Source organism: Actinomadura parmotrematis (assembly GCF_019458805.1).
Taxonomy (GTDB): domain Bacteria; phylum Actinomycetota; class Actinomycetes; order Streptosporangiales; family Streptosporangiaceae; genus Spirillospora; species Spirillospora parmotrematis.
Genome location: NZ_JAIBOA010000004.1, coordinates 274,925 through 331,388 on the forward strand (window position 1 = coordinate 274,925; position 56,464 = coordinate 331,388).

At 75.4% G+C, this 56,464-nt stretch carries 54 protein-coding genes (2 of these 54 cut by a window edge); 28 read left to right on the forward strand and 26 right to left on the reverse strand.

The features are described 5' to 3' along the window. A protein-coding gene (locus K1Y72_RS08690; RefSeq protein WP_220164954.1) for a glycosyltransferase family 2 protein crosses the window boundary here: on the forward strand, positions 1-281 show its 3' end. The gene continues 379 nt to the left of window position 1, outside the view; only the last 281 of its 660 coding nucleotides appear in the window; the start codon falls outside the window, past its left edge; it ends in the stop codon at positions 279-281. Positions 282-427: 146 nt separating this feature from the next. On the opposite strand, the gene K1Y72_RS08695 is transcribed toward K1Y72_RS08690, so the two are convergent. Beyond that, positions 428-637 (reverse strand): hypothetical protein, encoded by a 210-nt coding sequence (locus K1Y72_RS08695; protein WP_220164955.1) that lies wholly within the window; start codon positions 635-637, stop codon positions 428-430. A gap of 244 nt (positions 638-881) precedes the next feature. On the opposite strand from K1Y72_RS08695, the gene K1Y72_RS08700 reads away from it, so the two are divergent. The 4 genes from K1Y72_RS08700 (at position 882) to K1Y72_RS08715 (ending at position 5,528) form a co-directional block, all read left to right on the forward strand. Continuing rightward, positions 882-2,207 carry a CE1 family esterase gene (locus tag K1Y72_RS08700; RefSeq protein ID WP_220164956.1) on the forward strand — a complete coding sequence of 442 codons (1,326 nt, stop codon included), beginning with the start codon at positions 882-884 and terminating at the stop codon, positions 2,205-2,207. A 141-nt stretch (positions 2,208-2,348) separates the two neighbouring features. Next, the gene (locus K1Y72_RS08705) at positions 2,349-2,798 is read left to right on the forward strand and encodes an STAS domain-containing protein (RefSeq protein ID WP_220164957.1); all 450 of its coding nucleotides are present in this window, start codon (positions 2,349-2,351) and stop codon (positions 2,796-2,798) included. A gap of 180 nt (positions 2,799-2,978) precedes the next feature. Beyond that, entirely contained in the window at positions 2,979-5,009 is a 2,031-nt protein-coding gene (locus K1Y72_RS08710; RefSeq protein WP_220164958.1) for a GAF domain-containing SpoIIE family protein phosphatase, read from the forward strand. Positions 5,010-5,084: 75 nt separating this feature from the next. After that, positions 5,085-5,528, forward strand: a complete 444-nt coding sequence (locus tag K1Y72_RS08715; protein WP_220164960.1) for an STAS domain-containing protein — start codon at positions 5,085-5,087, stop codon at positions 5,526-5,528. 22 nt (positions 5,529-5,550) lie between these two features. Here the strand turns inward: K1Y72_RS08715 and K1Y72_RS08720 are convergent, their stop codons facing one another. The 3 genes from K1Y72_RS08720 to K1Y72_RS08730 form a co-directional block, all read right to left on the reverse strand. Further along, a complete protein-coding gene (locus tag K1Y72_RS08720; protein ID WP_220164962.1) occupies positions 5,551-6,249 on the reverse strand; it encodes a DUF6766 family protein in 699 nt (232 codons plus the stop codon). An 86-nt stretch (positions 6,250-6,335) separates the two neighbouring features. Continuing rightward, positions 6,336-6,701: a hypothetical protein gene (locus tag K1Y72_RS08725; protein ID WP_220164964.1), complete on the reverse strand. Its 366-nt coding sequence runs from the start codon at positions 6,699-6,701 to the stop codon at positions 6,336-6,338. Positions 6,702-6,821: 120 nt separating this feature from the next. Continuing rightward, positions 6,822-7,667, reverse strand: a complete 846-nt coding sequence (locus K1Y72_RS08730; protein WP_220164966.1) for an SAM-dependent methyltransferase — start codon at positions 7,665-7,667, stop codon at positions 6,822-6,824. Positions 7,668-7,848: 181 nt separating this feature from the next. Between K1Y72_RS08730 and K1Y72_RS08735 the strand changes: the two genes are divergently transcribed. From K1Y72_RS08735 to K1Y72_RS08745, 3 genes are all read left to right on the forward strand, one after another. Further along, the gene (locus K1Y72_RS08735) at positions 7,849-9,198 is read left to right on the forward strand and encodes a hypothetical protein (protein WP_220164968.1); all 1,350 of its coding nucleotides are present in this window, start codon (positions 7,849-7,851) and stop codon (positions 9,196-9,198) included. Between the two features lie 89 nt (positions 9,199-9,287). Beyond that, positions 9,288-10,538 (forward strand): AAA family ATPase, encoded by a 1,251-nt coding sequence (locus tag K1Y72_RS08740; RefSeq protein WP_220164970.1) that lies wholly within the window; start codon positions 9,288-9,290, stop codon positions 10,536-10,538. After that, positions 10,535-11,836: a vWA domain-containing protein gene (locus K1Y72_RS08745; RefSeq protein ID WP_220164972.1), complete on the forward strand. Its 1,302-nt coding sequence runs from the start codon at positions 10,535-10,537 to the stop codon at positions 11,834-11,836. Before K1Y72_RS08740 ends, K1Y72_RS08745 begins: the two co-directional genes overlap by 4 nt. Here the strand turns inward: K1Y72_RS08745 and K1Y72_RS08750 are convergent. From K1Y72_RS08750 to K1Y72_RS08760, 3 genes are all read right to left on the reverse strand, one after another. Further along, positions 11,823-11,960 carry a hypothetical protein gene (locus K1Y72_RS08750; protein ID WP_220164974.1) on the reverse strand — a complete coding sequence of 46 codons (138 nt, stop codon included), beginning with the start codon at positions 11,958-11,960 and terminating at the stop codon, positions 11,823-11,825. The two genes, K1Y72_RS08745 and K1Y72_RS08750, sit on opposite strands and share 14 nt — an antisense overlap. A 96-nt stretch (positions 11,961-12,056) precedes the next feature. Beyond that, on the reverse strand, positions 12,057-13,685 hold the full coding sequence (locus K1Y72_RS08755) for an acyl-CoA dehydrogenase family protein (RefSeq protein ID WP_220164976.1): 1,629 nt from the start codon (positions 13,683-13,685) through the stop codon (positions 12,057-12,059). Continuing rightward, the gene (locus tag K1Y72_RS08760) at positions 13,682-14,281 is read right to left on the reverse strand and encodes a TetR/AcrR family transcriptional regulator (RefSeq protein WP_220164978.1); all 600 of its coding nucleotides are present in this window, start codon (positions 14,279-14,281) and stop codon (positions 13,682-13,684) included. The genes K1Y72_RS08755 and K1Y72_RS08760 overlap by 4 nt, the downstream gene beginning before the upstream one ends. Positions 14,282-14,423: 142 nt before the next feature. Between K1Y72_RS08760 and K1Y72_RS08765 the strand changes: the two genes are divergently transcribed. Then, complete coding sequence (locus tag K1Y72_RS08765) at positions 14,424-15,107, forward strand: DUF1707 SHOCT-like domain-containing protein (protein ID WP_258572112.1); 684 nt, start codon at positions 14,424-14,426, stop codon at positions 15,105-15,107. 53 nt (positions 15,108-15,160) lie between these two features. Here K1Y72_RS08765 and K1Y72_RS08770 read toward each other — a convergent pair whose 3' ends face one another. The 3 genes from K1Y72_RS08770 to K1Y72_RS08780 all read right to left on the reverse strand — a co-directional run bounded on the left by K1Y72_RS08770 (position 15,161) and on the right by K1Y72_RS08780 (position 17,262). Further along, positions 15,161-15,421: a DoxX-related protein gene (locus K1Y72_RS08770; RefSeq protein ID WP_220164980.1), complete on the reverse strand. Its 261-nt coding sequence runs from the start codon at positions 15,419-15,421 to the stop codon at positions 15,161-15,163. Beyond that, positions 15,418-16,923 carry a flavin-containing monooxygenase gene (locus tag K1Y72_RS08775; RefSeq protein ID WP_220164982.1) on the reverse strand — a complete coding sequence of 502 codons (1,506 nt, stop codon included), beginning with the start codon at positions 16,921-16,923 and terminating at the stop codon, positions 15,418-15,420. The genes K1Y72_RS08770 and K1Y72_RS08775 overlap by 4 nt, the downstream gene beginning before the upstream one ends. A 96-nt stretch (positions 16,924-17,019) precedes the next feature. Then, a complete protein-coding gene (locus tag K1Y72_RS08780; protein ID WP_220164984.1) occupies positions 17,020-17,262 on the reverse strand; it encodes a hypothetical protein in 243 nt (80 codons plus the stop codon). 55 nt (positions 17,263-17,317) lie between these two features. Here K1Y72_RS08780 and K1Y72_RS08785 point away from each other — a divergent pair, with 55 nt between their 5' ends. Beyond that, the gene (locus tag K1Y72_RS08785; protein ID WP_220164986.1) at positions 17,318-18,547 is read left to right on the forward strand and encodes a hypothetical protein; all 1,230 of its coding nucleotides are present in this window, start codon (positions 17,318-17,320) and stop codon (positions 18,545-18,547) included. Between the two features lie 8 nt (positions 18,548-18,555). Here the strand turns inward: K1Y72_RS08785 and K1Y72_RS08790 are convergent, their stop codons facing one another. The 5 genes from K1Y72_RS08790 to K1Y72_RS08810 all read right to left on the reverse strand — a co-directional run bounded on the left by K1Y72_RS08790 (position 18,556) and on the right by K1Y72_RS08810 (position 22,398). Next, entirely contained in the window at positions 18,556-19,308 is a 753-nt protein-coding gene (locus K1Y72_RS08790; protein ID WP_220164988.1) for a sirohydrochlorin chelatase, read from the reverse strand. Further along, complete coding sequence (locus K1Y72_RS08795) at positions 19,305-20,015, reverse strand: phosphoadenylyl-sulfate reductase (protein ID WP_220164990.1); 711 nt, start codon at positions 20,013-20,015, stop codon at positions 19,305-19,307. The genes K1Y72_RS08790 and K1Y72_RS08795 overlap by 4 nt, the downstream gene beginning before the upstream one ends. Next, positions 20,012-20,176, reverse strand: coding sequence for an Insertion element protein (locus tag K1Y72_RS08800; protein WP_220164992.1), 165 nt, complete (start codon positions 20,174-20,176; stop codon positions 20,012-20,014). The genes K1Y72_RS08795 and K1Y72_RS08800 overlap by 4 nt, the downstream gene beginning before the upstream one ends. A gap of 70 nt (positions 20,177-20,246) precedes the next feature. Then, positions 20,247-21,899, reverse strand: a complete 1,653-nt coding sequence (locus K1Y72_RS08805; RefSeq protein ID WP_220164994.1) for a nitrite/sulfite reductase — start codon at positions 21,897-21,899, stop codon at positions 20,247-20,249. A 313-nt stretch (positions 21,900-22,212) separates the two neighbouring features. Beyond that, positions 22,213-22,398: a hypothetical protein gene (locus tag K1Y72_RS08810; protein ID WP_220164996.1), complete on the reverse strand. Its 186-nt coding sequence runs from the start codon at positions 22,396-22,398 to the stop codon at positions 22,213-22,215. Between the two features lie 218 nt (positions 22,399-22,616). On the opposite strand from K1Y72_RS08810, the gene K1Y72_RS08815 reads away from it, so the two are divergent. Both K1Y72_RS08815 and K1Y72_RS08820 read left to right on the forward strand, forming a co-directional pair. Further along, positions 22,617-23,642, forward strand: a complete 1,026-nt coding sequence (locus K1Y72_RS08815) for a YihY/virulence factor BrkB family protein (RefSeq protein ID WP_308286958.1) — start codon at positions 22,617-22,619, stop codon at positions 23,640-23,642. Between the two features lie 54 nt (positions 23,643-23,696). Further along, positions 23,697-24,662, forward strand: coding sequence for a phosphotriesterase family protein (locus tag K1Y72_RS08820; protein WP_220164997.1), 966 nt, complete (start codon positions 23,697-23,699; stop codon positions 24,660-24,662). Between the two features lie 307 nt (positions 24,663-24,969). Here the strand turns inward: K1Y72_RS08820 and K1Y72_RS08825 are convergent, their stop codons facing one another. From K1Y72_RS08825 to K1Y72_RS08840, 4 genes are all read right to left on the reverse strand, one after another. Then, positions 24,970-25,266, reverse strand: a complete 297-nt coding sequence (locus tag K1Y72_RS08825) for a WhiB family transcriptional regulator (RefSeq protein WP_151564999.1) — start codon at positions 25,264-25,266, stop codon at positions 24,970-24,972. Between the two features lie 184 nt (positions 25,267-25,450). After that, on the reverse strand, positions 25,451-26,356 hold the full coding sequence (locus K1Y72_RS08830; RefSeq protein WP_220164998.1) for a ferredoxin family protein: 906 nt from the start codon (positions 26,354-26,356) through the stop codon (positions 25,451-25,453). 122 nt (positions 26,357-26,478) lie between these two features. Further along, entirely contained in the window at positions 26,479-28,035 is a 1,557-nt protein-coding gene (locus K1Y72_RS08835) for a glycerol-3-phosphate dehydrogenase/oxidase (RefSeq protein WP_220164999.1), read from the reverse strand. After that, on the reverse strand, positions 28,032-28,625 hold the full coding sequence (locus K1Y72_RS08840; protein ID WP_220165000.1) for a TetR/AcrR family transcriptional regulator: 594 nt from the start codon (positions 28,623-28,625) through the stop codon (positions 28,032-28,034). The genes K1Y72_RS08835 and K1Y72_RS08840 overlap by 4 nt, the downstream gene beginning before the upstream one ends. Positions 28,626-28,683: 58 nt before the next feature. Here K1Y72_RS08840 and K1Y72_RS08845 point away from each other — a divergent pair, with 58 nt between their 5' ends. The 9 genes from K1Y72_RS08845 to K1Y72_RS08885 all read left to right on the forward strand — a co-directional run bounded on the left by K1Y72_RS08845 (position 28,684) and on the right by K1Y72_RS08885 (position 38,485). Further along, entirely contained in the window at positions 28,684-30,291 is a 1,608-nt protein-coding gene (locus tag K1Y72_RS08845; RefSeq protein ID WP_220165171.1) for an FAD-binding oxidoreductase, read from the forward strand. A gap of 5 nt (positions 30,292-30,296) precedes the next feature. Then, entirely contained in the window at positions 30,297-31,256 is a 960-nt protein-coding gene (locus tag K1Y72_RS08850; RefSeq protein ID WP_220165001.1) for a diacylglycerol/lipid kinase family protein, read from the forward strand. Positions 31,257-31,404: 148 nt separating this feature from the next. Continuing rightward, complete coding sequence (locus tag K1Y72_RS08855; protein ID WP_220165002.1) at positions 31,405-31,596, forward strand: hypothetical protein; 192 nt, start codon at positions 31,405-31,407, stop codon at positions 31,594-31,596. A gap of 102 nt (positions 31,597-31,698) precedes the next feature. Beyond that, entirely contained in the window at positions 31,699-32,097 is a 399-nt protein-coding gene (locus K1Y72_RS08860) for a YccF domain-containing protein (RefSeq protein ID WP_220165004.1), read from the forward strand. 209 nt (positions 32,098-32,306) lie between these two features. Next, positions 32,307-32,849 carry a DUF485 domain-containing protein gene (locus tag K1Y72_RS37570; RefSeq protein WP_372452855.1) on the forward strand — a complete coding sequence of 181 codons (543 nt, stop codon included), beginning with the start codon at positions 32,307-32,309 and terminating at the stop codon, positions 32,847-32,849. Next, positions 32,846-34,504, forward strand: coding sequence for a monocarboxylic acid transporter (locus K1Y72_RS08870; RefSeq protein ID WP_220165008.1), 1,659 nt, complete (start codon positions 32,846-32,848; stop codon positions 34,502-34,504). The genes K1Y72_RS37570 and K1Y72_RS08870 overlap by 4 nt, the downstream gene beginning before the upstream one ends. Positions 34,505-34,573: 69 nt before the next feature. Continuing rightward, positions 34,574-36,088, forward strand: coding sequence for a metallophosphoesterase family protein (locus tag K1Y72_RS08875; protein ID WP_220165010.1), 1,515 nt, complete (start codon positions 34,574-34,576; stop codon positions 36,086-36,088). Between the two features lie 118 nt (positions 36,089-36,206). Then, positions 36,207-36,719 carry a DUF4234 domain-containing protein gene (locus tag K1Y72_RS08880; protein ID WP_220165012.1) on the forward strand — a complete coding sequence of 171 codons (513 nt, stop codon included), beginning with the start codon at positions 36,207-36,209 and terminating at the stop codon, positions 36,717-36,719. 95 nt (positions 36,720-36,814) lie between these two features. Beyond that, a complete protein-coding gene (locus K1Y72_RS08885; RefSeq protein ID WP_220165014.1) occupies positions 36,815-38,485 on the forward strand; it encodes a bifunctional 3'-5' exonuclease/DNA polymerase in 1,671 nt (556 codons plus the stop codon). Between the two features lie 28 nt (positions 38,486-38,513). Here the strand turns inward: K1Y72_RS08885 and K1Y72_RS08890 are convergent, their stop codons facing one another. The 6 genes from K1Y72_RS08890 to K1Y72_RS08915 all read right to left on the reverse strand — a co-directional run bounded on the left by K1Y72_RS08890 (position 38,514) and on the right by K1Y72_RS08915 (position 45,172). Beyond that, complete coding sequence (locus tag K1Y72_RS08890; RefSeq protein ID WP_220165016.1) at positions 38,514-39,785, reverse strand: flavin-dependent oxidoreductase; 1,272 nt, start codon at positions 39,783-39,785, stop codon at positions 38,514-38,516. Between the two features lie 213 nt (positions 39,786-39,998). Continuing rightward, positions 39,999-40,766: an ABC transporter ATP-binding protein gene (locus K1Y72_RS08895; protein WP_308286960.1), complete on the reverse strand. Its 768-nt coding sequence runs from the start codon at positions 40,764-40,766 to the stop codon at positions 39,999-40,001. A gap of 4 nt (positions 40,767-40,770) precedes the next feature. After that, entirely contained in the window at positions 40,771-42,390 is a 1,620-nt protein-coding gene (gene mdlC, locus K1Y72_RS08900; RefSeq protein WP_220165018.1) for a benzoylformate decarboxylase, read from the reverse strand. 25 nt (positions 42,391-42,415) lie between these two features. After that, positions 42,416-43,402, reverse strand: a complete 987-nt coding sequence (locus K1Y72_RS08905) for an ABC transporter substrate-binding protein (RefSeq protein ID WP_220165020.1) — start codon at positions 43,400-43,402, stop codon at positions 42,416-42,418. 79 nt (positions 43,403-43,481) lie between these two features. Next, positions 43,482-44,312, reverse strand: coding sequence for an ABC transporter permease (locus K1Y72_RS08910; protein ID WP_258572113.1), 831 nt, complete (start codon positions 44,310-44,312; stop codon positions 43,482-43,484). Then, positions 44,309-45,172 carry an ABC transporter permease gene (locus K1Y72_RS08915; protein ID WP_220165022.1) on the reverse strand — a complete coding sequence of 288 codons (864 nt, stop codon included), beginning with the start codon at positions 45,170-45,172 and terminating at the stop codon, positions 44,309-44,311. The genes K1Y72_RS08910 and K1Y72_RS08915 overlap by 4 nt, the downstream gene beginning before the upstream one ends. Positions 45,173-45,834: 662 nt before the next feature. On the opposite strand from K1Y72_RS08915, the gene K1Y72_RS08920 reads away from it, so the two are divergent. From K1Y72_RS08920 to K1Y72_RS08940, 5 genes are all read left to right on the forward strand, one after another. Beyond that, positions 45,835-49,332, forward strand: coding sequence for a sensor histidine kinase (locus K1Y72_RS08920; RefSeq protein ID WP_258572179.1), 3,498 nt, complete (start codon positions 45,835-45,837; stop codon positions 49,330-49,332). Next, a complete protein-coding gene (locus tag K1Y72_RS08925) occupies positions 49,329-49,775 on the forward strand; it encodes a roadblock/LC7 domain-containing protein (protein WP_220165026.1) in 447 nt (148 codons plus the stop codon). Before K1Y72_RS08920 ends, K1Y72_RS08925 begins: the two co-directional genes overlap by 4 nt. Before the next feature lie 29 nt (positions 49,776-49,804). After that, positions 49,805-50,227, forward strand: coding sequence for a DUF742 domain-containing protein (locus K1Y72_RS08930; RefSeq protein WP_372452856.1), 423 nt, complete (start codon positions 49,805-49,807; stop codon positions 50,225-50,227). After that, positions 50,208-50,816 (forward strand): GTP-binding protein, encoded by a 609-nt coding sequence (locus K1Y72_RS08935; protein WP_220165030.1) that lies wholly within the window; start codon positions 50,208-50,210, stop codon positions 50,814-50,816. Before K1Y72_RS08930 ends, K1Y72_RS08935 begins: the two co-directional genes overlap by 20 nt. A 120-nt stretch (positions 50,817-50,936) precedes the next feature. After that, positions 50,937-51,716, forward strand: coding sequence for an SGNH/GDSL hydrolase family protein (locus K1Y72_RS08940; protein ID WP_220165031.1), 780 nt, complete (start codon positions 50,937-50,939; stop codon positions 51,714-51,716). 137 nt (positions 51,717-51,853) lie between these two features. Here K1Y72_RS08940 and K1Y72_RS08945 read toward each other — a convergent pair whose 3' ends face one another. Then, on the reverse strand, positions 51,854-52,198 hold the full coding sequence (locus tag K1Y72_RS08945; RefSeq protein ID WP_220165032.1) for an STAS domain-containing protein: 345 nt from the start codon (positions 52,196-52,198) through the stop codon (positions 51,854-51,856). 192 nt (positions 52,199-52,390) lie between these two features. On the opposite strand from K1Y72_RS08945, the gene K1Y72_RS37040 reads away from it, so the two are divergent. Both K1Y72_RS37040 and K1Y72_RS08955 read left to right on the forward strand, forming a co-directional pair. After that, positions 52,391-55,942 (forward strand): AAA family ATPase, encoded by a 3,552-nt coding sequence (locus K1Y72_RS37040; RefSeq protein WP_220165033.1) that lies wholly within the window; start codon positions 52,391-52,393, stop codon positions 55,940-55,942. A gap of 168 nt (positions 55,943-56,110) precedes the next feature. Further along, on the forward strand, positions 56,111-56,464 hold the 5' portion of the coding sequence (locus K1Y72_RS08955) for an LCP family protein (protein WP_220165034.1). 750 nt of this gene lie beyond the right edge of the window; only the first 354 of its 1,104 coding nucleotides appear in the window; it begins with the start codon at positions 56,111-56,113; its stop codon lies beyond the right edge, outside the window.

Sequence of the window (56,464 nt, forward strand, 5' to 3'; positions counted from 1 at the left end):
TCGCCGCCCGGTACGGCGGGCCCGGCGTCCACGGCGCCAACCTCGGCTGCTCGGCCCGCGCCTACCGGGCCGCCGGCGGGTTCCGGCCGCTCCGCACCGGCGAGGACCGGGCGCTCGTCGCGGCGCTGGAGGCGGCGGGCCGCCGCGTCCTGCACACCACCGAGATCAGCGTCGTCACCTCGGCGCGGCGCCGGCACCGCGCCCCGCACGGCTTCGGGCACCTGCTGAACACCCTCGCCGCGCGCGGCCCCGCCGGGGGCCCGGTCGCCGACGTCGCCTGAGCCCGGCGGCCAGGCTGAGGACGTCCTCGTCCGGGCGGCCCGCGTCGCGCGCGGCGCGGATCCAAGGGTGGACCTCCAGCGCGCCGTACAGCCCGACGATCATCGTCGGGTCCTGCTCCAGACCGTCCACCGCACAGGCGCCGGCGTCAGATGAGGAGGAGGCCGATCAGCATGAGGACGGTCGGGAAGGAGATCAGCGCCACCAGCATGGTGCGCAGGCTCCGCATCTGCCGGTCGGTGCGCTCCTTGGACCAGCCCTCGCGGAGTCCCCGGTCGCGCAGGACCTTCCAGACGAGCGCGGTGACGCCGGCGGCCAGCAGGACGCCGAGGAACCAGAGGGTGAACGCGACGGCCATTTGCGCCTTTCGTCATGATGCGGGAGTTCCGAGGATCATAGGGCGATCTCCGCCGGCGCGGGGCGCCGCCGGTCGGACGGGCGCTCGCGCGCGCTTGTCACGGAACGCGCCTTTCCGGGGTCGGGAATGTGGTTTCCGGCCAATGCCAAGGGCTGTGCGGGCGCTTAGCATCGCGTGCGTCAGGCAAGGCGCCCGGCCCCCGCGGTCCTCGGCCGGTGCGCCCTCCGAGCGAAAGAAGGCAGCCGTGGCACCCCACCCCCCGCGTCGACGGCCCGCGCCCGCCCCGCCCCCTCCCGCCCGCCGAGGACGGACCCGCGCCGCCCTCGCGGCCGCCGCCCTGCTGGCCGCCGCCGCGCAGCCGATCCCGGCCGCCTCGGCCGCCGCCCGCGCGGCCGTCCCGCCGGACGACCACCTCACCGTCACCGCGGCGGGCGCCCCCGCCTACCGGCTCGACGGCGACCTCGCCGGCGGCGTCGGCGTCTTCGACAACGTCGCCACCTACGAGACCGACAAGATCGAGGGGCGCGCCACCCTGCCCGGCGCCGCCGGCGGCACCGCCACCGTCGAGGTCCGGATCACCCGCGGCCTGCTCGGCCTGGCGGGGACCTTCACCCTGGACGACCCGGGGGCGAAGGTGCGGATCACCGCCAAGGTCTCGGGGAACGTCGCCGTCCCCACCGACGGGACCGTGACCTGGCAGGGCGACGGCACCGTGCGGCAGGGCGGCGCGTCCGCCACCCGCAAGGTCGGCTTCACCCTCCTCGACCGGCACCCCGACCCGGGCGACCACGCGATCCGCATCACCCACGCCGGGCAGCGGCGCAACGCGATCCTGCGGCTCCCCGACGACTACGACGGCACGCCGCGCCCCGTCCTGTTCCACTTCCCGGGGCTGTTCGAGACGCCCGGCCTCGCCGAGTTCTTCGGGCGGATGGCCGACTTCGCGCAGACCCGCGGCCTCATCATGATCACGCCCGAGCACTACGGCGTCGGCTGGCAGGGCGTCGCCGCCGGGACGCCCTCCCCGGACCTCGACGACCCCGGCTTCGTCACGGCGCTCCAGGACGTCCTCATGCGGCGCTTCAACGCCGACCCGCGGCGCCTCTACGCCTCCGGCATGAGCAACGGCGGGTTCTTCACCAGCAAGATGGCCTGCGACAACAAGCGCTTCGCCGCCTACGTCCCGGTCTCGGGGCAGCTCAACGACCCGGCCTCCTGCGCGCCCGGCCGGGCCGTCCCGATCGTGCTGATCCACGGTGACGGCGACCCGCTCGTCCCCTACGGCACGGTCGCGCCCGCGGCGGCGTTCTGGGCCCGCAACAACGGGTGCGCGGCCACCACCACCGACACCGACCTGCCCGATATCGACCCCGGCGACGGCACCACCGTCACCCGCCACGACTACCGCGGCTGCCCGGCGGACGCCCCGGTGATCGTCTACCAGGTCAAGGGCGGCGGCCATAACTGGCCCGGCGGCATCCCCTTCCTCGGCCCGCTCCTCGGCGGCACCACCCGCGACATCGACGCCAACGCCGTCATCTGGGACTTCGTGGCGCGCTACCGGCTGTAGCGCGGGCCGGGCGCCCGGTGATCGTCGCGTGCGGGGTGTGTGAGCCGCGCGCGACGGGGCACAGACGTCCGGTCGGGGTTGCCCGTGATCTTCGCCGACACCGTTATCGGTGTGCCCGAAGACAGGATGGACCGACCCCTGATGCACGCAGACGACCGCTCCGCGCACGACGGCCCCGCGCCCGAGGACCGCCCGCGCGAGGCCCCCGCGAACGAGACGCCCCCGCCCGGCGGTCCCGCCCCCGGGACGCCCGACCTGGAGATCGGCGTGGAGTTCTACGACCGCGCCGTGGTGCTGGACCTGCGGGGCGAGCTGACCGAGCCGACCCACGAGGCGGCCGCCGCCGTCGTCCGGTCGTTCTGGAGCGCCCGGTTCGACGCGCTCGTCCTGGACCTGCACGGCCTGGACCACCTGGACCAGCACGGCACCATGATCCTGCTGCGGATCCGCTGGTACGCGCGCAACACCGGGGCCCTGCTCGTCCTGGTGGGCCTGCACGGGCGCCCGGCCGACCGGCTGACCTGCTACGGCCTGACCCGGCACTTCCTGCTCGCCCCCGACCGCGACGCCGCCCTGGCGCTCCTGGACTGAGCGGCGGGGCCGGGGCCGGGCGGCCGACCTCGCCGAACGCCTGGAATGGCAGGACATCCGCCTGGTGGGGAGGGACGGTCCGGGGATCGGTTAGGTTGGTACGTCCGGCGCCCGGCGTCCGGATGCGCCGCAGCCGATCCGAGGGCTGCGGGCGCCGGTCTCTGGGGTGTGCGGGTAGGCGTGGGGCAGGACGACGACGGCGCGAGGGCGCGCGAGGCCGAGCGGCTGCGGGCCCTGGAGGAGGTCGGGCTGACGGCCCGGCAGGACTCGGGGATGGAGCGGTTCGCGCGGCTGGTGGCGCGCACCCTGGACGTCCCCGTGGCGCTGGTGTCGCTGGTGGAGGCCGACCGGCAGGTGTTCCCCGGGCAGGTCGGGCTGGGCGAGCCGTGGGCGTCGAGCCGGTGGACGCCGCTGTCGCACTCGCTCTGCCGGCACGTGGTCGCCGGCGGCCGCCCGCTGGTGCTGGCCGACGCCCGCGCCGACGAGCTGACCTGCGACAACCTGGCGATCCCCGACCTCGGCGTGGTGGCCTACGCCGGGATGCCGCTGACCGACAACCGCGGCAACACCCTCGGCTCGCTGGTGGCCGTCGACACCCGCCCCCGCACCTGGACGGCGGGCCAGCTCGCCGACCTGGAGGACCTGGCCGCGGCGTGCAGCGTGGAGCTGCGGCTGCGGCGGATCTCGCGGCAGGCGATGCGGTCGCGGCGGGCCGCCGAGGCCGCCCGCGCCGAGGCCGAGAGCGCCAACGCCCGCGCCCAGGCCGCCGGCGAGCGGCTCCGGGGCGCGCTGGACCGGACCGGGATGCTGCTCCGCGCGGCCGAGTTCCTGGTCGACACCACCGGCGTCGAGGAGGTCCGCCGCCGCGTCCGCGAGCTGATGGGCGGCGACCTCAAGCCCGCCTACGTCGGGCTGATGCTGGCCGAGGACGGGCGGCTCCGCCGCGTCCCCGACCCCGACGTGCCGGTCGCCGTCGAGACCGCGCACGAGCTGTACGACCCGGACGGCTGGCCGAGCGGCCGGGCCTACACCGAGCGGCGCACCGTCACCGTCGCCGACCGGCGCCAGGCGGCCGCGGAGTACTCGGCCGACACCGTCCGGGTGCTGGAGGAGACGGGCCTGCACGCGGCGATCTACCTGCCGCTGTTCGGCGCCGGCGGCGTCCTCGGCGTGCTGGCGCTCGCCTGGGACCGCGAGCACGCCGTCGGCGGGCAGGAGCGGGCGGTGCTGACCGCGATCGCCGGCTACACCGCCCAGGCCCTGGAGCGCGGGATGCTGCTGGACGAGCGGACCTCGGTGGCGCGCCAGCTCCAGGAGGCGATGCTCACCGACCTGCCGACCGTCCCCGGCCTGGAGCTCGCCGCCCGCTACTGTCCGGCCGGCGACCGCGACCAGGTCGGCGGCGACTGGTACGACGCCTACCCGCTGCGGCCCGCCGGGGAGGCGGCCGGGCGGCCGGCGCCGATCGCGGTGACGGTCGGCGACATCACCGGCCACGACACCCGGGCCGCCGCCGTCATGGGCCAGGCCCGCGCCATGCTGCGGCAGGCCGACCTGGACCACCGCGGCCACGGCCCGGCGCACATCGTGACCGCCTTCGAGCGCGCCTGCGAGACGCTGCCGCTGGAGGCCACCGGCTCCCTGATCCACGCCCACCTGGCGCCCCTCGGCGACGGGTCCTGGGAGATGACCTGGACCAACGCCGGCCACCCCCCGATGCTGCTGACCGTGCCCGCCTCCGGCGCCGCCGGGCCGGCGGGCGCCGGGGAGCACGAGGCGTCCCGGCACCCCTGCGGCTGCGACGGCGACTGCACCTGCGTCCAGAGCGGCACCTGCAGCGAGTCCGAGGCCGACGGCACCGCCGGCCGCGACACCGCCCCCGCCGAGGTGCGGGCCGAGCGGCTCACCGGGCACGACCGGCTGCTGTGGCCGGGGCTGCCCTTCGGCGACCGCACCGACCGCACCCGCGTCCTGCCGCCCGGCAGCACCGTCCTGCTCTACACCGACGGCCTGGTCGAACGCCCCGGCCGGAGCATCGACGCCGCCATCGACCGGACCGCGGGCCTGCTCGCCGGCGGCGCCGCCCGCCCGCTGCCCGACCTGCTGGAGCACCTGACCCTGCACGCCGCCGACGGCGATCCCGGCGACGACGTCGTCGTGCTGGCCGTCCGCGTCCCCGCCCGCCCCTCCCGCGAGGTGCCGCCAACGTGAGAACGCCCCCTCCGGCCCGCCCCTGTTGTGATGCGGGCCGTCGCCACCGCGCGGACGACGTGGCAGGCTCGGCGCATGGCTGAAGGCGACGATCGACCGGCCGCCCCCGCCGCCGTCCCCCTCGACCGGCTGTCGGTCGAGACGGGGACGCGCGCGGGCTACGCGGTGGCGCGGCTGGCGGGCTCGGTGGAACTGGGCAACCACGAGCCGCTGCGGGAGCGCCTGGTCGAGGCCCTGGCCGGCACCCGGGCGGCGCTGATCGTGGACATGGCGCAGGTGACGTTCTGCGACTCCTCCGGGCTGGGCGTCTTCGCCCACCTGGCCCGGCGGTGCCGGTCCGACGGCAAGACGCTGGTGGTCGCCGGCCTCCGGGACCGCGTCGCCCAGGTCTTCCAGATCACCGGCATGCTGGCGTTCCTGTACGCCGAGCCGACCGTCCCCGACGCCGTCGCCTGGCTGGACGGCGACCGCCGCCGCTCCCGCCCGCCCCTCCAGGCCGCCGACCGCGCCCCCGAGTGAGCCCCCGCGACGATCCGCCGGGTCAGCCCTCGACGCCGGTGGCGCGGTGGGGCGACCCGACGGGCTTGGACTCGGGCGACCCCCGCTGGCGCAGGTAGATCGACAGGACGGCCATGGACGCGACGGCCAGGAACTCCGACTGCCAGTTCTGCAGGGTGCGGTTCCAGAACTCCGGAGCCCCCAGGTACTGGAGCCAGCCGACCGTGTCCTCGCGTTCGGCGAGCTGCTCGCTGTTGTAGGCGGCCCAGCCGGCGACCGACTGCGTCAGCCACGACAGCAGGAAGACGACGCCCATGACCAGCCCGAGCGAACGGGCGTAGAGGCCGCCGCGCAGGCCGCCGACACGGGCCCACCGGGGCGCGCCGGGGCCGGCGTGCCCGCCGACGTGCTGCTCCTCGTCGCTCTCGGTGCCCTGCTTGCCGGGCTCCTTGGACTCGGGCGAGCCGCGCTGGATCAGCCAGACGGTGACGAAGATGTAGAGGAAGAACTGCAGGTACTCCGACTGCCAGTTCTCCGCCACGTCCACGGCGAAGGAGGAGCTGGTCAGGTAGTCGGCCATCGAGACGGTGCGGGCCCCCTGCGCGACCTGGTCGTCGTTGTAGAGCGCGAGCCCGCTCACCGCCTGCCCGACGAGGGCGGCGAGGGTCAGCGCCAGGAAGCACAGCGTCAGCCCGTTGTCGACCAGGAAGCGTTTCGCGCCGCCGCGGTCCGCGCCGCTCACCGGTGCAGCAGGGCGATCGTCATCAGATAGGCCAGCCCGCCGCCGATCAGCAGCAGCGTCGCCGTGAACATCGTGCGCATCGTCGCTCATGCCTCCACCTGGCAGTCGTAGGGCCGGTCGCCCTGCGGGCGGCAGCCCGCCGCCGTCACCTTCCAGCCGCTTCCCCAGCGGGTTTCGAAGACCGTCTGACCCGCGACGGTCGCCCGCGCGTTGCCGCCCCACACCTGCACGCCGCTCACCGGGCCGCCCTGCAAGCCCAGCTTGACGATCTCCTCGGCGCAGCGGGATCCGCCGCTCTCCAGCGACGCGGCCGCGCGCGGCACGAGCCCGGCGCAGGCGCCCGCCCCGTCGCCGCGCTGGGCGGCGTCCACGACCGCGGTCGCGGCCGCCGCCACGGCGTCCTTCTCCCCGGACGCCGCGCATCCCGTCAGCGAGATCAGTAGCAACGGCACCGTCGGCGCTAAGGCCGCCAGGGTGCCTGTCCGTCTTTTCATGGCGCCGCTTTACCCGCATTACGGACGTTGGAACGACCCCCCGAGCCCCCGGGGCGCCGCACTCGCCCGCCGGCGGGCTCAGCGGGAGCCGGCCGCCGTCTCCTTGACGGCGACGCGGCAGAGGGCCGCGACCTCGTCCGGGACGCCCCAGGCGGTCTCCTCGGGCCGCCACCGCGACACCGACACCACGCCCGGCTCCAGCAGGGTGAGCCCGCGGAAGAAGCCGGCGATCTGCTCGGGGCTGCGCAGCCGGTAGGGGTCGCCGGCCTCCGCGCGGGTCTCCTGCGCCTGGTGGGACGTCTCCTTGTCGTAGGCGTCGGTCCCGTCCTCCAGCACCAGGTAGCTGCCGGCGGGCAGCGCCGCCACCAGGCGGTCGCAGATGGCCTGGGCGCGGTCGTCGTCCAGCACGTTGCCGAGGATGCCGAGCATCATCAGGGCGATCGGCCGGTCGAAGTCGAGGGTCTCCGCCGCGCCCTCCAGGATGAGGTCCGGATCGTGGACGTCGGCGTCCAGGTAGGAGCAGCGGCCCTCGGGGCTGCTGGTCAGCAGCGCCTGCGCGTGCACGAGGACGAGCGGATCGTTGTCGACGTACACGACCTTGCTCGAAGGGCGGACGCGCTGCGCCACCTCGTGGGTGTTGTCGACCGTGGGCAGGCCGGTGCCGATGTCGAGGAACTGGTCGATGCCGGCCTCGCCCGCCAGGTGGCGCACGGCCCGGCCGAGGAAGGCGCGCGAGTGCCGCGCGACGTCCACGATCGCGGGGAAGACCGCCATCACCTGGTCGCCGACCTGCCGGTCGATGGGGTAGTTGTCCTTGCCGCCCAGCCAGTAGTTCCAGACCCGCGCCGAGTGCGGCGTGCCGGTGTCGATCGCGGGGGTGGGCGGACCGGTGGGACCGGACGGCCCGGAACTGTGCTCTGCCATGGCACCCGCCTTCGCTGGAGTCTGGAGTGGCGTCCCCGGACGAGGATGCGGTGATGATCGCACGCGCGGCGGCGGGATCGACACCGAACTGACAGATGCGTTTTCGGGTGCTTATGATGGACGGGATGAAGAACACCTCCTCGTACGGATCGGGGGCATCGTTCGCGCAAGGTGAGCGCTGATGGCACTCCGCTCCGCGAACGTTCCCGACCCCCTGCCGATGTGGCTGCGCGTGCGCGAGTACGCCGTGCCGCCGTCCATGATCGAGACCGCGGCCGCGCGGCGCGCGGCCGGTGACTGGGCGGGGGCCTGCGCCGCCGCCCGCGTCGATGTCGATCTCGATCTGCGCGCCGTGCGCGACCGCCACGGCACCGAGCTCGCCACCCGCCTCCGCGCGGACCTGCGCCGGCTGGCACCGGACCTGCTGCGCTGGCACATGCCCCGCACGGCCCCCCACGGGCGGCTCCGGCCCGGCCTGACCGTCTCCCTCAGCCGTTACGAAGGCTGCGGCTCCGCGCCTTCGCAACTGGTGGTGCGCACACCGCCGGCCTGGGCGGACGCCGGCCAGCGGATGTCCCTGGCCCTCTGGGACGAGCGCGGCGGCGTGCCGGGACACCATCCGCACCCGCATCCCGCCCGGCGCTTCCGGCTCGACCTGCACCGGCACCTGTGGGACGCCGGCCGGTGCGGCGAGCTGGCGTCGCGCTGCGGCGCGCACGCCGCGCCGGTCCCGCCGCCCCCCGACGTCGACGCCCGCTCGTGGGCGCCGGAGCGGTGGGCCGCCGAGGCCGAGCTGCTGCTGAGGGCGGCGGGCGACTCGCGCGGGGTCTTCACCGTGCGGCTCGGCGCGCGTGACCGCAGGGCGTTCGAGCTCGTCGCCCCCGACGTCCACCATGTCCCGACGTTCCGGCCGCTCCGGGAGCCGCTGCCACCTCAGGTGGTCGCGGCGCTGCCGGTGCTGCCGGAAGCGGCCGCCCGGATCCTTCCGGATCTGGCGCTGCTGCGGGCCGGGCTCCTCACCGCCGACCGGCTGCATCCGCTCGTGGCCGACGCGCTGCCGCCGTCCGGAGCGGCGCCCGCGCCCGGCCCCGGGCCCCGGCCCGGCGACCCCCACCGGGTGGAGTGCCGGGGCGAGGTCCACCGGATCGCGCTGCGGGACGGGGTGCTGACGGCCGTCGACCACGACCCGGCGCAACTGCGCCGGGAAGAGCTGCTGGTCGCCCTCGGCGGCCCGCCGCTGCCCTGCCTTCGCGCGATCGACGCGGTGCACCGCGACCCGCAGGCGCTGCCCGCCGTCCGGGAGCGGCTCGGCCACGGCGACGTCGCCGGGGCGCTGGACGTCGTCGAAGGACTCCTCGGTCCCGGTGCGGTCCTGCGCGACGGGCCGCTGCGAGAGACGCTGGAGTCGGCCGCGGCCCGCCGTCTCGACCACGGGCTCCTCCGCTCCGGGCTGCGCCCCGCGCATCCCCTCGAACCACTCCCCGCACGGCGCCGGGCGCGGCTCCGCACCCGCCCGGCACGCGCGAGCTGACCGCCCCGCGCTCGCAGCACGAATCCCCTCACGGCCCGGCCCGCCGTCCTCAGGCCGCGCCCTCCCTTCGACGACCCCAGGTGATGCCCATGTCCTCCCCTGCCCTTCTGCCCGCCGACGCCTCCGGACCCGATCCGCGACTCGCCCTCGCCGACGACCTCCTGACCCTGCTCCGCACCACCACCACCGAGACGCGCCCCGACGAGCAGCTCGAAGCGCTCACCCTGGCCGTGGCGGCCGACCTGCCCGTGCTGCTGTGGGGCGAGCCCGGCATCGGCAAGACCGCCGCCCTGACGCAGCTCGCCGCCTCCCTCGACCTGCCGCTGACGACCGTCATCGCCAGCGTCCACGAGCCGACGGACTTCTCCGGGCTGCCCGTCCTCGGCGACGATCCGGCGACGCGGGGCGTGCCCATGGCGCCGCCGCAGTGGGCCGTGGACCTCGTCCGCGCCGGGCGGGGGCTGCTCTTCCTGGACGAGCTGTCCACCGCCACCCCCGCCGTCCAGGCCGCGCTGCTCAGGGTCGTCCTGGAGCGGAAGGTCGGCGCGCTGCGGCTGCCGCCGGCGGTACGGATCGTGGCCGCCGCCAACCCGCGCGCCTCGGCGGCGGACGGCTGGGAGCTGAGCCCGCCGCTGGCCAACCGCTTCGTGCACCTGTACTGGGTCCACGATCAGGACACGGTGGTGCGCGGGCTGGGCGGGGTCTGGCCCCGTGCGGAGCTGCCCCGGCTGGCGCCGGAGCGGCTGCCGGACGCGGTGGCGTACGCGCGGCGGGCGGTCTGCGGCTTTCTACGGGCGCGGTCGGCGCTGATCCACCGGCTGCCGAGCGCCGAGGCGCGGCGCGGCGGCGCCTGGCCGTCGCCCCGGAGCTGGGAGGCCGCGCTGGCGCTGCTGGCCTTCGGCACGGCGGCGTCGGTGTCCCGGGAGGTGCTGGCGCTGCTGATCCGGGGCGCGGTGGGGGACGGGCCGGGACTCGAACTCCTCGCCCACCTGGACCGGATGGACCTCCCGGACCCGGAGGCGCTGCTCGCCGACCCCGCGTCCGCCGAGCTGCCGGAGCGGGGGGACCTGCGCCAGGCGGCCCTGGAGGCGGTGGTGGCCGCCGTGGGCGCGCGGCCGCGGCGGGAGCGCTGGGAGGCGGGCTGGCGGGTGCTGGTCCGGGCGCTGGAGACCGGTCCCGCCGACCTGGTGGTCGCCCCGGCGGCGGTCCTGGCCTCGCTGCGGCGGGACGACTGGGAGGTGCCGGAGTCGGTGGAGCGGCTGGCCGGAGTGGTCGCCCTCGCCCGGCGGGCGGACCGCTCGGTCCTGCGCGCCGCCGAGTCGGCGGGGGCGGGCCGATGACGCGCCCGGCGCCCCGTCCCGCCCCGCCCCGCCGGGCGCGGCCCGCCGCCCCGGCCCGCCCGCCCCACGGGCCACCGGCCCTTCCCCTGGACCTGGAGAAACTGCTGGCGGCCCGGCTGCACGCCGTCAAGGTCCGCCCCTATCTGGCGAGCGCGCTCTTCGCGCTGCACGTCGTGGCGGACCGGTCGGTGCCGACGATGGCGGTGGACGCGCACTGGCGCTGCTACGTCTCGCCCGGCTTCGTCGCGCGGACCCCGGTGGAGGACCTGGCGGGCGTCTGGGTGCACGAGGTCTCCCACCTGCTGCGCGACCATCACGGGCGGGGGGAGCGGTACGCGCGGGAGCGGGGCGAGGACGGGCCGGGCGACCGGCTGCGGCGGAACATCGCCGCCGACTTCGAGATCAACGACGACATCTACGGCGACGGCCTTCCCCGGCCCGCCGGCGCGGTCCTGCCGTCGATGCTGGGGCTGCCCGACGGGATGCTCATGGAGGAGTACCTGCGGACGTCCTCCCTGTCCAGGCTCACCTCCGACCTGGCCTGGCTGGACTGCGGCAGCGGCGCCGACGGGCGGGCCCGCCCGTGGGAGCTCGGACCCGAAGGGGCGCACGGCCTCAGCAGGCGGCAGCGGGACGCGGTGCGCTTCCGCGTCGCCGAGGGGATCAAGGGCCGGCCGGGCGACGCGCCGGCGGGCTGGCGCCGCTGGGCGGACGAGGCGTTCCATGCCCCGCAGCCGTGGCGGCAGCTGCTGGGGACGGCGGTCCGCTCGGCGGCGACCGGCCCCGGGACGGGCGAGGACCACAGCCACCGGCGCCCGTCCCGGCGCTCGGCCGCCGTCCCCGGCGTGCTCCTGCCGAGCCTGCGCCGCCGGCCGCCCCGGGTCTGCGTGGTGATCGACACCTCCGGCTCGGTCAGCGACGCCGAGCTGGGCGCCGCGCTGCTGGAGGTGGCGGCGATCGCTCGGGCGGTCGGCGGGCGGCGCGACCTGGTGTCGGTGATCTCCTGCGACGCGGCGGCCGGGGTCGCCGCCCCGCTCTGCCGGGCCGAGCACCTCGAACTGGTCGGCGGCGGCGGGACGGACCTGCGCGCGGGTTTCGCCCGCGCGCTCCGCTCCCGCCCCCGCCCGGACGTGATCGTCGCCCTGACGGACGGCCAGACGCCCTGGCCCGCCGAGCCGCCCCCCTGCCGCACCGTCGTCGGCCTCTTCCCCCGCCCGGCGCGCCCGGCGGACGAGGAGGACCCCGACTACACCCCGGACGCCCCACCGCCCTGGGCCCGCGTCGTCATGATCGGCTGACGGGACGAAGGGTGGACAGGCCGAAGGCCGCGGCCAGACCCCAGAGCACGACGCCGCACTCGTTGCCGAGCACGGTCGCCGTCCCGGTCGCCCGGCCGTCCAGCACCGACCGGCGCAGGATCACCGCCGTGCTGGCCCCGGCACCATCGCGATCAGGAACGCCGCGCCGGTGAACGCCACGATCGAGGAGAGCATCCCTCCCCTGCGGCGCCCCGCCCGGTCAGCCGATCTTCGGGACGGCGCGTTCGATGAGGGGGGCCAGGTCCAAGCCGGCCGGGAGGGTGCCGTAGGCCGCGCCCCAGTCACCGGCGAGGCGCGTGGCGCAGAAGGCGTCGGCGACGGCCGGGTGGCCGTGCCGGACGAGCAGCGAGCCCTGGAGCACCAGGGCCATCCGCTCGACGATGCGGCGGGCGCGGACCTCGATGGTGGCGACGTCGGTGAGGGAGTCCTTGACCTCGGCGAGAGCGGCGTCCAGGCGGGCGTCGGCGCCGGCGGCGAGAGCGGCCTCGGCGAAGAACGCCTCCATCGTCTGCGGCTCCTTGGCCATCGCCCGCAGCACGTCGAGCGCCGCCACGTTCCCCGAGCCCTCCCAGATGGAGTTGAGGGGGGACTCGCGGAAGAGGCGGGGCATGCCCGACTCCTCGACGTAGCCGTTGCCGCCGAGGCATTCGAGGGCCTCGGCGGTGTGGCCCGGCCAGCGCTTGCAGACCCAGTACTTGGTGACGGCGAGGCCGAGGCGCTTGACGGATGTCTCGCTCTCGTCGCCGCGGACGGAGCGGTCGGTGGCGCCGGCGAGGCGCAGCATGACGGTGGTGGCGGCCTCGGACTCGACGGCGAGGTCGGCGAGGACGTTGCGCATCAGCGGCTGGTCGATCAGGTACCTCCCGAACGCCTTGCGGTGCGCGGCGTGGTGGGCGGCGACGGTGAGGCCCTGGCGCATGCCGGCGGCGGCGCCGATGACGCAGTCCAGGCGGGTCATGTTGACCATCTCGATGATGGTGCGGACGCCGCGGCCCTCGTCGCCGACGCGCCAGGCGACGGCGCTCTCGTACTCCACCTCGGAGGAGGCGTTGGACCTGTTGCCGAGCTTGTCCTTCAGCCGCATGAGCCGCAGCGGGTTCAGCGTGCCGTCGGGCAGGACGCGCGGGACGAGGAAGCAGGTGAGGCCGCCCGGCGCCTGCGCCAGGGTGAGGAACACGTCGCACATGGGCGCGCTGGTGAACCACTTGTGCCCGACGAGGCGGTAGGTGCCGTCGGCGGCCGGGGCCGCCTCGGTGGTGTTGGCGCGGACGTCGGAGCCGCCCTGCTTCTCGGTCATCGACATGCCCGCCAGCAGCGCGTTCTTGGTGAGCGGCGCGCGCAGGCCGAAGTCGTACTCGGTGCGGGTGAGCAGCGGCTCGTACTGCGCGGCCAGCTCGGGGGACTGGCGGAGGGCGGGGACGGCGGCGTAGGTCATCGAGATCGGGCAGCCGTGCCCGGCGTCGACCCGCCAGGAGTAGAACTTGGCGGCGCGCGCGACGTGCGCGCCCTCGCGGGCGTCGGCCCAGGGCGCGCCGTGCAGGCCGCGGGTGACGGCGACGTCCATCAGCTCGTGCCAGGCCGGGTGGAACTCGACCTCGTCGACGCGGTGCCCGTAGCGGTCGTGGGTGCGCAGCACCGGCGGGTGCTCGTTGGCGAGGCGGCCCCACTCCTGCGCGCGCTCGGTGCCCGCGAGGACGCCGAGCTCGCGCACCTCGGGCACCGCCCAGCCGGCGCCCTCGCGGGCCAGGCCGTCGAGGAGCGCGGCGTCGTCGGCGAGGTCGTGGCCGGCCAGCGGGGGGACCTGGTTCAGGACGTCGTGGGTCGTCACGGGTGCACTCCAAGGGCGCGTTGGGCGAACGAGATGAGGTCGGGAACGGTCGAGGGGCCGGTCCGCCCCTCCTGGAGGGGGACGACGAGGGCCTCGCCGATGGCGCCGACGAGCGCGGCCGCGCTGAGCGGCGGGTCCTGCGGCGGCAGCTCGCCGGACGCGACGCCGGCGGCGACGAACCGGGCGAACACCTCGGCGTAGGCGCGGCGGAACACCAGCCGCTCGGCCTCGACGGCCGGGTCGACCGGCTCGGCGAGCAGCGCGTAGGCCAGGCGCGGGGAGCGCAGGGCGCGGCCGGCGAAGGTCCGCACGGTCGCCGCGACGCGCTCGGCGGCGGAGGCCTCCAGGGACGCGGCGCGCGCGACGGCGTCCACCTCGCGCCGGGAGGCGGTGCGGAACACCTCGGCCATGAGGTCGGCCTTGGCGGGGAAGTGCCGGTAGACGCTGCCGGTCGCCATGCCGGCGCGCTCGGCGACGGCGGTGACCGAGCAGCCGCGGTAGCCGTGCTCGGCGACGAGCGCGAGCGCGGCGGCGAGCACGCGCTCGCGGGAGGCGGACAGCCGCGCCTCGACATCGGGCGTCCTGCGGTAGGCCATACAAGGATTGAACCTCAATTCATTCCTTGTCGGCAACCCCCGCGCGGCACGTCCGGGAGGAGGGCATCCTCCTGATTGCGGAGGGGGGATCTCGTCCGCGGGGCGGATTGCCGCCGCGACGGGCGGGCATACCTTCGGAATCATGAGCCAGCCCACCCCGCAGCCCGGCCGGCCGGTCCCGGCCCGCCCGCCCGAGCGGACCGCCGCCGCACCGGCGCGGCCGGTCGACCCGGGCGCGCTGCGCGCCTCCGACGCCGAGCGCGAGACGGTCGTCGAGCGCCTGCGCGTCGCCTCGGTCGAGGGCCGGCTCACCTTCGAGGAGCTGACCGACCGCACCGCCGCCGCCTACCGCGCGGTCACCCGCGCCGACCTGGAGGAGCTGACCGGCGACCTGCCCGGCGTCGGCGCCCCCGTCGCCGACCCGGCGCCGCTCCAGGTGCGCCGCCGCTTCACCGCCGTCATGGGCGACTGCAAGGAGCGCCTGTCGGGCCGCATCGAGGGCGAGCTGGAGGCGCTGTCGGTGATGGGCGACGTCGTGCTCGACCTGCGCGGCGCGCAGGTGCCCTCGGGCGAGGTCACCGTCATCGCCACCGCGGTGATGGGCGACGTGAAGATCATCGTGCCGGACGGGGTGGCGGTCGAGCTGTCCGGCCACGCCTTCCTCGGCGACCGCCGGGTCCTCGCCCGCGAGGCCGAGCCCGGCCGGCGCACCCCGGTCGTGCGGGTCCGCGCGAACGCCGTGATGGGCGACGTCAAGATCGTCGACGACGAGCACCACGCCCCGATCCGCCGCGCCGTCGCCGAATGGTGGGAGGGCCGCCGCTAGCCCGGACGTGCCGAGGGCCCCGCCGCAGGCGCGGCGGGGCCCTCGGCACCGTGCTAGGCGTTCTTCATGTTGGCCGCGCCGCGCGCGCCGAGGAAGGCGGTGTAGGCGGCGAGACCGGCGAGGCCGAGCTTGCGGGTGGGAGTCAGCGCGAGCGCGACGCCGAGGGCGAGCTCGGTGGCGCCGTTGCGCTTGATCCAGGCGCCGGTGTCCTCGGGGAACGCCAGCTTGGAGACCGGCTCGAACACCTGAGGCGCGGCGAAGTGGGCGGCGCCGGTCGCGGCCAGGGCGATCCCGGTCACGCGGAGAAGGCTCATGATGAGGGCTGTCCTTTCGCAGGGGTGAACTCGTAGTCGTCCAGATCGAAGGTCCGGCTGCGGCGCCAAACGTACAGCCCCGACTGCGGCCGCACGTAGGGGGCGTCACCGTGCCGATCGAAGTAATAACTGCGCGACGACGCGCAGCTCGGCTGGGCGAGGATGGTGCCCTTCATCCGCCGCCGCATGTCGGCGGTGAAGGCGTCGTGCGGGCCCTGCCGCACGGCCGCCCGCGTCGCGCGCCGCCGCCGCGCCTCGGTGATGCAGCGCACGGTGTGGGTGGCGCCCGCCTCCAGGATGGAGAACCAGGAGGCGCCGGTGACGCTGTAGGGGCCGTTCATCAGCCAGAAGTTCGGCGCCTGCGGCACGGCGAGGCCCTCGTAGTTCTGGTAGCGGTGCTCGTCCCAGAACGCGCCGAGCTCGACGCCGCCGAGGCCGGTCACCGGGAACGGCGGCATCGCGCCGATCTCCAGCGTGCGGAAGCCGGTGGCGAGGACGAGGACGTCGGCGGGCCGCTCCACGCCGTCGCGGTCCACGATCCCGCCCGGGGTGATCCGCTCGATGCCGGCGGTGACGAGCTCGACGTCGTCGCGCAGGAAGGTGGGGTAGTAGCGGTTGGAGAACGAGGGCCGCTTGCAGCCGAAGGCGTAGCGCGGGGACAGCGCGCGCCGGAGGCGCCGGTCGGGGACCTGGCGGCGCAGGTGCGCGCGGCAGACCGCCTCGACGGCCCGCACCAGGAACGGCGCCCTGCGGTAGTGCACGATGCCCAGCACCATGATCGCCTCGGAGGCGGCGGCGGTGGCGAGCCGCACCAGCCGCCCGACCGGCGGGGCGGCCCGCAGCAGCGCCCGCACCGGCGCCGGGATCGCGAAGTCGACCTTGGGGAACACCCAGATCGGGGTGCGCTGGTAGACGTCCAGGTGCGCGGCCCGGCCGGCGATCTCGGGGATGACCTGGAGCCCGGACGCGCCGGTGCCGACGACCGCGACGCGCCGCCCCGCCAGGTCGAGGCCGTGGTCCCAGCGGGCGGTGTGCACGACGGCGCCGGCGAAATCGGCGAGGCCGGGGATGTCGGGGTCCTTCGGCTGGTCGAGCGGCCCGACCGCCGACACCAGGAACCGCGCGGTGATCTCGCCGGCCGGGGTGCGGACGCGCCACACATCGGCGGCCGCGTCGAAGGCGGCGGCCTCGACGCGGGTGTTCAGCCGCAGGTGCGGGCGCAGCCGGTACTTGTCGGCGCAGTGCTCGGCGTAGGCGCGGACCTCGGCGCCCGGCGCGAACGCGCGCGTCCAGCCGGGGTTCGGCTCGAAGGAGTAGCAGTAGGTCGCCGACGGGACGTCCACCGCGACGCCGGGGTAGGTGTTGTGCCGCCAGACGCCGCCGACGCCGGGCGCGGCGTCCACGATGGCGAAGTCGCGCACCCCGGCGCGCAGCAGGTGGATCCCGACGCAGAGCCCGGAGAACCCGGCCCCGACGACCAGCACCTCGTGATCGGGCGTCATCGCGCGCACGTCCCCCTCCGGCCGCCTTCCGGAGCACGAAGCTAGGGGATGTTGTACTGATCGTCAATACGGGCCGGGCCGGGCGGGACCGGCAGGTCAGACGCCGCCGGTGTCGGCGTAGCCGGACTGGTCGGTGCGCTCGGCCTCCTCGACGCCCGCCTCGTCGGGCGGCAGCGCGTCCGGCGCGTCGCCGCGGACGCCCGGGACGCCCGTCCCGCTCCGCCCGGCCGCCCCGCCGGGCTCGGTGCGGCCCCGCGCGTCGGCGCCCTCGTTGACGGGGGCGAAGAACTCGTCGTCGGTCTGCTCGGGCTCGTGCCCGCTATCGTTGCTCTCGGTCATGGCGGGGCCCCTACCCCGCTCGGGAGAGAACGATCGTGGACGGGGAAACGGCGCGTTGACGAAGGGCTGGCGGGGCCGGGGGACGGCGGCGGTGGCGGCGCTCGGCCTGATGGCGGGCGCGGTGGGCTGCGGGGACGGCGCGGCGGCGTCGAGCCGCGTCGCGGACGCGCCGGCGGGCGGCCCGCACTGGCGGGTCGCCGCGCGCTACCCGGTCCCCTCCACCGGGACCGCGCCCGCGGGGCTCACCGGCATCGCCGCGGGCGGCGGCCGGGTGTGGGCGGCCGGCACGGCCGGCGACGCCGGCCCGCTGGACGACGCCAGCGACGCCGCGGGGAACCTCACCACCCCGCCGGGCGACTCCAGCGGGCTGCTGCTCACCCTGGACGGCGGCGCCCTCCGGCGGGTGCCGACCCCCCTCACCGAGCACGAGAGCGGCCTCGGCGCCGTCGCGGTGTCCGGCGGCCGCGTCTGGGCCGCCGGGTTCGACGGCGCCAAGCGCCGCAAGGTCACCCTGACCGGCGACGGCGCGTCCTTCACCGTCAGCCGGAAGGCCCGCGCCGCGTCCCGGTACGGCAAGGGCACCTTCACCGCCGTCGCGCCGGGCGCGAAGGGCACCGCCTGGCTCACCGGCTGGCTGCACGGGCCTGACCGCAGCGTCTACCCCCGCCTGTCCGAGCCGCTGTGGTTCGACGGCACGGCGTGGCACCAGGCGGTGCAGGGCATCGACGAGAACGCGCGCGTCCACCTCGCCGCCATCGCGCCCGCGGCGGGCGGCGCGGCGTGGGCCGTCGGCGACCTGTCGCGCCGCCCCGACGTGAACCGGCCCTTCACCGAGCCGGTCATCGCCCGCTGGGACGGCCGGAGCTGGACGATCCAGGACGACCTGCCCGGCACCACCGGCGGCCACCTCGCCGCGATGGCGGGCGGCTCGCGCGGCGGCCTCTGGGCCGTCGGCGGCACCGGCGACCCGGGCCGCGCCGCGACGCCCCTGGCCGTCCGCTACGACGGCCGGGACTGGTACCAGGTGCCCGCCTACGGCCTGCACGCCCCGTTCGTCGCCGTCGCCGGGGACGGCGCGGACGGCGCCTGGGCCGCAGACTCCACCGGCGCCCTCTGGCACACCGACGGCCGCACCTGGGCGCCGGGCACCGTCGACGGGGTCGGCGCGGGGACCGCCCTGACCATCGTCGGGCTCGCCCGCGACGACCGCACCGGGCGCCTCTACGCCGCCGCCAACACCGCCGCGAAGGACGGGAAGGTCCAGGCGCTGGTCCTCACCCGCTGAGCCGGGCGTCAGACGGCGGCGGAAGCGCGGACGGCGCGGAGGGCGAGCGCCTCGTCGTAGCGGTGCAGCACGAGGTCGGCGATCTCGGGGGCGGCGCCGAGCACGGGGGAGACCGCGCAGGCCCCGGCGGCGAGTGCCTCGCGGCGCACCTTGTCGGCGAAGTGGCCGGGCGCGAGGAAGTACGAGGCGACCGCGACGCGCGGGGCGCCCGCGTCCAGCAGCGCCCGCACCGCCTCGCCAGGGGTCGGGCGGGCCGCCGAGGCGTAGGCGGCGACGACGCCGTGCCAGCCGCGCGCGCGCCAGCGGCGGGCGATCGCGCCGACCGTGCCGTTCGCCGAAGCGTCCGAGGACCCCGCCGATACCAGGACGACCGCCGTGCCCGGGTCGCCGGCGGGTACGCCCGCCTCGGCGAGGCGCCGCTCCAGCGCCGCCGTCAGCAGCGGGTGCGGGCCGAGCGTGGCGGCGGTGCGCAGCGCGAACCGCGGGTGCGCGCGGCGGACGGGCGCGAGCGCGCCGGGGATGTCGGTCCGGCTGTGGTAGGCGGCGGTGAGCAGCAGCGGCAGCACGACCGCGCCCGCCCCGCCGCCGCGCGCGAGGCCGTCCAGGACGGCGCCGGGCGCGGGCGGCGCGTGGTCGAGGAACGAGGCGTGCACGGCCAGGTCCGGGCGGAGCGCCCGGACCCGGTCCAGCAGCGCCGCGACGGTGGCGGCGGCGCGCGGGTCCCTGCTCCCGTGCGCCACCGCCACCAGCGGCGGCGTCACAGGTGGATGCCGCACTCGGTCTTGCCCGATCCGGCCCAGCGGCCGCTGCGCGGGTCCTCGCCGGGCGCGACGCGGCTCGTGCACGGCTCGCAGCCGATGGAGGGGTACCCGTCGTAGTGCAGCGGGTTCACCAGGACGCCGTTGTCGTCCATGTAGCCGTCCATCTGCTCCTGGGTCCAGTCCAGGATGGGGTTGACCTTGACCATGCCGCGCCGCCGGTCCCACTCGACGACGCGCCGGTCGCGGCGGCCGGCGGTCTCGTCGCGGCGGATCCCGCTGAACCAGGCCATGTAGCCCTCCAGCGCCCGGCCGAGCGGCTCCACCTTGCGCAGGTGGCAGCACAGGTCGGGGTTGCGGCCGTTCAGGCGCGGCCCGAGCGCGGCCTCCTGCTCGGCCACCGTCCGCGACGGCGTCACGTTGATCACGTTGACCGGGTAGACGGCCTCGACGGCGTCCCGGGTGCCGATCGTCTCGGCGAAGTGGTAGCCGGTGTCCACGAACAGCACGTCGATGCCGGGCTTGACCTTCGACACGAGGTGGATGAGCGCGGCGTCGGACATGGAGGAGGTGAGGCAGATCCGGTCGCCGAAGGTGGCGGCGGCCCAGCGGATCACCTCCAGGGAGGAGGCGCCCGCCAGGGCCGTGGCGGCGGACTCGACGATGTCTTCCAGGTCCAGGGTGGGTCTGTCGGTCTCCAGCAGGGTCACCGGGTGTTCTCCTTGTTCGGTCGGGGGGCTCCGACACCGAGGAACGTCAACTTGAAGGAGCGGACGCAGTCCGGGCAGGACCACGCCCCCTCCTCTTCGAGCGGCACGAGGCGCTCCTCGCCGCAGTAGGGGCAGTAGAACGGCGCGGCACGTTCGCTCATTCCCTTCCGTCCCCTCTTGTCGCGTTGATGGTTTTTTCGATGCTCCCGGCCCGCCGCCGCGGGTCCGGGGCTACTTCAGGTCGGCCTCGTCGGCCCGGTCGGTCCACGCGGCGAACGACTCGCCGTCGCGGCGCTGCTCGTCGTAGCGGCGCACGACGCGCTCCACGTAGTCGGTGAGGCCCGCCGACGTCGTCTTCAGGCCGCGCACCTTCTTGCCGAAGGACGCGCCGACCGCGCCGCCCAGGTGGATCTGGAAGCCCTCCACCTGGTCGCCGTTCTCGTCCACGACGAGCTGGCCCTTCAGGCCGATGTCGGCGACCTGGATGCGGGCGCAGGCGTTCGGGCAGCCGTTGACGTTGACGGTGAGCGGCTGCTCGAAGTCCGGCAGCCGCTTCTCCAGCTCGTCGACCAGGTCCATCGCGCGCTGCTTGGTCTCGACGATCGCGAGCTTGCAGTACTCGATGCCGGTGCAGGCCATCGTCTGCCGGCGGAAGGTGGACGGCCGGACCTGGAGGTCGTGCTCGGCGAGCGCGTCCGCGAGGGACTCGGTGTCCTCCTCGGGCACGTCGAGGATGACCATCTTCTGCTCGGCGGTGGTGCGGGTGCGGCCCGACCCGTAGCGCTCGGCGAGGTCGGCGATGACGCCGAGCAGCTCGCCGTTGACGCGCCCGACGCGCGGCGCGAACCCGACGTAGTAGTTGCCGTCCTTCTGCCGGTGGATCCCGACGTGGTCGCGGCGCGGCAGCGGCGCGGCGGGCTCGGGGCCGTCGGGCAGCTCGTACCCGAGGTACTCCTTCTCCAGCACCTCGCGGAACCGCTCCGGTCCCCAGTCGGCCATCAGGAACTTGATGCGGGCGCGGTGGCGCAGCCGCCGGTACCCGTAGTCCCGGAAGATGGAGATGACGCCCTTCCAGACCTCGTGGGCCTGCTCGGGCCGCACGAACACCCCGAGGCTCTTGGCGAACATCGGGTTCGTGGACAGGCCGCCGCCGGCGAACACCTGGTAGCCGGCCTCGCCCGCCGCGTTCACGGTGCCGACGAACGCCACGTCGTTGATCTCGTGGACGGTGCAGTGCGCGGTGCAGCCGCTCATCGCGGTCTTGAACTTGCGCGGCAGGTTGGAGAACTCCGGCGAGCCGACGTAGCGCTCGTGCACCTCGGCGATCTGCGGGGTCGCGTCGATGACCTCGTCCTCGGCGATGCCCGCCAGCGGGCAGCCGATGACGACGCGCGGGGTGTCGCCGCACGCCTCCATGGTGGACAGGCCGACGGACTCCAGCCTCTCCCAGATCGCGGGGACGTCCTCGATCCGGATCCAGTGGTACTGGATGTTCTGCCGGTCGGTGATGTCGGCGGTGCCGCGCGCGTACGTCGTGGCGATGTCGGCGATGGCGCGGAGCTGCGGGCCGTCGAGCTGGCCGCCGTCGATGCGGACCCGCATCATGAAGTAGCGGTCGTCGAGCTCCTCGTCGGGGAGCGCGCCGGTCTTGCCGCCGTCGATCCCCGGGCGCCGCTGCGTGTACAGCCCGTACCAGCGCATGCGGCCGCGCAGGTCGGCCGGGTCGATCGAGTCGAAGCCGGCCTTGGAGTAGATGTCGATGATGCGGCGGCGGACGTTCAGCCCGTCGTCGTTCTTCTTGTTCTCTTCGTTCTTGTTGAGCGGCTCGCGGTAGCCGAGGGCCCACTGGCCCTCGCCCCGCTTGCGCTTGGTCGCTGGTGGCACGGCGCGCGTCCTCTGGGTAATCGGGCGGGAGGAACGCGCGGCGCACCGGCGGTCGTACTGGCCGGCTCGTCGCTGAGCAGGGAGCAGAGGCCGGCAGGGGCGCTGCCGGCGGTGACGCCGATGCGCCACGCGTCCGATCGTCTAGACGATGGGGCGTGGTCGGGGCGTCACCGACAGATGGCGCTGCGGACGCGGAGGAAGTCGACGTGCCGGCGCGTCACCAGCAGCGGGTCCACAGCAGTCATATGTGAACTCTGACATGCGATTCCACGGGCTGTCCAGTTCGGTCCGGCATGCGGACACGTGACAAGGGTCATCCCTGCCGCCGCCAGTTGACCCCCGGCTCGCCGCGGTCCGCCGCGCGCTCGGGCGCGTCGTCCTCGCCGGTCGCCGCCTCCGGCGCGTCCCGTTCCTTGGCCGCCTTCCGGTGCTGGCAGTCGCACCAGCTGCCGCCGCGGCAGTCGCCGTGGCGGTGCTCGCGGCACGCCTCGCAGATCACCCGACTATTGTCGGCGACGTCCCCGGGCGCCACGCGGGCGGGGTGGCCGGATGGTGACGATCATGATCCGGCGGGCGGTCCGCGGCGTCGGAGCGGGGTACGGGGAGGGAGCGGGGGCACCGGACATGAGCGGACGAATCCCCCGACGCGCCGAACGGGAGCGCTGAAGTGCGCGATGTGACACGTTCCGGGCCCGCGACGGCCTACGGTGAGGCGGTGTGACCACCGTCTCGGACGGAGACCGCACCGACCGGGCCGCCGAGCGGCGCGGCCCGCGCGGCCGGGTGCCCGGCGCCGCGCGCCTCCGCGCGGCGGGCGCCGCCGTGCGGCGCGGCGCGGGGGAGTGCTGGACGCTGGTGCGCCGCACGGCGGTGGCCGCGTTCCGCTATCGCATCACCGGCCTCGCCGCCGAGGCCGCCTTCTTCGCGCTGCTGTCGCTGCCGCCGCTGGTCATCGGGCTGGTCGGCACCATGGGCCACCTGAGCGGGCTGCTCGGCGCGGACGCCGTCGGCGACATCCGCGCCTGGGTCATCGCCCGCGCGCAGACGGTGCTGACGCCCGGCGCGGTGGACACCGTGGTGGAACCGCTGATCGACGACGTGATCAAGGGCGGGCGGCCCGACATCGTGTCGATGGGATTCCTGCTCAGCCTGTGGGCGGGGTCGCGGGCCACCAACGTGTACGTGGACACCATCACGATCTCCTACGGCCTGTCGGGCGTCCGCGGGGTGGTGCGCACCCGGGTGCGGGCCTTCGTGCTGTACCTGGTCGGGCTGCTGGCCATGGTGGTGGTCATCCCGCTGCTGGTCGCCGGGCCGGCGCTCGCCCGCGCGGCGCTGCCGATGAGCGCGGGGTTCGTCCAGGTCTTCTACTGGCCGGTGCTCGTGTCGCTGTCGGTGGTGTTCCTCGCCGGGCTCTACCACCACAGCGTCCCGGTGCGGACGGCCTGGTGGCGGGAGGTCCCCGGCGCCGCGGTGGCGCTGCTGATCTGGGTGGCCGGCAGCCTCGCGCTGCGGCTCTACCTCGCCGGGTCGCTGAGCGGGGTGTCGGTGTACGGGTCGCTGGCGGCCGCGATCGCGGTGCTCGGCTGGCTGTACGTGGCGGCGCTGGCGGTGCTGATCGGCGCCGCGCTGAACGCCGAGGTCGACGCCCGCTGGCCGAGCGCGGGGACGGCGCGGGCGCGGGCCGGGCGGCACGCCCGCACCGGGTCCGGCGAAACCGGCGGATCGGCTATGAAAGGGTAAATTCCCCGGCGTTAACCACCTGAAATGGCAAAACATGACGTAACCTCGCCTTGCATGACCACCCCTCGTGAACCGACCGGTCGGCTGCGCACGGTCACCGGCACGATCGCCACGTCCGCCATCACCGGCACGGTGCTCGCGCACGAGCACCTCCAGCTCGACCTGCGCTGGCCGGCCCGCCCCGCGCTGCTGGACTCGGATCCGCGGCGCTGGCTGGACGAGGAGAAGGCGGTCACCGGTGAGCTGCGCGGCCTGCGCGACGCGCACGGCCTCGGCCTCGTGGTGGACCTCACCTGCGGCGGGATGGGCCGCAACGCGGCCGCCCTGGCGCGGATGAGCGCCGGGTCGCGGGTCGCGGTGGTCGCGGGCACCGGCTTCTTCGCCGAACCCTTCCACCCCGCCTTCGTCCGCGAGGCGAGCGTCGACAAGCTCGCCGAGCGGCTGCTCGCCGAGATCGGCTTCGGCATGGACGGCACCAACGCGCTGCCCGGCGTCATCGGCGAGGTCGGCTCGTGGGGCGAGGCGCCCACCGGCGACGAGGAGCGCTGCCTCCGGGCCGCCGCGCACGCCGCCCGCCACTCGGGCCTGTCGGTGGCGACCTACGGCCGCCCCGGCCTCGCCCAGATGGAGATCCTGACGTCCGCCGGGCTGGACCCCGCCCGCATCGCCGTCGGCCAGCAGGACCTGGCCGACGACCCGGGCGGCGCCCGCAAGATCGCCGAGAACGGCGCCTACGTGTCGTTCGGCTCGCTCGGCCTCGCCGCCGGGGACCCGGAGCGGCTCGACGCCCGCGTGCGGGCCGTCCTGGAGCTGCTGGAGGCCGGGCACGGCGACCGCGTGCTGCTGAGCGGCGGCGTGTCGCGCATGGCGCACATCACCCGCTACGGCGGCGCGGGCTTCGGCTACCTGTACGAGGTGTTCCTGCCGGCGCTGCGCGCCGCCGGGGCCGACGACGCCGCGATCGCCGCGCTCACCCGCGACAACCCGCTCCGGTGGCTGTCGGGCGCCGAGACCGCCTGACGCACCCCCTCCGCGAACCATCCGGCCTCCGCGCCGCCGCCCGAAGGCGGTGGCGCGGAGGCCGGTCGCGTCCGCGCGGTCGGGTCGTCCGATCGCCATTGCGAAAGGTATGAATTCGGTTAATCCGCCGCCTTCCCGGGAGGCAATGCGGTATTGGCCGGAGGGCTGTGGGAAGGCACGGGCGCGAGCGCCCGCGATTGGTCCGGGTAACACAAACGGCCCCGCGATGCGGGGCCGTAACGTGTTTTTCCGGTGGCATGCCGGGGAGCTCGGTCGGGGGGCCGATGCGGACCGCCCGGAACGGCTTCTAGGCCGCGTTGGCGCGACGCATCCGGCGGCGACGCTCGGAGGCGCGCTCGTCCTCGTTCAGACCGCCCCACGTGCCGTACTTCTCGGGCCGGGACACCGCGTAGTCCAGACACTCGGCGCGCACGGGGCAGCCCATGCAGATCTGCTTGGCCTTGCGCTCGCGGATCTCGCGCTCGGGCTGGCGCTCGCCGTCGGGGCCGAAGAAGAGCACGAGGTCTTCTCCCCGGCACGCCGCGGCGTCCTGCCAGCCCCAGCTGGGACGAGGGAGGTTTGCCTGCCGACGTACCTGAGCCATGGAACACCCACCTTGATTGGTTTGCTGAGCAAATTGCGAACATGGACGCATGACGTGCTTCGTCAGGCATGCGTCCGAAGCGCCATTTGGTCCAACGTTCTGAGTTGCCGCTCTGTTCCCCGTCCGGTGATCCGGAAACCTGGGGCCGCGCGGCGTGAAGCCCACGAATGGGGCCTCAGTGAGATTACACGAGGGCTGCCTCGTTGAGAAGGGTGAGGTCGCTAACAATGTAGGTGCCGAGGTTCTCCTGGCACTCCGACCCGCATCCGGGCGCCTGCACGGCGTCTTCCAGGACGACCCGGTATCGCACTCCCTGCGCCGAAACGACCGCCTCGTAGGGAGAAGTCCCGGTAAGGGATTCGACGGTGACGGCGTCGATCCCCAGTATGCCCGAGTGCGCGCGCACGAAGTGCTCGGCGGCCTGCACGGGCTCGGGCAGCCCGGCCCGGCCGCGGTAGCGCTCCAGCAGGACCTCGCCGCGCAGGTAGGCGGCCGACGCGGCGGCGGCCTCCTCCTTGCCGAGGTCGCCGTAGTACAGCCCGCGCGGCAGGCAGACCAGGTTGGCGGCGTAGCGGTCGCCGCCCACGTGGGTGGTCTCCCAGACCAGCGGGGCGAACCGGGCCGCCAGATCGCGCGCCAGGGGCGCGCCGAGGCGCGCGCAGCAGGCGTTGCGGCGGCCGTGCGTGCAGACCAGCAGCACCGGCTCGGCCGTCCGGGGGCCGAGGCCGGGAGAGCGGCCCGCGGCGAGCGCGCGCAGGTCGAGGGACGCGAGCTCGGCGGGATCGTCCAGCTCGCGCGCCTCCATCCAGACCTGCTCGCCCACCGAGTAGGCGGCGTAGACCTGGCAGGGGGGCGTCCCGCGGCGCCGCCCGGTGCGGCGGATGAGCTGCGGGCGGACGCCGGCGGCGAGCGCCGCGCGCACCGCCGCCGCGACCGGGGCGGGCTCGGCGAGCTGCTCGATGCGCTCGGGCCACGGGCCCGGATGCTCGATCAGCAGCCAGCTCCGGGGCCCGACCGTCGCGCTCGCCAGGCACGGCCGCTCGCCGGAGTGACTCCCCGGGCAGTGGTCGCAGCTCTTGCGGCGCGTCACGTCGTGTGCCCCCTGTGCTACCGGCTGTGCTCATCCGAACTGTGAATTAGGTCAGGCTAACCTAATGCAGAGCTGCCCGGCCAGGGCGCGTGACACACCTCATACCCGCAAAATGATCTTCCTTATCCCCGCGCGACCAGGGAGTCCGCCACCGCGCGGGCGGCGTCCCGGTCGGCGGGGACCAGACCGGTACGGGTGCGGCGGTCCAGGAGATCGGCCGCGTCGAGCGCCCCCTCGTGCCCTACCCCCCACGCGAGTTCCACACCCAGCACCGGCAGTCCGGGCGCGACCGGCTCCAGCAGCGCCGGGTCGTCGCGGCCGAGCGCGGCGAGCAGCGGCGCCTCGGCGCCGTAGCGCTCGACCAGCCGGCGCGGCGCGTCCAGCCGGGCGAGCGCGCCGCGCGGCGCGGCGCCGACCAGGGGGAGGCGCGCGGTGCGCGACGGCCCGGCCGCCAGCCCCCCGGCGGCGAGGGCGGCGTCCACCGCGTCCTCGGCCATCCGCCGGTAGGTGGTGAGCTTGCCGCCGACGACGGTGACAATGCCGTCACCGCCGGTGAGAACGGCATGCCGCCGGGAGATGTCGGCGGTGGCGGACGCGCCGGCGCCGCCGCCCGGGACGTCCAGCAGGGGGCGGAGGCCCGCGAACGCGCCGGCGACGTCGGCGCGGCGGACCGGCTCGTCCAGGACGGTGCCGAGGATGTCCAGCAGGAACCCGATCTCGGCCTCGGTGGGCTCGGGCACGTCGGGGATCGGGCCGTCGGCGGGCTCGTCGGTGAGTCCGACGTAGACGCGGCCGTCGTCCTGCGGGACGACCAGGACGAACCGGCTGGTCGAGCCGGGGACCGGCACGTGCAGGCCGGTGGCGAGGCCGCGCAGGTCGGCGGCCCGCACCACCAGGTGGGTGCCGCGCGAGGGCCGCAGCCGGACGCCGCCCGCCAGGCCGCCCGCCCAGACGCCGGCGGCGTTGACGACGGTGCGGGCGCGCACCCCGAACTCGCGGCCGGTGAGCTCGTCGCGCAGCTGCGCCCCGTCCCCGGCGAGGGACAGCGCGCGGACGCGGGTGAGGATGCGGGCGCCGTGCGCGGCGGCGGTGCGGGCGATCGCGGTGACCAGGCGCGCGTCGTCGGCGAGCTGCCCGTCCCACGACAGCAGGCCGCCGCGCAGCCCGTGCGGGCGGAGCGCGGGGGCGGCGCGCAGCGTCTCGGCGGCCGACAGGCGGCGCGGGCGGGGCAGCAGCGCGCGCGGGGTGCGGGCGGCGAGCCGCAGCGCGTCCCCGGCGGCGAGGCCGGTCGCGGTGAGCGCGGCCTGGCGGCGCGAGACGAGCGGGGTGAGCGGCAGCACGAACGGCAGCGGCCGCACCAGGTGCGGGGCGGTGCGGGCCATGAGGATCCCGCGCTCGACGGCGCTCTCGTGCGCGACGTCCACCTGCCCGGAGGCCAGGTAGCGCAGGCCCCCGTGGATCAGCTTGGACGACCAGCGGGAGGTGCCGAAGGCCAGGTCGTGGGCGTCGACGGCGGCGACCGTCAGGCCGCGGGCGGCGGCGTCGAGGGCGACGCCGGCGCCGGTCGCGCCGAGGCCGACGACGAGGACGTCCACGACCTCGCCGGGCAGCGCGTCCAGCTCGCGGGCGCGGCGGGCGGCGTTCAGGGAGGAGCGGACCGGCGTGCGGGGGGCGGTCACGGGGCGAGCGTCCTTTCCAGGATGTGGCGGAGCTCGGCGTCGAAGGCGCCGGCGGCGAGCTCGGGGTCGGCGGCGTCGGCCAGCGTCGGCAGGGACAGCCCGAAGGACTGGACGACGAGCAGCAGCGCGCGGGCCTGCCGGGCGGTGTGCCCGGGGCGGATCGACCCGTCGGCGTGGCCGAGCTCCACGGCGGCCTCGAAGATCTCCAGGAAGCGCTGCTGGCTCGCGCCGGCGCGGTCCAGCACGTAGGGGAGCAGCAGCTCGGGATCCACCTCGATGATCTTGCGGAGCAGCGGATGCCCGCGGAAGGTGGCGACGCCCCGCACCAGCAGGTCGACCAGGTGCGGGCGGACCGGCCCGGCGGGCGGCTCGCCCGCGTCGGCGGCGATCGCGGTCCACTCGCGGGTCATAAGGTCGGCCACGATCGTGCGCACGTCCGGCCAGCGGCGGTACAGCGTCATCCGCGACACCCCGGCGCGGCGCGCGATGTCGGTGAGCGTGGTGCGCCGCACCCCGACCGCGAGCACGCAGTCGCGGGCGGCGTCCAGCACGGCGTCGTCCGGGGTCCTGTTGTGACGATTCGACGTCATGTGTCACAGTGTAAGCCACGCGACGACGACGTTCGGAGGCCAGGTGCAGGACCACGCGATGCTGTGGAGCGGCTGGGGCGACCCCGCCAAGGCCGCCCCGCTGCCCGACGCGGTGACCGGGCTGCTGCGCGACCTGCTCGGCGTCCGCCCGTCCGCGACCCCGCCCGCCCGGCTCGCCGACCTGAAGCCCCCGGCGTCCCGGCTGCCGGACGCGGCGCGGGCGGCACTCGCCGCCGTCGTCGGGGACGCGCACGTGCGCACCGACGACGAGGCGCGCGTCCGCCACACCCGCGGCAAGTCCACGCCCGACCTGCTGCGCGTCCGCGCGGGCGAGCTGTCCGACGCGCCCGACGCGGTGATCATGCCGGGGTCGCACGCGGAGGTGCAGGCGCTCCTGGAGGCCTGCGCCGCGCACCGCGTCGCCGCCGTCCCCTTCGGCGGCGGAACCTCGGTGGTCGGCGGCCTCGCCCCCGAGGGCGCCGCCGCGTTCGCCGCCGTCGTCGCCCTGGACCTGCGCCGCATGGACGCCCTCCTGGAGCTGGACGAGGTGTCGCGCACCGCGACCCTCCAGCCGGGCCTGCGCGGCCCGCGCGCCGAGGAGCTGCTGCGCGCGCGCGGCTACACCCTCGGCCACTTCCCGCAGTCGTTCGAGTGGGCCACGATCGGCGGGTTCGCCGCCGCCCGCTCCAGCGGGCAGGCGTCCGCCGGGTACGGGCGGTTCGACGAGATGGTCGTCGCGCTCACCGCCGCGACCCCGGCCGGGACGCTGGAGGCCGGCCGCGCCCCGAAGTCGGCCGCCGGGCCCGACCTGCGGCAGCTCCTGCTCGGCTCCGAGGGCGCCTTCGGCGTCATCACCTCGGTCACCGTGCGGGTGCGGCCCGTCCCCGAGGCCGCCGCCTACGAGGGCTGGCGCTTCCCCGACTTCGCCACCGGCGCCGCCGCGCTGCGCCGCCTCGCCCAGGACGGCCCGCGCCCGGTCGTCCTGCGGCTGTCCGACGAGGCCGAGACCATGGTCAACCTGGCCGACCCGGGCGCCATCGGCGGCGGCCTGTCCGACGCGTCCGGCTGCCTCGCCGTCGTCGGCTTCGAGGGGACGCCCGAGGAGATCGAGGCGCGCCGGAGCGCCGCCGCCGCGCGCCTGGCGGAGGCCGGCGGCACGTCCCTCGGCGCCGGGCCGGGCGAGAAGTGGGAGCACGGCCGCTTCAACGCCCCCTACATGCGCGACGCGCTGCTGGACGTCGGCGCCTTCGTCGAGACGCTGGAGACCGCCGCGTTCTGGTCGGCGATCCCCGCGCTGTACGCCGCCGTCCGCGACGCCCTCACCGCGACGCTGGCCGGCGCGGGCACCCCGCCGCTCGTCATGTGCCACATCTCCCACGTCTACGAGGCGGGCGCGTCCCTGTACTTCACCGTCGTGTCGGCGCAGGGGGCGGACGACCCGCTCGCGCACTGGGCGGCGGCCAAGCACGCCGCCAACGACGCGATCCTGGCGGCGGGCGGCACCATCAGCCACCACCACGGCGTCGGCACCGACCACCGCGACTGGTACGCCCGCGAGGCGGGCCCGCTCGGCACCGGCGTCCTGCGCGCCGTCAAGGACCGGCTCGACCCGGCCGGCGTCCTCAACCCCGGCGTCCTCATCCCCCCGGCGAACCCCCAGGAGTAGCGGACATGAGCGGCAGCGCCCCCCAGGCCGACGTCCCCCCGGCCGGCGCCCCCCGGACCTTCACCGCCGTCGTCAACCCCACCGCGGGCGGGTCGGCCTCGGCGCGCACCCTGATCCCGCTCGCCCGGCTGCTGCGCGAGGCCGGCGCGACCGTCCAGGTCGAGTACAGCCGCGGCCTGGAGCACGCCGCCGCCCTGGCGCGCGGCGCCGCCGGCGCCGGCCACGTCGTGCTCGGCGTCGGCGGCGACGGCATGGTCGGCTGCGTCGGCGGGGCGCTCGCCGGCAGCGGCGCGGTGCTCGGCATCGTCCCGGCCGGGCGCGGCAACGACTTCGCCCGCCAGCTCCGCCTGCCGTCCGGTCCCGAGGAGCTCGCCGAGCTGCTGCTGCACGGCGAGCCGCGCCCGGTGGACGCCATCGACGCCAACGGCGTGCCCGTCCTCGGCAGCGTGTACGCGGGCGTGGACGCGCTCGCCAACCAGTACGCCAACGAGACCCGGTTCCTGCGCGGCGCGCTGTCCTACACCGCCGGCGCGCTCCGCGCCGTCGCCGGCTGGAAGGCCGCCGACTACATCGTCACCGTGGACGGCGTCGAGCACCGGCGGAGCGGGTTCACCGTCGTCGTCGCCAACTCCGGCTACTACGGGTTCGACCGGCGGATCGCCCCGCAGGCGGTCGAGGACGACGGCCTGCTCGACGTCGTCATCGTCACCGACGGGCCGAAGCGGCTGTTCTTCGGCGTCATGCGCGACCTCGCCGACGGGGCGCACCTGCGCCGCCCGCAGGTGGAGACGCTGCGCGGCCGCGAGGTGCGGATCGAGCTCGCCGCGCCGGGCCGGACGCTGCCCTACGGCGCGGACGGCGAGCTGCCGGGCGTCCTCCCGGTCACCGCGAAGGTGATTCCCGGCGCGTTGCGGGTACTGGCCCCCCGAGCCTCCGCAGGACGTTCGGCCAGCTCAGCGCCATGATCCGAAACTTGGAGGGCGCATTTGGGCAGGTTTACAGGCCTATTAAGGTCCACCGGATAGCGTTCCTGGTAAGTCCCGATTACGGGACCTCTGGGCCGTCTGTGGAGGCATCATGGGAAGGCGTGCCAACGCCGTTCTGGGGGGACTCATGGTGACCGCAGGCGCCCTCGTCGCGGTGGCGCCGGCGTCCACGGGGGTGGCGCCGGCGTCCACCGCGCAGACCTTCACCACGCAGTCGATCATGCGGTGGTGGACGACGGGGGAGCGCCCCGTCCCGGTCCGGAGCGTCACCGCCCCGCTCGGCGGCGTGCGGCCCTTCGTGATCCGCAGCGTCACCTGACCCGTCGCCCGGCCCCGCCCCGGGCCGTCCGCCACGCCGCGTGAGCGCGGCGGGTGCCGGGGCTCCGCGCCGGAGCCCGGCCGCCCGCCTAGAGTTGCCGGTGTGCGCACCCTGTTGAACATCATCTGGCTCGTGCTGTCGGGGTTCTGGCTCGCCATCGGGTACGCGGTCGCCGGGATCATCTGCTGCGTCCTGATCGTCACCATCCCGTTCGGCATCGCCTCCTTCCGCATCGCGGCCTTCACGCTCTGGCCGTTCGGGCACCGCGTGGTGCGGCGCGCCGACGCGGGCGCCGGCTCGGCGCTCGGCAACGTGATCTGGGTGGTCGTGGCCGGCTGGTGGCTCGCCCTCGGCCACCTCACCACCGGCATCGCGCTCTGCATCACGATCATCGGCATCCCGTTCGGGATCGCCAACTTCAAGCTGATCCCGGTGTCGCTGCTGCCGCTCGGCCGGGAGATCGTCGACACCGGCGACCGGGGCTCCTTCGAGGTCGCCTAGCGGGCGGCCGGGCGGGGCGCCCGTCCCGCCCGCCCGCCGCCGCATGTGATCCAGGTCTCATTCCCGCATCGGCCCTGCATCGGCCTCGTCACCACTCTGGGTAAACCAACCAAGGTCTTGGTCAAATGGCCTCGCCCGTCCCCCCGTTTCGGGCACCGTCGTCGCCGTCATTCGGCGACGACGAGGAGGAGCATTTGCCGGAGGTCTGTGTGACAACCGAATCGTCCGGGGCGGGAGCGAGCCCCGGACCCGGACCCGCCGGGGGCGGCGGGCTGGACGAAGCCACCTATCTGAGCATCGACGAGAGCCCCGAGTTCGCGCGGCTGCGGAGCGCCTTCCGCCGCTTCGTGTTCCCCATGACCGCGGCCTTCCTGGTCTGGTACCTGCTGTACGTGGTGCTGTCGGCCTACGCGCGCGGCTTCATGGGCACCAAGGTCTTCGGCAACGTCAACGTGGCGCTGCTGTTCGGCCTGCTGCAGTTCGTCTCGACGTTCCTCATCGCCTGGCTCTACGAGCGCTACGCGCGCAACAGGCTGGAGCCGCTGGCCGACGGGGTGCGCGCGGGGATCCCCGGCGCCGCCGCGGCTGCGCCGGCCGCCGAGGAGACCGCGCCCGCGGCGCCCGCCGCCGGGCCGGGCACCACCGAGCAGGACACCACGGAGCCCGGCGTCACGGGGCCGGGCACCGCGGGGCCGAGCACTGCCGAGGAGCGCCGCGCGGGCGGCGACGGTCCCGAGGAGGAGACCCGATGACGCCGTCCCACGTGGTGGCGCCCGTGCTCGCGGCCGGCGAGAACGAGCACCGCACGATCTCCCTGGCGCTGTTCGCCGTCTTCGTGGCGATCACGCTCTACATCACCATCCGGGCGAGCCGGCAGACCCGGACGGCCGCCGACTTCTACGCCGGCGGGCGCTCGTTCTCGCCGCTGCAGAACGGCCTGGCGATCGGCGGCGACTACATGTCGGCCGCCTCGTTCCTCGGCATCGCGGGCATCTTCGCGCTGTCGGGCTACGACGGGTTCCTCTACTCGATCGGCTTCCTGGTGGCGTGGCTCGTCGCGCTGCTGCTGGTCGCCGAGATGCTGCGCAACTCCGGCCGCTTCACCATGGCCGACGTGCTGGCGTTCCGGATGCGGCAGCGGCCGGTCCGGGCGGCGGCCGGCATCTCCACCATCGTGGTGTCGATCTTCTACCTGCTGGCGCAGATGGTCGGCGCCGGCGCCCTGGTGACGCTGCTGCTCGGCACGCAGAGCGAGGCCACCAAGATCTGGACGATCGTGGTGGTGGGCGCGCTGATGATCTTCTACGTGACGGTCGGCGGCATGAAGGGCACCACCTGGGTGCAGATCGTCAAGGCCGTCATGCTCATGACGGGCGCGCTCGTCATGACGGTCTGGGTGCTGTCGAAGTACAGCTTCAACGTCTCCGAGCTGCTCGGCGCCGCCGCCGACAAGAGCGGCAAGGGGACGGCGTTCCTGGAGCCGGGCCTCAAGTACGGCGCGACCGACGTCTGGTCCAAGCTGGACCTGCTCTCGCTCGGCCTCGCGCTCGTCCTCGGCACCGCGGGCCTGCCGCACATCCTGATCCGCTTCTACACGGTGCCGAACGCGCGGGCCGCGCGCGCCTCGGTGAACTGGGCGATCGGCATCATCGGCGTGTTCTACCTGATGACCCTGGTCATCGGGTTCGGCGCGGCGGCGCTGGTCGGCGGCAAGGCCATCGCCGCGCAGGACAAGGGCGGCAACACCGCCGCGCCGCAGCTCGCCGAGCACCTCGGCGGCGGGCACGGCTCGACCGGCGGCGCGGTGTTCCTCGCCATCATCGCGGCGGTCGCGTTCGCCACCATCCTCGCGGTGGTCGCGGGCCTGACGCTGGCGTCCTCGTCGTCGTTCGCGCACGACATCTTCGCCAACGTCATCCGGCGCGGGAAGGCCACCGACGAGGACGAGGTCAAGGTGGCGCGCTGGGCGGCGCTCGGCATCGGCGCGGTGGCGATCGTGCTGTCGATCTTCGCGCGCGGGCTGAACGTGGCGTTCCTGGTCGCGCTCGCCTTCGCCGTCGCGGCGTCGGCGAACCTGCCGACGCTGCTGTTCTCGCTGTTCTGGAAGCGGTTCAACACGACCGGCGCGGTCGCCGGCATCTACGGCGGCCTCGTCGCCGCTGTCGGCGTCGTGCTGCTCAGCCCGATCTGCTGGGGCGGCAAGTCCGACACCATCCCCAAGGGGAACGCCGACGCCCTGTTCAGCACCGACACCGTCGCGCTGATCCCGCTGCAGAACCCCGGCCTCATCTCGATCCCGGTCGGGTTCCTCTGCGCCTACCTCGGCACCGTCCTCGCCAAGGAGCGGACCGACACGAAGTTCGCGGAACTGGAGGTCCGGGCCCTTACCGGCACGGGCGCCCATTAGCGTCTTGACGCACGGAACACCTCCGGGGAAGGGTGGCGCAGAAAGCGCCCACCCCCCGGAGGTCTTTCGTTGCGGCACGAGAACTCACGCACGTCCGAGGCGGGCGCGGGCTGGGTCTGCCAGCGGCCGGGACGGTTCGAGGAACTGCTCCCCGAGCGCGTGCCGAGGTTCTCCTGGCGCCACCCCGCGGTCCTGTGGCGGGCCCGCAACGACGTGGTCGCGCGGCTGTTCGGCGACCCGTCCGACGACATCCGCCGCCGCGTCCTCGCCGAGCTCGGCGAGCGCGGCGTCCCCGCCGGGTTCACCGTGCACCGCGGCGCCGAGGCGTTCTCGTTCCTGGTGATGGGCGACACCGGCGAGGGCGACCGGTCGCAGTACGCCGTCGTGCCGCCGCTGGAGGCCGTCGCGCCCGGCACCGACTTCCTGGTGATCGCCAGCGACGTCATCTACCCGACCGGCGACGCCGGCGACTACCCGGAGAAGTTCTTCCGCCCCTACCGGGGCTACCCCGGCCCGATCTTCGCGGTGCCGGGCAACCACGACTGGTACGACGGCCTGCGCGGCTTCCTGCGGATCTTCTGCGGGGTGGACGCCGACTGCGCGCCGCCGCCCTGGACCGGCCCGTTCGCCCGGCTCGCCACGCTGCTGTGGCGCCGCTCGGGACCGGTGGACGGCCCCGCGCTCGACGCCGCCCGCGACCGCTACCGGGGCGCGCCCGGCCAGCGCGGCGCCCAGCCCGGCCCGTACTGGGCGATCGACACCCCGAGCCTGCGCGTCGTCGGCATCGACACCGGCATCCTCGGCGGCATCGACCGCGACCAGGCGGCCTGGCTGCGCGAGGTGTCGGCCGGCCCGAAGCCCAAGGTCCTGATCACCGGCAAGCCGATCTACGTCGACGACGAGCACCACCCCGGCCCCGTCGAGGGCGGCGGCACGGTGGACGCGATCGTCGCCGACCCGGCCTGCAACTACGTCGCGGCGATCGGCGGCGACATCCACAACTACCAGCGCTACCCGGTGCGGGTCGGCGACCGCACGATCCAGTACATCGTGTCCGGCGGCGGCGGCGCGTTCATGCACGCCACCCACACCATCCCCAAGGTCGGCTCGGTCGAGGAGGACGACTTCCGCCTCTACCCGCTGCGCGGCGACTCGCTGTCGCGCTACAGCCGCCTGTACGGCCGGGTGACGCGGATGCCGTGGTTCTGGGAGCTGACGCCGAAGGAGGCCGCGCGGGTCGTCCGGCACCGCCTCGGAATCCGGCCCGCCCGCGGCTACGCCGAGGACGGGCCGGACGGCATCGCGGCGCGCCCCTCCACGCGCGCCCGCCTCGTCGCGGTCCTGCTCGGCGTGCCGCGCGGCCGCACCAAGCGGTTCCGGCTGCTGCGCCTGCCGGTGCACCGCACCCCGCAGCGGTTCCGGTCGGAGATGGCCGACTGGGACCACGCGCCGTTCTTCAAGCACCTGCTCCGCCTGGACGTCACGCCGGACGCGCTCCGCATCCGCTGCCACGCCGTCACCGGCTGCGGCGACCACGAGGCGGACCCGCCCGTCGAGGACGAGGTGACGATCTCGTTGCGATAGCGAACCCGCGGCCGCTCCGGCGGCTCTAACAGATCGCCAGTCGCTAGTGTCGTGCCCGCTCGGATGACGGTTCCCCGCGCCGCTCGGCCGATCCATGACCGCAGTCCCCAGGAGAACCATGAGCTACCCCCAGCAGGGCTACCCCCAGCAGGGTCACCAGCCCTACGCTCAGGCCCACCACGGCGCCCCGGCCCCGGTGCACGTCCCGCACCAGCAGCCGGTGCCGGCCGGCCTCGGCCTCAACATGAAGCGCCGCAACCCCTTCGCCGCCTGGCTCGGCCTGCCGCTGATCACCTTCGGGATCTACGGCCTGGTCTGGTTCTACAAGGTGCACGCCGAGCTGTTCGCCTACGACCGGCGGACCGGCGACGCGGCCACGAACGCGCTGCTGTCGATGATCCTGGGATTCGTCACCCTCGGCATCTGGCCGCTGGTCATGTACGTCAAGCTCGCCGGCCGGATCGCGCAGGCGCAGCGCGCCGCGGGCCTCGTCCCCTCGTGCAGCGGCGGCCTCGGCTTCCTGCTCGGCATCTTCGGGTTCGGCGTGCTCTACTACCAGATCGAGCTGAACAAGGTCATCGACCGCTACCGCGGCGTCGTGGCGGGCATGCAGGTCCCGCTCGCGTCCTGACCCGCACCCCGGCCGCGCCCTGACGCGGCCCCGGCGAGGCCCCGCCACGGCGGGGCCTCGCCCTTTCTGTCGGTGCCGGCGGCGACAATGGCGGGATGAGGATCGCGGTGGCCGCCGGGCCGGACGGCGGGGCGGTGCTGCGGCCCGTCGCCGACGACGGCGCGCCCGCCGGGCCCGCCGAGCGCGTCCCCGACCTCGCCGCCGCCGTCGCCGCCCGCGAGGCCGCCGCACGCGCGGACGGCGCCGAGCCGGTGCGCTGGGTGTGGGCGTCCACGGCGCGCCTCTACCCGGCGCTGCTGGCCGCCGGGACGCGGGCGGCGCGCTGCCACGACCTCGAACTCGTCGAGACGCTGCTGCTCGGGCACGCCGGCCGCTACGGCGAGCCGCGCTCGGTGCGCGCCGCGCACGCCCGCCTGCGCGGCCTGCCCGTGCCCGCCGACCCGGTCCCGCACGGCGCGGACCCGCAGGCGTCGCTGTTCGACACCGGCGACCCCGATCCCGGCGACGACCTCGACCAGATCGTGGCGGTGCACGCCGCGCAGCGCCGCGCGATGGCGCCGCTGCCGGGGTTCGCGCTGCTCGCCGCCGCCGAGTCGGCGGGGGCGCTCGCCGCCGCCGAGCTGGGCTTCGACGGGCTGCCCTGGTCGGCCGCCGCCCACGACGAGCTGCTCACCGGCCTGCTCGGCCCCCGGCCCGCCCCCGGGCTGCGGCCGCGCAAGCTCCAGGACCTCGCCGACCGCGTCAACGAGGCGTTCGGCGTGCGCGGCCTGAACCCCGACTCGCCCGCGCAGATCGTCAAGGCGTTCGCCGCCGCCGGGCACCCCGTCGCCTCCACCCGCGCGCACGTGCTGAAACGCCTCGACCACCCCGCCGTCCCGCTGCTGCTGGAGTACAAGGAGCTCGCCCGGCTGCACACCGCGCACGGCTGGGCGTGGCTGGACACCTGGGTGCGCGGCGGGCGGTTCCGGGCCGAGTACGTCGCGGGCGGCGTGGTGTCGGGCCGGTGGGCCACCAACGGCGGGGGAGCGCTGCAGATCCCCCGGGTGCTGCGCCGCGCCGTCGTCGCCGACGACGGCTGGACGCTGGTCGTCGCCGACGCCGCGCAGCTCGAACCCCGGGTGCTCGCCGCCCTCGCGGGCGACCGCGCGTTCGCGGACGCCGCCGCGCACGGCGACCTGTACGCCGCGCTCGCGCCCGCCTTCCCCGACACCGGCGGCGACCTGACGCCGCGCGGCAAGGCCAAGCTCGCGCTGCTGTCGGCGATGTACGGCGGCGGCACCGGCGACGCCGCGCAGCTCCTCGGCGTGCTGAAGGGCCGCTTCCCCGCCGCGTTCGGCTACGTCGAGGACGCCGCCCGCACCGGCGAGCGCGGCGGCCTCGTCCGGTCGCTGCTCGGCCGCACCTGCCCGCCGCCGTCGGCGGGCTGGCGCGAGCTCACCGCGACGGGCGAGGACGAGCGCTCGGCGACCGCGCTGCGCGGCCGCGGCCGCTTCACCCGCAACTTCGTCGTGCAGGCCACGGCCGCCGACTGGGCGCTCGCGCTGCTGGCGGTGCTGCGCGGGCGCCTCGCCGAGCTCGGCCCGCCCCGGCTGGTGTTCTTCCAGCACGACGAGGTCATCGTGCACGCCCCGGACGCGCTCGCCGGCGCGGTCGTCGAGGCCGTCCGCGCCTCGGCCGCCGACGCGGCCCGCCTGCTGTTCGGGCCGACGCCGGTGGCGTTCCCGATGGAGATCGCCGCCGTGCGCTGCTACGCCGACGCCAAGTAGGCCGGGGCGCTGTCGATCGGGGCGCCGGTCAGCGGGCCGCCCGGCCGGGGGACAGCGACGGGCGGGCGTTCAGCGCGGCCGCGTCGGAGAACGACGTCGCCCGGTAGGCGCCGGAGATGGCCGCGAGCTCGTCCGCCGACAGCACGTCCTCGATGCGCGCGAAGCCGCCCGGGGCGCGCTCGGCGACGGTGTGCAGGACGCGGTCGGCCGGCATGTCGCGGCAGGCCAGCACGATCGCGTTGACGGGCTCGCGGCGCGCCGCCTCGTAGGCGGCGAGGCCCGCCTCCGGCGCGGCGGCGCGGGCCAGCTCGAAGGCGAGGACGCGGGCGTCCAGCACGGCCTGCGAGGCGCCGTTGGAGCCGATCGGGTACATCGGGTGCGCGGCGTCGCCGAGCAGGGTGACGCGGCCGCGCGTCCAGGACGGCAGCGGGTCGCGGTCCACCATCGGGTACTCCAGCACCTCGGGCGCGCCCCGCAGCAGCGCGGGGACGTCCAGCCAGGGGAACCGCCAGCCGGCGAAGTGGGCGAGCACGTCCGCGACGTCGCCGGTGCGGTTCCAGTCGGCCTCGCCCGCCCGGCTCCCGCCGCCGGTGCGGACCTCGGCGACCCAGTTCAGCAGGGCCGTCCCGCGCTCCTCGGCGGCCAGGGAGATCGGGTAGACGACGAGCTTGCCGGCGGTGTTGCTGCCCGCGACGGCCATCGTGCGGCCGCCGAGGAACGGCGCGGCCTCGGTGACGCCGCGCCACATCCGCACCCCGTTCCACAGCGGCGCGGGCTCGCCGGGGTGCAGGGCGGCGCGGACGGCCGAGTGCAGGCCGTCGGCGCCGACCAGGACGTCCGCGCGCAGCTCGCCGCGGGCGCCGGACGCGCGGTCGCGCACGTGGGCGGTGACGCCGCCGGCGTCCTGGGCGAAGGACTCCAGGGCGGTCCCGGCGAGCACGGCGCCCGGGCCGAGGCGCTCGCGCACCGCGGCGAGCAGCGCCATCTGCAGCTCGCCGCGGTGCAGCGAGTACTGCGGCCAGTCGTAGCCGAGCGCGCGGCCGCGCGGCTCGCCCCAGATGCGGCCGCCGTGCCGGTCGAAGTGCACCATCTCGCCGGTCGGGATCGCCGTCGCGGCGAGCGTCGCGCCGAGGCCGAGCTCGGTCAGCTCCCGCACGGCGTGCGGCAGCAGGTTGACGCCGACGCCGAGCGGCCGCAGCGTCCGCGCCGCCTCCAGCACGCGGGCCGCGACGCCCGCCTCGTGCAGGGCGAGCGCGGCGGTGAGCCCGCCCACGCCGGCGCCCGCGATCAGTACGTCCATGACGGTCCCCTCGTCGTCGTCGCCGGCCGGTCGGGCGCCGCGGCGGCGTCCAGAGATCATCATGGAGTTTGCCCTATGTGTCGAGGCGTGTTGAGGGTTTCGTCGATATCCCGCCCGCAGCGCCGGCGGCGCGGCGGGAAAAGGGGCCGGGAACGCCGCCGGCCGGTGGCGGGGACGGGTGGACCGTCCCCGCCACCGGCCGGCGGGACGTGCTCAGGCGGCGACGGGGCCCGAGGCCGCGCCCCGGACCAGGCGGCCGACCTCGGCGCGCAGGCGGACGAACTCGGCGTCCGCGCGGGTGGCGATCTGGTCGCGCTCGGGCGGCAGCGTCACGTCGATCTCGGCGCGGATGTGCCCGGGGTTGCGGCCGAGCACGACCACCCGGTCGCCCACGTAGACGCTCTCGTCGATGTCGTGGGTGACCAGCAGGATCGTCATGCCGCCGGTGCGGTGCACCCGCAGGACCAGGTCCTCCAGGTCCTCGCGGGTCTGGGCGTCCACCGACCCGAACGGCTCGTCCATCAGCAGCAGCGACGGCCGGTACGCGAGCGCCCGCGCGATCGACACCCGCTGCTGCATGCCGCCCGACAGCTGCCAGGGGTACTTGCGGCCCGCGTCGGGCAGCCCGACCGAGGCGAGCGCCTCGTCGGCGGCCGCCCGGCGCTCGGCCTTGGACTTCCCGCGCCGGCGGAGCGGCAGCGCCACGTTGTCGCGGACGGTGAGCCAGGGCAGCAGCGAGCGGCTGTAGTCCTGGAACACGACCGCGAGGCCGTCGGGGACGCCGTCCACCGGGGTGCCGTCCAGCGTCACCCGCCCGCTCGTCGGGCTGATCAGCCCGGCGATGCAGCGGAGCAGCGTGGACTTGCCGCATCCCGAGGGCCCGACGATGCTGACGAGCTCGCCCTCGGCGACCTCCAGCGTCATGTCGTCGAGCACGGCGTGCTCGCCGTAGCGGTGGCTCAGCCCGTCGATCCTCAGCACGGCGTCACCGCGCCCAGGGCTCGTAGGCGGGCGACTCGTCGCGCGCCACCGCGACCTCGATGAGGAACGGGCCGTCGGTGCCGGCCGCCTCCTCCAGCGCCTTGCCGAAGTCGGCGGACGAGCGCACCTGCGCGCCCGGCACGCCGAGCCCGGCGGCGACGGCGGGGAAGTCGATGCCGCGGATGTCGGTGCCGGGCATGTGGTCCAGGCCGATGCGCCGGCCGAGCGCCTTGACCGCGCCGTAGCCGTTGTTGTTCAGCACCACGACCGTGAGGGGGACGTTGTGCTGGGCGGCGGTCCAGAGGCCCTGCACCGAGTACATGATGGAGCCGTCGCCGATGACGCAGACGATGCGCTGCCCGTCGGCGGCGGTGAGGGCGCGGCCGACCGCGAGCGGCAGGCCCCAGCCGAGCGCGCCGCTGCCGGTGGTGAGGAACCCGCCGGTCTCGGTGATCGGCACCCGCGCGTGGAAGGCGTCGCGGTGGCTCGGGCACTCCTCGACGATGACGGTGCCGGGCGCGAGCGCGCCGCGCAGGGTGTCCAGGACCAGCCCGATGTCCATCGGGTCGGTCTCCCGCGGGGTGGCGGGCAGCCCGCGGGGCTCGGGGGCGGTCCGGCCGAGCCGGGCCGCCGCGCCGTCGTCGATGAGCTCCAGCAGCCCGGTCACGCCGGACCGGACGGTGGTGAGCAGGCTGGTGCCGACCGGCGTCCAGGCCGTCTGCTCGGGGTCGCAGTCCAGGTGGAACAGCCGCGCGTCCGCCGGGACGTAGGGGCCCTCGGCGTGCACGTGGTAGACGAACACCGGGGCGCCGAGCGCCACGATGACGTCGTGGCCGGTGAGGCGCTCGACGATGTGGTCGCGGACCGGCGGCAGGAACCCGCGGAACTGCGGGTGGTCCTCGGGGAAGCCGGACCGGCCCGACAGCGGGCTGATCCACACGTGCGCGCCGGTGCGCTCGGCGAGCTCGGCGACGAGCGGCTGCGCGAGCTCGTCCTCGACGCCGGGGCCGACGACGATCACGGGGTTGCGGGCGGTGTTCAGCGCCTCGGCGAGCTCGGCGAGCGCCTCGGGGGACGCCTGGAAGTCGCCGTGCACGACGCGGTCGGGGACCGGCTCGGCGGGGCGCTCCCAGTCGTCCTCGGGCACCGACAGGAACACCGGGCCGCGCGGGTGGGTCATCGCCACCCGGTAGGCCTCGGCGAACGCGGCCGGGACGTCCTCGGCGCGCGCGGGCTGGCGGGACCACTTGACGTAGGGCCGGGGGAACTCGGCCGGCTCGTCGGCCGACAGGAACGGGCGGGTCGGCAGCATCGCCCGTCCCTGCTGGCCGGCGACGATCACGACGGGCACCCGGTCGCGGTGGGCGTTGAAGACCGCTCCGAGCGAGTGCCCCACGCCGCCCGCCGAGTGCAGGTTGACCAGGGCGGCGCCGCCGGTGCCGAGCGCGTGCCCGGCCGCGGCGGCGACCGCCACCGACTCCTGGAGGGCGAGGACGTAGGAGAAGTCGCTCGGGAAGTCCCGGAACATCTTGAGCTCGGTGGATCCGGGGTTGCCGAAGACGGTCGTCATACCGGTGCGCCGGCAGAAGTCGAAGACGGCGTCGCGGACCGTGAATTCCGTCATGACGGAGGTGTGCCTTTCGTGCAGGTCAGGACTGCGGGGTGAAGATCAGCGTCTTGAGGTCGGGCTTCTGCTTGAGCAGCTTGTTCGCCTCCATCAGGTCGACGATGCGGTTCAGCCGCGTCTCGTTGTTGGAGGTCGGGTAGCCGGGCAGGGTGATGACCGAGGCCACGTCCGGCGTGATCTTGGCGTAGCCCGGCAGCACCTCCTCGACCTTCTTGCGGTCGCCGGCGGCCTGCGCCTGGGCCTTGAACATCACGCGCTGGAAGGCGGCGGCGAGCTTGGGGTACTTGGTGGTGAAGGCGTCGGTGGAGACGTACCCGCTGATCGGCATGTCCTTCACCGGGTCGCTGCCGCCGTCCACCACGACCCGCGCGCCGAGGTTCTTCTGCGCGGCCGACAGGAACGGCTCCACCATGTGGGCGGAGTCGATGTCGCCCTTCTGCAGGGCGGTCGCCATCTGCGGGAACGGGACGGCCTTGTACTTGACCTTGGTCGGGTCGACGTTCTTGGCCTTCAGCACCGCGTTCAGCGTCAGGCTCTGGATGTTGTTGGGGATGTTGACCGCGACGGTCTTGCCCTCCAGGTCCTTCGGCTCCTTGATCGGGGACTTGGCCGGGACCACCACGTTCATCATGTTGGAGGTCAGCGTCGCGCCCTCGTTGAGGATCTTGAGCTTGAGGGTGCCGGCGTCGTTGGCCGCCAGGAAGGTGACGTAGTTGGCGCCGGCGATCACGTCGACGCTGCCCTTCTGCAGGGCGGGCATCGCCGCGATGCTCTGCTGCACGGGCTGGATCTTGACCTTCAGGCCCTCGGCCTCGAACAGCTTCTGCTTCTGGGCGATGTAGAGCGCGGCGCCGTCGACCAGCGGCAGCGAGGCCACCGTGATCTGGCCGTTGCGCTCCAGGCCGGACTTGCCGGCGGCGGCCTTGTCGTCGTCGCCGCAGCCGGCGAGGCCGCCGGCGAGCAGCAGGGAGGCGGCGACGACCGGGGTCAGCCTACGAAAGGATCGCATGTCTCTTCCTTGGGGGATGGGGGGTGTCGGGGACGGGTCGAGCGGGGTCTCGGGGGAGGGACGGGGGTGCGGGGAGCGCTCAGCCCGGCAGGCGGCGGGCGGCGAAGTGCCAGGCCAGCACGCGCCGCTCCAGGGCGGTGAGCGCCGCGTTCAGCAGGTAGCCGAGGATGCCGAGCAGCACGATGACGGCCCACACGGTGGGCAGGTCGCTGCGGCTCTGCGCGTCGGTGAGCTCGAAGCCGATGCCGTTGTCGGTGCCCGGCAGCAGCTCGGCGAAGACCATCAGGATGAGCGAGAGCGACAGCGACAGCCGCAGCCCGGCGAAGATCTTCGGCAGCGCGGCCGGGAAGATCACCAGGCGCAGCCGCTGCGCCGCCGTCAGCCGGAACACCCGGGCCGTCTGGATCTGCTGCTCGTCGACGGTGCGCGCGCCGTCGGCGGTGTTGATGAGGACCGGCCAGAGCGCGCTCAGCACGATCGAGGCGATCTGCATCGGCGTGCCGAGCGTGAACAGCGCCATCAGCAGCGGCACCAGGGTGGGCGGCGGGATCGAGCGGGCGAACTCGAACACCGGGTTCAGGTAGGCGTGGGCGCGCGGCGACCGGCCGAGCGCCATGCCGAGGGCGACGCCCGCGGCCGCCGAGATCGCCAGCGCCACCGCCATCCGGCCCAGGCTGGGCAGGATGTTGCCGGTCGCCTCCCCGGTGAGGAACAGGTGCGACGCCGGACCGCTGAACCAGAGGCGGCGCATCCGCTCCGCGATGGTGGACGGCGGCGGGAAGTACACGTCGCCGGCGGACCGGGCGGCGGCCTCCCAGGCCGCGACGAGGACCACCAGCACCAGCCACCGGTCCAGCAGGGCGCGCAGCAGCCGGGACGGCATCGCGCGGGGGGCGCTCAGCGCCGTCATGACCGCTCCTCTCGTACGTGCCACCGGAACAGCCGCCGCTCGCCGAACGCCAGCAGGGAGTTGGCCAGCAGCCCGAGGCAGCCCGCCAGCAGCGTCCCGGTCATCACGTCGCGGGTGCCGTCGAGGGTGCCCATGGCCTGGCCGATGAAGATCCCGAGCCCGTCGCCGAAGCCGGCGAGGATCTCGGCGCCGACCGCCAGGATCAGCGCGATCGAGGTGGCGAGCCGGACGCCGGTGTAGATGAAGGGCAGCGCGGCCGGCAGGGTGACCCGCCACAGCACCGCGAGCGGCCCGAACCCGAAGGACCGCAGGGTGTCCTTGGCGACGGGGTCGGCGTCGCCGAGGCCGTAGAGGGTGTTGAACATGACCGGCCAGACCGCGGCGTACACGATCAGCACGACCTTCATCTCCAGGCCGGTGCCGAGGATCAGCGAGACCAGCGGGATGAGCGCCACGGAGGGGATCGGCCGCAGGAACTCCACGACCGCGCGGGTGGCGGTGTTGACGTAGGGCACGCTGCCGAGCAGCAGGCCGAGCGGGACGGCCACCGCGACGGCGATGACGAGCCCGAGGCCCCAGGCCTTCAGCGTCGGCACGAGCGAGGCGCTCCAGAACGCGCCGTCGCCGAGGAGCTCCCCGGCCCGCACGACGATGTCGGAGGTCGGGGACAGGGAGTCCGCGGCGACGGCGCCGGACCGGGCGAGGATCTCCAGGGCGGCGGCGAGGACCAGCACGCCGGCCAGCCCGCGGACGGCGCGCCCGGTGCGGGTGAGCCGCGGCCGGCCGGCGCCGCGCGCGCTCCGGCGCTGCGGGACGGCCCGCCCGCCGGCGCGGAGCCGCGGGCTGTGCTCGACGCTCACCGGCGTCCCGTTCGCGGGCGCGGTGCGCGCGCCGGGGCGGTCCGGGCTCCGGCACGGGGAAGGGTGCGGGAAGACCGTTGCATCTGATGAATCCTCAAGGCTGTTCTCGCGGGGGCACCGGTGGCGGATACGGCCGCGTGCGCGCCCGGCCTCAGGGGGAAGGCCCGGCCGCTGACCTCTTGATCACCGGCAGCGGGACCATATCGCAGATACGTGAGCATTCGTCCATCTCTTGGATAAATCGCTCCCGCCCCCGCGGTGCCCTGCGGGGGCGGGAATGCCGTGCGCTGCGGGGCTCCGGGCACATGCGGGCCTATCGGAGTGAAGAACTCTTTTCCGGGCTGTTACACGATTGGCACCGGCATTTCCGAGCGCCGTTCGGCCGTCACCAATTCCGCGCCCGGCGTTCACTCTCCGTGATGTGTCGCAGGTGACCACCGGGAAAAAATCGGACAAAAGGGATGACGGGCAGGTCGGGACCGGCAAGATCGGTGAATGACGGTCGTCTTTGCGACGCATCCTCTAATGTGCTGCAATGTCGGGCGCGGTGGGAGCCGGTAGGCGAGACGCGCGGCAAAGCGGGTTCGCGCCACCGACTGCGGCACGTCCGGAGCGACCGCGGTTCGGCACTGTATGTGAGAGGGTGTAAACGCCAAGTGGGCATGCAACCGGGCGATCCAGCGCTGGACGCCCATCCGGAGGACAGGCCCGGACCGGACGGTCCCGCGTCCGAGCGGCGGTTGGCGACGGGCGCGGCCCCCGCGGCCCCCCGGCGCGGTGCGTCCCGGCTGCGGCTGTCCAACTGGCGGGTGCCGGCGCGGCTCATCGCCCTGATCCTCATCCCGACGACCGTCGCCGTCGCCCTCGGCGGCCTGCGGGTCGCCGCGGCCGCCAACGACGCCGGCGTCTACGACCGGGTGGAGCGCCTCGCCCGCCTCGGCGGGGGCGTCGCCGCGCTCACGCAGGAGTTCGGCTACGAGCGCGACCTGTCGGCCGGGTACATCGCCGGCGGCCGGTCGGCCGGCGGCCCCGCGCTGCAGGCGCAGTACGCCCGGGTGGACACCGCCGTCAAGCAGGTGCGGCGGCAGGCCGCCGACGTGCTCGCGCACGCCGACGGCAACAGCGCCGTCGCCACCCGCGCGATCCTCAACCGGCTGGACGGCGTCGCCGCGCTGCGCGAGCTCACCAAGGCGCAGGTGCCGGCCGACACGGTGCAGGAGAAGTACTCCGAGTCGCTGGGCGAGATGATCAGCTTCCTCGACAACGTCGCGGAGGGTTCCAACGACGAGCGGCTCGCCGCCTCCTCCCGCGCGCTCGTCGCGCTGTCGCGGGCCAAGGAGCAGGCGTCGCGCGAGCGCGCCGTGCTGTACGCCGGCGCGATCACCGGGCGGATGAACGCCGCCCAGCAGGCCGTCCTGCTGGACGCGCGGGCGCAGGAGGACGGCGACCTCACCGCCTTCCGCACCGCCGCGACCCTGGGGCAGCGCCAGTTCTTCGACGACACCGTCACCGGCACCGACGTCGACAAGGCCGCCGAGTACCGCGAGCGCGCGATCGCCGTCGGCACCGGCCGCCTCAACCTGGAGGCGGGCAGCCGCAGCGACGCCATCGCCTGGCTGAAGGCGATGAGCGGCACGATCGACAAGATGCGCACGGTGGAGCGGCGGATCAGCGACGACAACGTCGCCGCCGCGGCCTCGCACCGCGACGACGCCACCCGGTCGGCGATCGTGCAGGCCGTCGTCGTCGCCCTGGTCCTGCTCGCGGTCCTGCTGCTGACCTTCATCGTGGCGCGCTCGCTGGTGCGCCCGCTGCGCCGCCTCCAGGAGGGCGCGCTGGAGGTCGCCGGCTCCCGGCTGCCCGGCCTGGTCGACCGGCTGCGCGATCCCGAGGCCGCCGCCGGCGGCATCGAGGTCGAGCCCATCAACGTCGACTCCAGCGACGAGATCGGCCAGGTCGCCCGCGCCTTCGACGAGGTCCACCGCGAGGCGGTCCGGCTCGCCGCCGACGAGGCGGTCCTGCGCGGCAACATCAACGCGATGTTCGTCAACCTGTCGCGCCGCAGCCAGAGCCTCATCGAGAGCCAGCTCCAGCTCATCGAGAAGCTGGAGCAGAGCGAGCGCGACGAGGAGCAGCTCGCCAACCTGTTCCGCCTCGACCACCTGGCCACCCGCATGCGCCGCAACTCCGAGAACCTGCTGGTCCTCGGCGGCCAGGACCAGGTGCGGCGGCGCAGCCAGCCGGTCCCGCTGATCGACGTGGTGCGCGCCTCGCTGTCGGAGGTCGAGCAGTACGAGCGGATCTCGCTGCGCGTGCACGGCGACATGCTGGTCGCCGGCCCGGTCGTCAACGACCTCGTGCACCTGCTCGCCGAGCTGGTGGAGAACGCCACCGTCTTCTCCTCCGAGCAGACCAAGGTGACGGTCTCCGGCCAGCTGCTGAGCGGCGGCGGCGCGATGCTCCAGATCAACGACAACGGCGTCGGCATGGCGCCCGACGTGCTGGAGCAGGCCAACTGGCGCCTCGCCAACCCGCCCGTCATCGACTTCGCCGCGGCCCGCCGCATGGGCCTGTTCGTGGTCGGCCGCCTGGCGGTCCGGCACGGCATCCGGGTCGAGCTGCGCGCCGCGCAGGGCGGCGGCCTCACCGCCTTCGTCATGATCCCCGACGGGCTCATCATCCCCGGCGAGAGCACCGGCGGCGTCGGCGCCCGCCGGCAGGCCCACACCGCCGCGGGCGGCGCGCCGGTCGCGCTCGCCGAGGCCCCGCCGGCGCCCGGCGGCGTGTTCGCCGCCGAGGAGCCCCGCGGCCGCGCCGGCACCGGCCCGATCCCGCGGACGCTCGACGGCGGCGGGTACGGGCGCGGCGAGGAGCCGGGCGGCCGGCCGTCCTACGGCGCGGCGCAGGACCGGCCCGGCGCCGGCCCGCGCGGCTACGAGGACGCCGGCCGGCAGCCCGGCCGCGGCGGCACGAGCCCGCTGCCGGTCGTGCCCGACGACCAGCCGCTCGGCCGCGGGCAGGGCGGCGGCCGGCGCCGCCGGCCGGCCCAGGACACCGGCGGCTACGAGACCGCCGGCCACGAGTCCGGCGGCTACGAGCCGGGCGGCTACGAGTCCGGCGGCTACGAGTCCGGCGGCTACGGCACCGGCGGCTACCGGACCGGCGGCTACGACGGCGGCTTCGACACCGGCGCCCGCCAGGCGCCGCGCGGGCGCTACGACACCGGCGCGCAGCCGGCGGTCCCCGGCGACCGGCGCTTCGACACCGGCCCGATCCCGCGGACGCCCGACGACGGCCGCTCGCCGCTCGACACCGGTCCGCTGCCCCCCGTCCACGACGCCGGCGGCCCCCGCTACGACACCGGGCCGCTGCCCCCCGTCGTCCCCGAGGACGGCACCGACCGCAGCGGCGAGCTGCCGGTGCGCCGTCCCGGCTCCCACCTCCCCGGACGCGCCGCCGGCGCCTTCGGGGACGCGCCGGCCGTGCCCGAGGCGCAGCCCGCGCTGCCCGACCCCGCCCGGCCGCAGCGGCCGGTCTCGTGGGACACCGGACCCCTGCCGGAGACCCCGGCGGATCCGCGTTCCCGGGACGCCGCGGCGCCCCTTCCCGCGCCGTTCACGCTGGAGGAACCCCATGCGGAACCGCCCGCTCCCGAGCCCCCCGCCCGGCCCGCCCCGCCGGCGCCCGAGCGGAGGGCGCCCGCGGCGCCGCCCGCCCGGTCGCCTATCTTCGACGCGATGCAATCGGAATGGTTCCAGCGGCGCGACGGCGGTGGCGCCGGGACGCAGGATCCGGTGAAGGGCTGGACCTCGGCGGGCGACGCCGGGTTCGAGGCGGCCGCCGCGGCCGCCAAGCCCGTCGCCGGCCGGAAGACGTCCGCCGGCCTGCCGAAGCGGGTGCCCGGCAAGAACCGGGTCCCCGGCGCGGTGCCCACCGCCCAGCCCGCCCCGCAGCCCCAGCAGGGGGCCGCGGAGCAGGAGGGCGCGGGCGCGGGCTTCGGGCCGCAGCGGGAACAGTCGGCCGAACAGGTCCGCGACCGGTTCGCGAGTCTGCAGCGCGGCGTCTACAGGGGCCGCAACGAGACCCGCGACGGTGGACCGGCCGACAGCACGAGCGAGCGTCCGTCGTGGAACGACGGAGAGACAGGAGGAACCCGGTGAACGGGCAGGATCTCAACTGGTTGGTGACGAACTTCGCGGACCGGGTTCCGAAGGTCGCGCACGCGGTGGTGGTCTCCTCCGACGGCCTGCCGATGGCCTACTCGGCCGGTTTCCCGCCCGAGCGGGCGGACCAGCTGTCGGCCATCGCGTCGGGACTGATGAGCCTCACCCAGGGCGCCGCGAAGATCTTCGAGGCGGGCGGGGTGAACCAGACGGTCGTGGAGATGGATCGCGGACTGCTGTTCGTGATGTCCATCGCCAACGGCTCGGTGTTCGCGGTGCTGGCCGCGCCGGACTGCGACCTCGGCCTGGTCGCCTACGAGATGACGCTGCTGGTCGAGCGCGTCGGCCGGGTGCTCACGCCCGCGCTGCGCGGCGGCGTGGACCAGCAGCCGCCCTACCCGCCGGTGACCGAGATGGGCGCGGGACCGGCCCGTTACTGATTTGACTGGATCTGGCGGAGGTCGGCGTGGTGGATCGAGGCAGGCATTACGGCGGTGGATCGCCCGGTTGGGGTGATCCCGGTGGGGCGGGCCGCGCCGTGCCGGAGGAGTCCGCGGGCAGCTCGCTGGTGCGCCCGTACGCGGTCACCGGGGGGCGGGTCAAGCCCCGCTACGACCTGGCCATCGAGGCCCTGGTCTCCACGGTGCCGCACCCCCCGCGCGACACCTCGGTGCTGACGCCCGAGTACCGGGCGATCATGGACCTGTGCCGCTCGGCGCGGTCGGTCGCCGAGGTGTCGGCGCTCTGCCGGCTGCCGCTCGGGGTGGCCCGGGTGCTGGTCGCCGACATGGCCCTCGAAGGACTGCTGCGCCTGCACCAGTCGCGCCCTTCCGGCACGCAGCCGGACCTCCGCCTGCTCGAAAGGGTTCTCAGTGGACTACGCAAGCTCTGACCCGGCGGCGCCGGGTCCCGAGCTCACCTCCGTCAAGATCGTCGTCGGCGGCGGTTTCGGCGTCGGCAAGACGACCTTCGTCGGCTCGGTCTCGGAGATCATGCCGCTGACCACCGAGGCGGTGATGACCGCCGCGAGCGCCGACATCGACGACCTGTCGGCGGTGCCGGACAAGACCACCACCACGGTCGCCATGGACTTCGGCCGCGTGTCGCTCGACCGCGAGCTGATCCTGTACCTGTTCGGCACGCCGGGCCAGCACCGGTTCTGGTTCATGTGGGACGACCTGGTGAAGGGCGCCATCGGCGCGGTGGTGCTGGTCGACACCCGCCGCCTCGCCGACTGCTTCGCCGCGGTGGACTACTTCGAGGAGCTCGGGCTGCCCTTCGTGGTCGGCGTCAACGGGTTCCACGGCGAGTTCGAGTACGCCGCCGAGGACATCCGGGAGGCGCTGTCGATCAGCCCGTACGTGCCGATCGTGCAGTGCGACGCGCGCAGCCGGGAGTCGACCAAGGGGGTGCTCATCACCCTCGTGCAGCACGCCATGTCGTTCCAGCCCGCCCCGGGCGGGATGGCCGCCCAGCGCTGACGGGCGGCGCGCGGACGAGCGGGGTCCGGACGTCCGGCCGGACCCTACGGTCGCGTAGGGATGTGTGCACGATGCATCATTAATCTACGTGAACGACCATGAACCGTCCTGGGGAACCCGATGAACGAACCGGAGCAGACCACCACCTACGTCGCTCTCGGCGACAGCTTCACCGAGGGCCTGAACGACCCCGACCCCGGCGGGGCGCCCGACGTGTACCGCGGCTGGGCGGACCGCTTCGCCGAGCACCTGGCCGCGGCGCGGCCCGGCCTCTGCTACGCCAACCTCGCGGTGCGCGGCAAGCTGATCCGCCAGGTCGCCGCCGAGCAGGTCCCGCTCGCCGTCGAGCTGAAGCCCGACCTGGTCACCTTCTGCGCGGGCGGCAACGACATGATCAGGCCGGGCGCCGACCCCGACCGCTGCGCCGTCGTCTACGACGAGGCGATCCGCGCCCTGCGCGCCACCGGCGCGCGGGTCGTGCTGTTCACCTCCTTCGACGTCGGCCGGCTCCGCTCGGGGCACCGCATCCGCGGCCGGGCCGCGACGTTCAACATGCACCTGCGCGCCATCGCCGACCGGCGCGACTGCGCGGTGGTGGACCTGTGGTCCTCCAGCGCCTTCAACGACCCGCGCGCCTGGTCCGACGACCGCCTCCACCTGTCGCCGGAGGGGCACCGCCGGATGGCGCTGAAGGTCGCCGAGGTCGTCGGCGTCCCGGTGACCGACAGCTGGCGCGCCCCCTGGCCGCCCGCCGAGGCCGTCCCGGACTGGCTGACGCTGCGCCGCGAGGACGTCCACTGGGCCCGCACCTACCTGCTGCCCTGGGTGGGCCGCCGGGTCCGCGGCCGCTCCTCCGGCGACGGCCGCGAGGCCAAGCGCCCCACCGCCCTGCCGCTGTAGCGCCCGCGCGCCCCGCTCCACCGGCGACCACCCGGTCACCACCCGTCGAGATGCGGCGTGTTGGCCCCTGGGAGCGCTCCCAGGGGCCAACACGCCGCATCTCGACGTCGAGCGACCGGGTGGTCAGGGGCGTGCGGCTAGGGGACGGGGGCGAGGGCCTCGGCGAGGGTGTCGACGACGGTCATCCGGCGGTGCAGGCCGGTCACCTCCAGGGTGCGGCGGACGACGGGGCGGGGGCCGGCGAGGGTGAGGCTGCCTCCCGCGGCGGTGACGGCCTTGTAGCAGCGGACGAGCACCGCGAGGCCGTCGGAGTCCATGAACTCCAGGCCGCGCAGGTCCAGCACCAGGTTCTCGCCGTGCTCGCGGCGGGCGGTGCGGAGCCGCACGCGCAGCTCCGCGGCGGTGGCGACGTCGAGCTCGCCGCGCAGCTCGACCAGGGCGCGGCCGTCCTGCGCACGGGTGATCACTTCGAGAGGACGCACGGGTTCTCCCCTCAGGTCGGGGCGCCCCGCCGGACACGGACCGGCGGGAGCTTTCCACATGGCAACTATCCCGGAGGAGGGCGGGCCTGCCAAGCGGGGGAGACGGCGGCGTCCCGCTGAGTAGGGTGGCGAACGGAGACGTACGTCATGGCCCGTTCCCCCGAAGCTCAACGTGCGAAAAGGACATTCCTGGTGAGTGCCCCCCGGCTGCCGGACCACCTCGAACTGCTGCTGACCGACGAGCCGGTCCTGGACGTGTACGCGCACGGTCCATGGCGGGTTCCCGACGGCCTCTACGAGGAGATCCGGGAGCGCGCCGTCGCGCTGAACGCCGACGCGCGCGCCGGGCGGCTGGCCCGGCGGCTGAGCGACTTCTACGGCCCCGGGACGTCGGCGGCGGGCGCCGAGCAGTGGTCGCTGCTGACCTTCCTGCTCGGCGCCGCGGCGCTGCGCGGCGGCTCGCGCGGCGACGTCGACTACGAGCTGCTGTCGGCGTTCCTCGCCACCCCCGAGGCGCCGGTCCGCGACCCGGCCGCCTGGTTCACCCAGGGCGGCCGGTGGCGGCCGCCGGGCCTCTGGCTGCCCGAGCCCGCCGGCGACGACCCCGGGCTCCGCGCCGTCGCGATCGACCTGGCCCACGAGGCCCTGGACGTCTTCGAGGGCCTCGCCCCCGTCGAGGCGCGCCGCGCCGCGCTCGCCGGCCTGTTCGACGCCCGCCGCGCCGACCCCGCGGCCCGCGCCGCCGACCTCGCCGTCCCGCTCGGCCGCCTGGACGAGGCGTGGACGGCCGGCCTGGACGACGCCACCGTCGCGCTGCTGCCCGAGCTCGCCGGCCCGATCTCCTACCTCGGCTGGGCGTGCCAGGGCCTCACCGCCGCGCACCGGCGGCTCGGCGCGGCCGTCCCCGGCGGCGGCGGCCTGGACGCCGCGCTCGCCGGGCTGCTGCTCGCGGCGGGGGTGCGGGTCGCGCCCGCCGAGCTGGCCGTCGCGCTCGGCACGGGCGCCTACGAGCTGCTGCAGGAACGCCTCGCCGCGCTGCGCGCCGAGTTCGCCGCCGAGGAGTGGCAGCGCGACCTGCGGGCCTGGCTCGCGCGCGGCCTGGTCGCCGGCGAGGCCGACGCCTGCCGCGCCTGGCTCGACACCGCCACCCGCGTGCTCGGCGCGGTGCAGGGCCTGCCGGACGCCGCCGTCGGGCCGCGCAGCCCGCTGCCGGTCCGCCACTTCCAGCTCGACGTCCGCCGCCTGTTCTCCTACCGGCGGGTGCTGAACGCCGCCGCCGTCCCGCCGCCCGCGCGCCCGGCCGCGGCGGCCGAGCCGGCGGCCGCGGCGCCGGCGGACGCGGGGGACGAGCTCGTCGGGCAGCCCGAGCTCACCGCCGTCCTCGCCGACGCGCTGACCGCCCGGCTGGCGGGGGAGCGGCCGGTGCGGCTGCTGGTCGCCGGCCCCGAGGGCACCGGCAAGGGCACCGCCGCCGAGCTCGTCCAGCGCATCCTCGTCGAGCGGGCGGTGCTGCGCGACGCCCTGTGGGTGTCGGACCAGGTGTTCGCCGCGCTCACCGTCAGCGACGCGGCGCTCTGGCTCCAGGCCCGGGTCCGCGAGTGCGCCGAGGGCCGGCTGCTGCTGGTCGTCGACGACCTGGAGCTGCTCGCCACCGCCGACCGCTGCGGCGCGGCCGCCGCCGAGGAGCTGCGCCGGCTGATGGCCCGCTCGCCCGCCCTGGACGTCGTCGCGCTCTGCCGCCCCGGCGGCGACCGGCGGCTGTTCGAGGACAACCCGGCGCTCGTGCAGCTGTTCGACGTCGCCCGCACCCGCGACTTCGACGCCGCCGGCTTCGCCGAGCTGTTCGCGCGCGCCGCCGCGGTCCGCGGCGCCCTCGTCGCGCCCGGCGCGGCGGCCGCCGCCGGGCTGCTCCTCGCCCAGACGCCGCCGGTCGGCAACCTGCGCGGCGCCCGGCTCGCCGAGCGGCTCGCCGCCCAGTGCGCGGCGGCGGCGCTCACCCGCGCCGACACCGACGCCGCCGAGATCACCGAGGCGGACCTGCCGCGGCGGCCCGCCGCCGCCCGCGACCCGCAGGAGGAGCTCGCCGCGCTCGTCGGGCTGACCGACGTCAAGGAGGAGGTGCAGGCCCTGGTCGCCGAGGCGCGGGCGGTGCGGCTGCGCCGCGCGGCGGGGATGGCGGCGGCCGGCACCCGCCCGCGCCACCTGGTGTTCGCCGGCAACCCCGGCACCGGCCGCCGCTCCGTCGCCGCGATCGTCGGGCGGGTCTACGCCGGGCTCGGCGTGCTGTCGCAGGGGCAGCTCGTCGAGGCCGACCGTTCCGACCTGCTCGGCGACTACGCCACCGACACCGCCCTGAAGGTGCGCCGCGCCGTGCAGAGCGCCCTCGGCGGCGTCCTCGTCGTCCGCGACCCGCACGAGGCCGCCCCGGCCGACCCGGCGCGCGCCCGCGAGGTGATGGACGCCCTCGTCGGCGCGCTGCACGACGAGCCCGACGACCTGCTGGTCGTGCTGACCGGCCCCGAGGACGAGCTGAACGGCCTGCTGCGCGGCCGCCCCGACCTCGCCGCGCTGTTCCCCCGCACGCTGGTCTTCCCCGACCTCACCGGCGCCCAGCTCGTCCGCGTCTTCGAGCAGGGCGCCGCCGACGCCGGGTACGCGCTCGGCGCGGGCGTCACCGGGAAGGTCGGCGGGCTGCTGCAGGGCGCGCAGCGCGGCCCGGGGTTCGCCAACGCGCGCCTCGCCGCCGGGCTGCTGGAGTGGTCGGTGGCGATGCAGGGCCGCCGCGTCCTCGCCGACGGCGTCGTCGACGAGACCGAGCGGCTCGACGAGATCCTGCTGGAGGACGTGCCGGACACCCTCGTGGCGGCGCCGCGCCGCGCGTCCGGCGACCCGCTCGCCGAGATCGACCGGCTGGTCGGCCTCGCCGGCATCAAGGCCGAGATCCACCGGCTGGTCGCCGACGCCCGGATGGCGCCCGACCGCGACCGCGCCGGGATGCGGCTGCGCAGCCCCGCCCGGCACCTGGTGTTCGTCGGCAACCCCGGCACCGCGAAGACGACGGTGGCGCGCCTCCTCGCCGCCGTCTACGCCGACCTCGGCCTGCTGGACTCCGGCCACCTGGTCGAGGTGACCCGCTCCCAGCTCGTCGGCGAGTTCGTCGGGCAGACCGCCCCGAAGGTGCGGGCGGCGGTGGAGCGGGCCCGCGGCGGCGTGCTGTTCATCGACGAGGCGTACGCGCTCACCCCCGGCGACTCCTTCGACGGCCGCGACTTCGGCCAGGAGGCGGTCGACGAGCTGGTGCAGGCGATGGAGAACCACCGGCACGACCTGGTCGTCATCGTGGCGGGCTACAAGAGCCGGATGGAGCGCTTCCTGGCCTCCAACCCCGGCCTCGCCGGCCGGTTCCCGCGCACCCTGGAGTTCGGCGACTACAGCGACGACGAGCTGGTGGAGATCTACGCCTCGATGGCGGCCGACCAGGGGTTCGTCCTCGCCGACGGGCTGCTGGACGCGGTCCGGCTGCGCCTCGGCGCCGAGAAGCACACCGAGTCGTTCGCCAACGCCCGCTTCGTCCGCAACCTGCTGGAGGAGACGATCGCGAACCAGGGGCGGCGCCTCACCTCGGGCGGCGACCTCGGGGAGGGCGCCGAGCGGGCCGTCGAGGTGCGCACGCTGCGGCCCGAGGACGTCCCGGTGGCGCCGCCGCGCGACGCCCGGCCGGATTTCGGGTTCGGCAGGGGATAGCCCGGGGGTTCGGCAGGGGCTGAGCCGCAAGGGGGAGGGGCGTGCGTCCGGCCCGCGGGTCGCCGGTGGCGGTGACGGCGGGCGGCCCGCAATCATGCGCCGGGCGGACGCGGGAACCCTCCCTCGTTGTCTAGGGTCTAACCCACACCGGCTTCAGAGGAGGAGCGCGTGGCGCGCAGCAGGCCCGGCCCCGGTCCCGTCCCCGAGGACCCCTACGCCCACTCCGGCGACCAGCTGCGCGGGTACGGCGGCGACGGCTACGACGGTCACGACGGCTACGGCGACGGGCCGCCGCCGCGCGGCCGGCGCGGGCGGCGCTCGCGCGGCCGCCGCTGGCCCAAGATCCTCGCCGCGGTGCTCGCGGTGCTGCTGCTCGTGGTCGTCGGCGGCTACTTCTACCTGGACTCGCGGCTCGAACGCGAGGACGTCCTCACCGACTACTCCGGCCGCATCGGCGACACCCCCGGCACCAACTGGCTGATCGTCGGGTCCGACAGCCGCGAGGGCCTCACCAAGCAGCAG

Coding starts and splice junctions, on each gene's coding strand:
- K1Y72_RS08695 (WP_220164955.1), bottom strand. CDS start 637: ATGGCCGTCGCGTTCACCCTCTGGTTCCTCGGCGTCCTGCTGGCCGCC.
- K1Y72_RS08705 (WP_220164957.1), top strand. CDS start 2,349: ATGCACGCAGACGACCGCTCCGCGCACGACGGCCCCGCGCCCGAGGAC.
- K1Y72_RS08715 (WP_220164960.1), top strand. CDS start 5,085: ATGGCTGAAGGCGACGATCGACCGGCCGCCCCCGCCGCCGTCCCCCTC.
- K1Y72_RS08730 (WP_220164966.1), bottom strand. CDS start 7,667: ATGGCAGAGCACAGTTCCGGGCCGTCCGGTCCCACCGGTCCGCCCACC.
- K1Y72_RS08735 (WP_220164968.1), top strand. CDS start 7,849: ATGGCACTCCGCTCCGCGAACGTTCCCGACCCCCTGCCGATGTGGCTG.
- K1Y72_RS08740 (WP_220164970.1), top strand. CDS start 9,288: ATGTCCTCCCCTGCCCTTCTGCCCGCCGACGCCTCCGGACCCGATCCG.
- K1Y72_RS08745 (WP_220164972.1), top strand. CDS start 10,535: ATGACGCGCCCGGCGCCCCGTCCCGCCCCGCCCCGCCGGGCGCGGCCC.
- K1Y72_RS08760 (WP_220164978.1), bottom strand. CDS start 14,281: ATGGCCTACCGCAGGACGCCCGATGTCGAGGCGCGGCTGTCCGCCTCC.
- K1Y72_RS08765 (WP_258572112.1), top strand. CDS start 14,424: ATGAGCCAGCCCACCCCGCAGCCCGGCCGGCCGGTCCCGGCCCGCCCG.
- K1Y72_RS08770 (WP_220164980.1), bottom strand. CDS start 15,421: ATGAGCCTTCTCCGCGTGACCGGGATCGCCCTGGCCGCGACCGGCGCC.
- K1Y72_RS08775 (WP_220164982.1), bottom strand. CDS start 16,923: ATGACGCCCGATCACGAGGTGCTGGTCGTCGGGGCCGGGTTCTCCGGG.
- K1Y72_RS08780 (WP_220164984.1), bottom strand. CDS start 17,262: ATGACCGAGAGCAACGATAGCGGGCACGAGCCCGAGCAGACCGACGAC.
- K1Y72_RS08800 (WP_220164992.1), bottom strand. CDS start 20,176: ATGAGCGAACGTGCCGCGCCGTTCTACTGCCCCTACTGCGGCGAGGAG.
- K1Y72_RS08820 (WP_220164997.1), top strand. CDS start 23,697: ATGACCACCCCTCGTGAACCGACCGGTCGGCTGCGCACGGTCACCGGC.
- K1Y72_RS08825 (WP_151564999.1), bottom strand. CDS start 25,266: ATGGCTCAGGTACGTCGGCAGGCAAACCTCCCTCGTCCCAGCTGGGGC.
- K1Y72_RS08840 (WP_220165000.1), bottom strand. CDS start 28,625: ATGACGTCGAATCGTCACAACAGGACCCCGGACGACGCCGTGCTGGAC.
- K1Y72_RS08845 (WP_220165171.1), top strand. CDS start 28,684: ATGCTGTGGAGCGGCTGGGGCGACCCCGCCAAGGCCGCCCCGCTGCCC.
- K1Y72_RS08850 (WP_220165001.1), top strand. CDS start 30,297: ATGAGCGGCAGCGCCCCCCAGGCCGACGTCCCCCCGGCCGGCGCCCCC.
- K1Y72_RS08855 (WP_220165002.1), top strand. CDS start 31,405: ATGGTGACCGCAGGCGCCCTCGTCGCGGTGGCGCCGGCGTCCACGGGG.
- K1Y72_RS08870 (WP_220165008.1), top strand. CDS start 32,846: ATGACGCCGTCCCACGTGGTGGCGCCCGTGCTCGCGGCCGGCGAGAAC.
- K1Y72_RS08880 (WP_220165012.1), top strand. CDS start 36,207: ATGAGCTACCCCCAGCAGGGCTACCCCCAGCAGGGTCACCAGCCCTAC.
- K1Y72_RS08885 (WP_220165014.1), top strand. CDS start 36,815: ATGAGGATCGCGGTGGCCGCCGGGCCGGACGGCGGGGCGGTGCTGCGG.
- K1Y72_RS08890 (WP_220165016.1), bottom strand. CDS start 39,785: ATGGACGTACTGATCGCGGGCGCCGGCGTGGGCGGGCTCACCGCCGCG.
- mdlC (WP_220165018.1), bottom strand. CDS start 42,390: ATGACGGAATTCACGGTCCGCGACGCCGTCTTCGACTTCTGCCGGCGC.
- K1Y72_RS08905 (WP_220165020.1), bottom strand. CDS start 43,402: ATGCGATCCTTTCGTAGGCTGACCCCGGTCGTCGCCGCCTCCCTGCTG.
- K1Y72_RS08910 (WP_258572113.1), bottom strand. CDS start 44,312: ATGACGGCGCTGAGCGCCCCCCGCGCGATGCCGTCCCGGCTGCTGCGC.
- K1Y72_RS08920 (WP_258572179.1), top strand. CDS start 45,835: ATGCAACCGGGCGATCCAGCGCTGGACGCCCATCCGGAGGACAGGCCC.
- K1Y72_RS08940 (WP_220165031.1), top strand. CDS start 50,937: ATGAACGAACCGGAGCAGACCACCACCTACGTCGCTCTCGGCGACAGC.